The organism is Marinifilum flexuosum (assembly GCF_003610555.1).
GTDB lineage: Bacteria > Bacteroidota > Bacteroidia > Bacteroidales > Marinifilaceae > Marinifilum > Marinifilum flexuosum.
Map to the genome: position 1 here is coordinate 484,161 of NZ_RAPQ01000008.1, position 57,671 is coordinate 541,831.

44 protein-coding genes (1 of these 44 only partly in view) are annotated in these 57,671 nt (G+C 36.9%); 17 read left to right on the forward strand and 27 right to left on the reverse strand.

What is annotated here, in order from left to right; all coding sequences use genetic code 11:
* The first annotated feature begins 41 nt into the window (after positions 1 to 41).
* Positions 42 to 782 carry a LytR/AlgR family response regulator transcription factor gene (locus tag BXY64_RS02080; RefSeq protein ID WP_120238319.1) on the forward strand — a complete coding sequence of 247 codons (741 nt, stop codon included), beginning with the start codon at positions 42 to 44 and terminating at the stop codon, positions 780 to 782.
* A gap of 123 nt (positions 783 to 905) precedes the next feature.
* Here BXY64_RS02080 and BXY64_RS02085 read toward each other — a convergent pair whose 3' ends face one another.
* The 4 genes from BXY64_RS02085 to prmC all read right to left on the reverse strand — a co-directional run bounded on the left by BXY64_RS02085 (position 906) and on the right by prmC (position 4,463).
* Entirely contained in the window at positions 906 to 1,502 is a 597-nt protein-coding gene (locus BXY64_RS02085; RefSeq protein WP_120238320.1) for an LPP20 family lipoprotein, read from the reverse strand.
* 63 nt (positions 1,503 to 1,565) lie between these two features.
* On the reverse strand, positions 1,566 to 2,975 hold the full coding sequence (locus tag BXY64_RS02090) for an LPP20 family lipoprotein (RefSeq protein ID WP_120238321.1): 1,410 nt from the start codon (positions 2,973 to 2,975) through the stop codon (positions 1,566 to 1,568).
* A gap of 86 nt (positions 2,976 to 3,061) precedes the next feature.
* Positions 3,062 to 3,550, reverse strand: coding sequence for a regulatory protein RecX (locus tag BXY64_RS02095; protein WP_245996572.1), 489 nt, complete (start codon positions 3,548 to 3,550; stop codon positions 3,062 to 3,064).
* A gap of 55 nt (positions 3,551 to 3,605) precedes the next feature.
* The gene (prmC, locus tag BXY64_RS02100; protein ID WP_120238322.1) at positions 3,606 to 4,463 is read right to left on the reverse strand and encodes a peptide chain release factor N(5)-glutamine methyltransferase; all 858 of its coding nucleotides are present in this window, start codon (positions 4,461 to 4,463) and stop codon (positions 3,606 to 3,608) included.
* A 139-nt stretch (positions 4,464 to 4,602) separates the two neighbouring features.
* On the opposite strand from prmC, the gene cls reads away from it, so the two are divergent.
* Entirely contained in the window at positions 4,603 to 6,075 is a 1,473-nt protein-coding gene (cls, locus tag BXY64_RS02105) for a cardiolipin synthase (protein ID WP_120238323.1), read from the forward strand.
* On the opposite strand, the gene BXY64_RS02110 is transcribed toward cls, so the two are convergent.
* The 4 genes from BXY64_RS02110 to BXY64_RS02125 form a co-directional block, all read right to left on the reverse strand.
* Positions 6,059 to 6,880 (reverse strand): carboxypeptidase-like regulatory domain-containing protein, encoded by an 822-nt coding sequence (locus tag BXY64_RS02110; protein ID WP_120238324.1) that lies wholly within the window; start codon positions 6,878 to 6,880, stop codon positions 6,059 to 6,061. The genes cls and BXY64_RS02110 overlap by 17 nt on opposite strands.
* A gap of 7 nt (positions 6,881 to 6,887) precedes the next feature.
* Positions 6,888 to 7,739 carry a carboxypeptidase-like regulatory domain-containing protein gene (locus BXY64_RS02115; protein ID WP_170150554.1) on the reverse strand — a complete coding sequence of 284 codons (852 nt, stop codon included), beginning with the start codon at positions 7,737 to 7,739 and terminating at the stop codon, positions 6,888 to 6,890.
* A 19-nt stretch (positions 7,740 to 7,758) separates the two neighbouring features.
* A complete protein-coding gene (locus tag BXY64_RS02120) occupies positions 7,759 to 8,580 on the reverse strand; it encodes a carboxypeptidase-like regulatory domain-containing protein (RefSeq protein ID WP_170150555.1) in 822 nt (273 codons plus the stop codon).
* 103 nt (positions 8,581 to 8,683) lie between these two features.
* The gene (locus BXY64_RS02125) at positions 8,684 to 9,433 is read right to left on the reverse strand and encodes a uracil-DNA glycosylase (RefSeq protein ID WP_120238327.1); all 750 of its coding nucleotides are present in this window, start codon (positions 9,431 to 9,433) and stop codon (positions 8,684 to 8,686) included.
* A gap of 188 nt (positions 9,434 to 9,621) precedes the next feature.
* Between BXY64_RS02125 and BXY64_RS02130 the strand changes: the two genes are divergently transcribed.
* A complete protein-coding gene (locus BXY64_RS02130) occupies positions 9,622 to 10,440 on the forward strand; it encodes a 2,3,4,5-tetrahydropyridine-2,6-dicarboxylate N-succinyltransferase (protein ID WP_120238328.1) in 819 nt (272 codons plus the stop codon).
* Positions 10,441 to 10,501: 61 nt separating this feature from the next.
* A complete protein-coding gene (locus BXY64_RS02135) occupies positions 10,502 to 11,065 on the forward strand; it encodes an L-threonylcarbamoyladenylate synthase (RefSeq protein WP_120238329.1) in 564 nt (187 codons plus the stop codon).
* Positions 11,066 to 11,551: 486 nt separating this feature from the next.
* Here the strand turns inward: BXY64_RS02135 and BXY64_RS02140 are convergent, their stop codons facing one another.
* On the reverse strand, positions 11,552 to 12,274 hold the full coding sequence (locus BXY64_RS02140; RefSeq protein WP_120238330.1) for a head GIN domain-containing protein: 723 nt from the start codon (positions 12,272 to 12,274) through the stop codon (positions 11,552 to 11,554).
* A 168-nt stretch (positions 12,275 to 12,442) separates the two neighbouring features.
* Between BXY64_RS02140 and BXY64_RS02145 the strand changes: the two genes are divergently transcribed.
* Positions 12,443 to 12,862, forward strand: a complete 420-nt coding sequence (locus BXY64_RS02145; RefSeq protein ID WP_120238331.1) for an acyl-CoA thioesterase — start codon at positions 12,443 to 12,445, stop codon at positions 12,860 to 12,862.
* An 85-nt stretch (positions 12,863 to 12,947) separates the two neighbouring features.
* Here the strand turns inward: BXY64_RS02145 and rimM are convergent, their stop codons facing one another.
* Together rimM and BXY64_RS02155 are read right to left on the reverse strand one after the other, a co-directional pair.
* Complete coding sequence (rimM, locus tag BXY64_RS02150) at positions 12,948 to 13,487, reverse strand: ribosome maturation factor RimM (RefSeq protein WP_120238332.1); 540 nt, start codon at positions 13,485 to 13,487, stop codon at positions 12,948 to 12,950.
* Positions 13,488 to 13,497: 10 nt separating this feature from the next.
* Positions 13,498 to 14,034: a 30S ribosomal protein S16 gene (locus BXY64_RS02155; protein ID WP_120238333.1), complete on the reverse strand. Its 537-nt coding sequence runs from the start codon at positions 14,032 to 14,034 to the stop codon at positions 13,498 to 13,500.
* A 494-nt stretch (positions 14,035 to 14,528) separates the two neighbouring features.
* Between BXY64_RS02155 and dnaE the strand changes: the two genes are divergently transcribed.
* The 4 genes from dnaE to BXY64_RS02175 all read left to right on the forward strand — a co-directional run bounded on the left by dnaE (position 14,529) and on the right by BXY64_RS02175 (position 21,086).
* Positions 14,529 to 18,908 carry a DNA polymerase III subunit alpha gene (dnaE, locus tag BXY64_RS02160; RefSeq protein WP_120238334.1) on the forward strand — a complete coding sequence of 1,460 codons (4,380 nt, stop codon included), beginning with the start codon at positions 14,529 to 14,531 and terminating at the stop codon, positions 18,906 to 18,908.
* Positions 18,909 to 18,957: 49 nt separating this feature from the next.
* Positions 18,958 to 19,275 (forward strand): thioredoxin, encoded by a 318-nt coding sequence (gene trxA / locus BXY64_RS02165; protein ID WP_054716587.1) that lies wholly within the window; start codon positions 18,958 to 18,960, stop codon positions 19,273 to 19,275.
* A 66-nt stretch (positions 19,276 to 19,341) separates the two neighbouring features.
* Positions 19,342 to 20,265, forward strand: coding sequence for a DUF58 domain-containing protein (locus tag BXY64_RS02170; RefSeq protein WP_120238335.1), 924 nt, complete (start codon positions 19,342 to 19,344; stop codon positions 20,263 to 20,265).
* Between the two features lie 101 nt (positions 20,266 to 20,366).
* Positions 20,367 to 21,086 carry a toxin-antitoxin system YwqK family antitoxin gene (locus BXY64_RS02175; RefSeq protein WP_120238336.1) on the forward strand — a complete coding sequence of 240 codons (720 nt, stop codon included), beginning with the start codon at positions 20,367 to 20,369 and terminating at the stop codon, positions 21,084 to 21,086.
* A 1-nt stretch (position 21,087) separates the two neighbouring features.
* Here BXY64_RS02175 and BXY64_RS02180 read toward each other — a convergent pair whose 3' ends face one another.
* The 6 genes from BXY64_RS02180 to BXY64_RS02205 all read right to left on the reverse strand — a co-directional run bounded on the left by BXY64_RS02180 (position 21,088) and on the right by BXY64_RS02205 (position 27,445).
* Positions 21,088 to 21,948 (reverse strand): endonuclease/exonuclease/phosphatase family protein, encoded by an 861-nt coding sequence (locus BXY64_RS02180; RefSeq protein ID WP_170150556.1) that lies wholly within the window; start codon positions 21,946 to 21,948, stop codon positions 21,088 to 21,090.
* Between the two features lie 221 nt (positions 21,949 to 22,169).
* Positions 22,170 to 23,102, reverse strand: a complete 933-nt coding sequence (locus BXY64_RS02185) for a rhomboid family intramembrane serine protease (RefSeq protein WP_245996574.1) — start codon at positions 23,100 to 23,102, stop codon at positions 22,170 to 22,172.
* A gap of 55 nt (positions 23,103 to 23,157) precedes the next feature.
* Positions 23,158 to 23,979, reverse strand: coding sequence for a rhomboid family intramembrane serine protease (locus BXY64_RS02190; RefSeq protein ID WP_120238338.1), 822 nt, complete (start codon positions 23,977 to 23,979; stop codon positions 23,158 to 23,160).
* 125 nt (positions 23,980 to 24,104) lie between these two features.
* A complete protein-coding gene (gene mutL / locus BXY64_RS02195; protein ID WP_120238339.1) occupies positions 24,105 to 26,084 on the reverse strand; it encodes a DNA mismatch repair endonuclease MutL in 1,980 nt (659 codons plus the stop codon).
* 21 nt (positions 26,085 to 26,105) lie between these two features.
* A complete protein-coding gene (locus BXY64_RS02200; RefSeq protein ID WP_120238340.1) occupies positions 26,106 to 26,456 on the reverse strand; it encodes a hypothetical protein in 351 nt (116 codons plus the stop codon).
* A gap of 185 nt (positions 26,457 to 26,641) precedes the next feature.
* Positions 26,642 to 27,445, reverse strand: a complete 804-nt coding sequence (locus tag BXY64_RS02205; protein WP_120238341.1) for an ion transporter — start codon at positions 27,443 to 27,445, stop codon at positions 26,642 to 26,644.
* A gap of 123 nt (positions 27,446 to 27,568) precedes the next feature.
* On the opposite strand from BXY64_RS02205, the gene lpcA reads away from it, so the two are divergent.
* The 5 genes from lpcA (at position 27,569) to BXY64_RS02230 (ending at position 32,995) form a co-directional block, all read left to right on the forward strand.
* A complete protein-coding gene (gene lpcA, locus BXY64_RS02210) occupies positions 27,569 to 28,144 on the forward strand; it encodes a D-sedoheptulose 7-phosphate isomerase (RefSeq protein WP_120238342.1) in 576 nt (191 codons plus the stop codon).
* 253 nt (positions 28,145 to 28,397) lie between these two features.
* Complete coding sequence (locus BXY64_RS02215) at positions 28,398 to 29,936, forward strand: YifB family Mg chelatase-like AAA ATPase (RefSeq protein WP_120238343.1); 1,539 nt, start codon at positions 28,398 to 28,400, stop codon at positions 29,934 to 29,936.
* 478 nt (positions 29,937 to 30,414) lie between these two features.
* A complete protein-coding gene (locus tag BXY64_RS02220) occupies positions 30,415 to 30,735 on the forward strand; it encodes a hypothetical protein (protein ID WP_120238344.1) in 321 nt (106 codons plus the stop codon).
* A 389-nt stretch (positions 30,736 to 31,124) separates the two neighbouring features.
* Complete coding sequence (locus BXY64_RS02225) at positions 31,125 to 31,811, forward strand: hypothetical protein (protein ID WP_120238345.1); 687 nt, start codon at positions 31,125 to 31,127, stop codon at positions 31,809 to 31,811.
* 473 nt (positions 31,812 to 32,284) lie between these two features.
* Positions 32,285 to 32,995 (forward strand): glycosyltransferase family 2 protein, encoded by a 711-nt coding sequence (locus BXY64_RS02230; RefSeq protein WP_120238346.1) that lies wholly within the window; start codon positions 32,285 to 32,287, stop codon positions 32,993 to 32,995.
* A 405-nt stretch (positions 32,996 to 33,400) separates the two neighbouring features.
* On the opposite strand, the gene BXY64_RS02235 is transcribed toward BXY64_RS02230, so the two are convergent.
* From BXY64_RS02235 to BXY64_RS02255, 5 genes are all read right to left on the reverse strand, one after another.
* Positions 33,401 to 34,153, reverse strand: coding sequence for a lipopolysaccharide kinase InaA family protein (locus tag BXY64_RS02235; protein WP_120238347.1), 753 nt, complete (start codon positions 34,151 to 34,153; stop codon positions 33,401 to 33,403).
* 287 nt (positions 34,154 to 34,440) lie between these two features.
* Positions 34,441 to 35,238: a 4Fe-4S binding protein gene (locus BXY64_RS02240; RefSeq protein ID WP_120238348.1), complete on the reverse strand. Its 798-nt coding sequence runs from the start codon at positions 35,236 to 35,238 to the stop codon at positions 34,441 to 34,443.
* A gap of 26 nt (positions 35,239 to 35,264) precedes the next feature.
* Entirely contained in the window at positions 35,265 to 36,014 is a 750-nt protein-coding gene (locus BXY64_RS02245) for a phosphatase PAP2 family protein (protein ID WP_120238349.1), read from the reverse strand.
* Between the two features lie 57 nt (positions 36,015 to 36,071).
* Positions 36,072 to 36,818, reverse strand: coding sequence for a phosphatase PAP2 family protein (locus BXY64_RS02250; protein WP_120238350.1), 747 nt, complete (start codon positions 36,816 to 36,818; stop codon positions 36,072 to 36,074).
* 221 nt (positions 36,819 to 37,039) lie between these two features.
* Positions 37,040 to 38,128, reverse strand: coding sequence for a helix-turn-helix domain-containing protein (locus BXY64_RS02255; protein ID WP_120238351.1), 1,089 nt, complete (start codon positions 38,126 to 38,128; stop codon positions 37,040 to 37,042).
* Positions 38,129 to 38,393: 265 nt separating this feature from the next.
* Here BXY64_RS02255 and BXY64_RS02260 point away from each other — a divergent pair, with 265 nt between their 5' ends.
* On the forward strand, positions 38,394 to 39,065 hold the full coding sequence (locus tag BXY64_RS02260) for an inorganic pyrophosphatase (protein ID WP_120239730.1): 672 nt from the start codon (positions 38,394 to 38,396) through the stop codon (positions 39,063 to 39,065).
* Positions 39,066 to 39,321: 256 nt separating this feature from the next.
* Here the strand turns inward: BXY64_RS02260 and BXY64_RS02265 are convergent, their stop codons facing one another.
* Positions 39,322 to 49,050 (reverse strand): DUF4961 domain-containing protein, encoded by a 9,729-nt coding sequence (locus BXY64_RS02265; protein WP_120238352.1) that lies wholly within the window; start codon positions 49,048 to 49,050, stop codon positions 39,322 to 39,324.
* A gap of 303 nt (positions 49,051 to 49,353) precedes the next feature.
* Between BXY64_RS02265 and BXY64_RS02270 the strand changes: the two genes are divergently transcribed.
* Together BXY64_RS02270 and BXY64_RS02275 are read left to right on the forward strand one after the other, a co-directional pair.
* Positions 49,354 to 49,875: a GNAT family N-acetyltransferase gene (locus BXY64_RS02270; RefSeq protein ID WP_120238353.1), complete on the forward strand. Its 522-nt coding sequence runs from the start codon at positions 49,354 to 49,356 to the stop codon at positions 49,873 to 49,875.
* A 37-nt stretch (positions 49,876 to 49,912) separates the two neighbouring features.
* Positions 49,913 to 50,287: a four helix bundle protein gene (locus BXY64_RS02275; RefSeq protein ID WP_120238354.1), complete on the forward strand. Its 375-nt coding sequence runs from the start codon at positions 49,913 to 49,915 to the stop codon at positions 50,285 to 50,287.
* A gap of 20 nt (positions 50,288 to 50,307) precedes the next feature.
* Here the strand turns inward: BXY64_RS02275 and BXY64_RS02280 are convergent, their stop codons facing one another.
* From BXY64_RS02280 to BXY64_RS02295, 4 genes are all read right to left on the reverse strand, one after another.
* Positions 50,308 to 52,686, reverse strand: a complete 2,379-nt coding sequence (locus BXY64_RS02280) for an ABC transporter permease (protein ID WP_120238355.1) — start codon at positions 52,684 to 52,686, stop codon at positions 50,308 to 50,310.
* Positions 52,687 to 52,792: 106 nt separating this feature from the next.
* Positions 52,793 to 54,268 (reverse strand): DUF4933 domain-containing protein, encoded by a 1,476-nt coding sequence (locus tag BXY64_RS02285; RefSeq protein WP_120238356.1) that lies wholly within the window; start codon positions 54,266 to 54,268, stop codon positions 52,793 to 52,795.
* A gap of 146 nt (positions 54,269 to 54,414) precedes the next feature.
* Complete coding sequence (locus BXY64_RS02290; protein WP_120238357.1) at positions 54,415 to 55,890, reverse strand: DUF4933 domain-containing protein; 1,476 nt, start codon at positions 55,888 to 55,890, stop codon at positions 54,415 to 54,417.
* Between the two features lie 82 nt (positions 55,891 to 55,972).
* Positions 55,973 to 57,671 carry the 3' portion of an ABC transporter permease gene (locus tag BXY64_RS02295; RefSeq protein ID WP_120238358.1) on the reverse strand. It continues 686 nt past the right edge of the window, so 1,699 of the gene's 2,385 nt are visible here — the last part of the coding sequence; the start codon falls outside the window, past its right edge; it ends in the stop codon at positions 55,973 to 55,975.

The following is a 57,671-nucleotide window of genomic DNA, read 5'->3' on the forward strand; positions in this document are numbered from 1 at the left end:
GTGAGTTTTGTTTAAAGAAAATCAAACTAAAAATCCCGACCATGAATGTTTATTTAATCGTAGATCACTGCAAAAAGGAAATTGCAGGTTTAAAATCGAAACTAAGTAAAATTGAACCAGAGTGCAAGGTTTATCATTCTACTACTGTTGAAGAGGCTTTATTACTTTACGTTTTGCACAAGCCACAATTGGTATTTTTAGAGGTAAATCTGAAAAACGAAAATGGCTTTGAGTTAATTCATGGCTTGTTGGAGTTGGGAGAGCATCCAAACTTTGCCATTACAACCAAAAACGAAAGTTTTGCCATTAAAGCCATCCGATCTTCGGCAGTTGATTATTTGCTAAAGCCAATTGCCATTGAGGATTTGCAGTTTTGTTTGAATCGTGTTCAGAGCATGGAATACGAAGAAATGGAGAAACAACGCATGACAGAATTGTTTCTAAAGTTGCAAATACAGAAGAGAGTCACCATTAAAAATCGTGTTGGTTTTGAAGTAATTAAGCCAGAGGAGATACTTTTTTGCAAGGCAGATAGAAATTACACCGATATCAAGTTAGTTGACGGTACAAGCTTAACTACTTCCACAACCTTGGGAAGCGTGGTGCAACAATTAACAAGCAAGGTATTTTTCAGAATTGGCCGATCGGCAGTAATTAACCTGGATTATTTGAAGTCGGTGAACAGAAAAGACAAGCAATGTTTGCTGTCTTGTAATAGCGAAATTTATAAACTTCCGATGTCTCCTAATCGGGTTCAGGAATTATCAAGAGTATTGAATTGACTAATTCATGCCGATAGGTATTTAAAATGGAATCATAGGTGAATATCACCATCCTACTACTACAAAAAAAAAACAGCGCATGAGTAATTCCATGCGCTGTTTTCATTTATACATTGAAAGTTTTTAGAAACCTCTTTGTTGAGTTTGTAGTTTTTGCATTTCTTCTTCGAAGGTTTTCTTGAACTTTTCGTAATCGTAATCAACTTTCAACTTGTCGTCTTGCGATAATTTTTGGTTGATTGCTTCTTCCAAATCTTTAGCACTCATTTCAAGAGCGATGTAAGTTTTGTATTTGTTTTGTGAAGTTCTGGTTTGCTTTTCGCAGATTACCTTAATGTTGTTCAGTTGTTGGTTGATTACTTCGCGAGTTAAACCTTCAAAACGTTCTTCCACTTGTTCAACATTGTTCAATTCAGTTGAATTTACGTAGTTGTCGATGGTTCCTTGAACAGTAGATTGAATTAAAGTTGCCAATTCGGCACGAGCATTGGTTCCTGCTTTTTTCTTAGAAACCATTTGATCTAAACTCTCGCCAATTGCAGAAGCTCTAAAGTGGTTTTTGTCACTTTGGTAATCAGGACCAGTACAATAAACTTCGATAAGCTCTTCGCCTTGTGCCTTGGTAGAAACTGCTTTTTCAGCAGATCCACATGAACTTAATCCGGCAGCTAATAAAACTCCTAAACCAAGGAATAATGATTGTAATTTTCTTGTTTTCATCTTTTCTTGTTTTGAGGTAATAAGGCAATTAATTACTCATTACCAATTGTTCATTATTAATTATTATAAGTCCAGTTGATTCAATTTTGGAATAATGACGTTGTGAATTTCTTCAACAGCTTGTTCGTATGCTTCTTTTACGGCATAGTCGTAGCTGATTGGTTTCATTCCTTTTACTTCATATATTGCATCATTAAATATCTCCATGCCACTTTTTGCATCCGTTAAGGAGAAGAAACAATCAAGATATACAATGAATACTTTGTAGTTTCTGCCTTCTTTTACTTCGCCTTTGGTTACATTGGTATTGATTTTAAGAAAAACTTTGGCTTTCTCTTTGTCGTTTGTAAACGAGAAGAAATTTTCCGACAGTTCTTTCTTCATATTGTTCTTCAGAATCTCACGATTCGAATCCTTTCCAAATATCTTTTCGCTAAAGTTTAAATATGCTTTTAAACGCTCAACATTGATAATGATTTTGCTTTTAGGAGCCGATTCTGGCGTAAAGAACAGTTTGTTTAGTTGATAATTTTCTGATTCTTCATCTAGAATGGAACTTAAATCCAGTCCAACTTCGATTTCCTGTAATTTCATTTTCGAAGTTACTTTTGAGAGTTTCGAAGCTGCATAACCAAATTCGTCAGTGCTAACCTTGTTGTTTAAAATCCCTTCACCTTTCGAGAAATCGATCTCTAAAGGAAGGTTAGGAATTAAACTGTTTCCGCTTTCTCCCAACCATTCTGCTTTCACCAAAATAGGTTCTTTCTGCGATGTTGAAATTTCAATTTTGATTGTTTTTCTGTCGGGAGTTAGTTGCGTTCTCTTAAAAATATTCTGAATGGAGTTGTAGATGTCTGTCCCCAGATTTACTCTTCCTTTAAAAGTCATTACCGACAAGTCTTCGTCCAAATGTTTCTTAATGGCATCAAGGGCTTTTGCGTAGTAATTTAAAGCCTGGAAGATATCTAGTTTTTCTTCGCTGATTTTTCCTTGTTCGAAGAAGTTCTGAGCCAATTTTTTGGCTTTGTTCAGTTTCAATCGCTTCTGTAATTCGTATTGCGATTTCGATAAACGATAGTAAACCCAATATTCATTTCCTCTTTTGTTGTCCCAAGTTCCAACAATTTCATATCCTTCCAATTCTTCCATTAATGAGGTTCTAACTTCAGATTGAAATATCTCACGAAAGGCAGTTTCATCTTCGAATTGTTGAAGAACTGAGTTGGCAGAAATGTTTACCGATATCTCGGAACACAAATCGTGTAAAGCCTGGTTTTTGGCCAATTGTATGTAATTTGTTTTTGAATCGTCCTTTTTAACTACCGATATACCCACATAGTAATCAGGAGTAATAGGTCTTTCTTTAACCCACTTTGGCGGTCTTCTCTTTGCCATACCTTGTTGTGCCGAACAACCAATAAGCAAGAGTATTATCAATGAAAAATTTAGAGTCGTGCGTAGAGTTTTTATCATTTGTATAGGTTTAATGTAATATTAGATAGCAAAATTAAAGATAAACATTCCTTAACAATAAGCTTGCCAAAAGTAAATTTAAAGTTTTATTTTAATTCTGAGAGCAAGTCATTAATAAGATTTAAAGATAATTGAGATTCAAAACCTCGACTTTGAGCAAAGCGATACAATTTTGTCTTTAATTGGTATGGATCATCATCTTTTAGGCTTCGCAATTTCGATTGTAAAAGATCTTGAAGATTTTCTTTGTATTCCTGATCGTTAATCTGTTCCAGGGCTTCATTTATAATTCTTTCCTGAATTTGTTTGTGCTTTAAATGGTATGATATTTTTATTCTTCCCCATTTGTTAAAACGATATTTATCGCGTACATAAAAGTTGGTAAATCTACTTTCATCAATAAACTTGTCTTCCATTAAGGAGTTTATAATTTCATCCTGATCATCAGCAGAGATGTTCCAATCTTGTAATTTTTTACGAATATCGCTGCAGCATTTTTCTTGTTTGCTACAAATAAATTGCACTTTTGAAAGAGCTGCCTTGGAGCTTATTTGGGTGGGCTTTTTTTTATACATTGCTTTTTGAATGATTTGTAAAGATGTAGCAATGCTACGTCACTACATTATAAAATTATTTTATTGCTGACATCATTCTGTCTTTGCCATTAATGTCTTTTTGAACTTGTATGCTGGAAAATCCTTTTTGCTCTAGCAATACTGTCATTTCTTTTCCCAAACTTTCGTTGATTTCAAAGTACAGTTTTCCTCCTTTTTTCAGATGATCTTGTGCCAATTCTGCAATTCTTCGGTAAAAAATTAATGGATCATTATCGCTCACAAAAAGAGCTGTGTGCGGTTCAAAGTCCAATACATTTTTCTCCATTTTCACCTTTTCAGCATTGGTTACATATGGTGGATTACTTACGATGATATCCAATTGTTCCCACTCATAGACTTCCCAATTTAAGATGTCTCTTTCATCAAATCTAACCTGAACTTCGTTTCGTTTTGCATTTTCTGTTGCAGTTTGAATGGCTTTTGGTGAAATATCAACACTACTTACATTTGCATTTGTAAGATGCTTGGCCAGGCAAATGGGAATGCAGCCACTGCCAGTTCCAATATCCAGAACATTCAGGTTGGCTTCTTTATTTTCATTTATAATGGCATGAACCAACTCTTCTGTTTCAGGTCTTGGTATTAATGTGTGCTGATTTACTTTGAATTTTAGTTCATAAAAATCAGCTTCGCCTAAAACATATTGAATCGGTTTATTCTCTTTCAAATCTGCAATGTATTCTTTTACTTTTGCGAATTGCTCATCTTGAATGGACTCTGTTTTATTCAGTTGAATTTGAGTTCGTGAATAATTCAGAAGCTCTTCAAGCAAAATATAGGCAATACTTTCACTTTCTCGCGAACTATAAATGCTTTCAAGTTCTTTTTTTATGTAATTTATTGTAGATTGTATGTTGTTTAATTGGCTCATTGAATTTCAATAATAGATTAGGAATTTAGCTATTAGTAAATGGATTTTTATAGATTTCACTCAAAAATTTATCATCTCATATCTAATATCTCAAATCTGTTAAAGCACAAAGATACAAATCTTCTATTCTCTTAGATTTATGTTACTATCAATTAATTGGTCGGATTTTTGGATACAGTTGTTTGCAGCGCTGAGTATTCTTTATGCTCTAACCATTATTACTACCATTATCATTGTTCTGCTTGAGAATAGAAGTCCTTTAAAAACCATATCATGGATTTTGGTTTTGATATTTCTCCCGGTTTTTGGTTTTGTGGTTTACCTGGTTTTTGGGCAAAGTTTCCGCAAGCGAAAAATGTTCAGCATGAAAGGTTTGGGGGATTTAAAATGGCTGCAGGTAATGAGTCAGGATCAGAAACTTCGTTTGGATAAAAGCCGTTTCTTAAAGGATGAGCGCATCCATGAGAAGAAAAACATCATGACTTTGTTGTTGAATAATTCCAAGGCTTTACTGAGTGGTTACAACAAGGTGAATGTCTTGAATGACGGCAAGGAAACTTTTTCCGAGATTTTTAAATCCTTGCGAAAAGCAAAAGACCACATTCATTTGGAATATTACATCATAGAAGATGGTGAGTTGGCTTCGGAATTGCTTGAAATATTGGTGGAAAAAGCACAAAGTGGAGTAGAGGTACGGGTGATTTACGATGATGTTGGCAGCTGGAAACTGAGTAAACAGTTTGTGGAAACTTTGGAAGAGGCAGGTGTAAAAATCCAGGCTTTTTTACCCGTTCGATTTCCTATATTAACCAGTAGGGTAAACTATCGAAATCACCGTAAAATTATTGTAATTGATGGAACTACAGCCTTTGTTGGAGGTTTGAATTTTGCCGACCGCTATCTCAATGGAATTCCTGATATTGGAATTTGGCGCGATACACATTTAAAGGTGACAGGTGAATCGGCCTCGAGTTTGCAAATTGTGTTTTTAATCGATTGGTATTTTGTTCGCCAGGAGGTTTTGATCAATGAGAAATATCTGCCTTATAAAAAAGCCAAAGAGAAATGTCTGTTACAAATAACCGCCTCTGGTGCCGATTCCGATTGGGCTAGTATTATGCAGGCTTACTTTTCGGCAATTACTTCGGCTAAGCGAAATGTTTATATATCATCGCCTTACTTCATGCCGAACGGAAGCATTTTAATGGCCTTAAAAACATCGGCCATGAGTGGGGTTGATGTTCGAATTTTGATTCCGAATAAATCCGATTCTTTCATGACCTATTGGGGAACATTGTCTTACATCGAAGAATTGCTGGAAGCTGGTGTGAGAATCTATTTTTACAAAGCAGGTTTTAATCACAGCAAAATCATGACAGTGGATGGAATCCTGTCAACAGTGGGAACCGCCAATATGGATGTGAGAAGTTTTGAGCAGAATTTTGAAGTAAATGCTTTGGTTTACGATGAAAAAATAACCTTGGAATTGCGAGAACGATTTTTAGAAGACTTGCAGCAAAGCGAAGAGGTAATTCTTGAGAAATGGATTCACCGATCGAAGGTGCAAAAAATGCAGGAATCCATTGCTCGTTTGTTTACTCCTCTTTTGTAGTGTATTCTTCGTATAAATCTAGAATTTGTTTCATCACATCATAATCACGAGAATTCTCGGTCACATGAATTTTCTTTCCACAAAACTCCATAAATGAAACCAGTTCATCGCCTTTTAATCCTGTAGCATCCGATACAATTTGGGCATTGTATTTATTACCAATTTTTTTGTTTTTTCCTTCTTCCTTAATTCTTTTAGAAAGTTTCTTTTTGATTTTTTCCTTTTTACTGAGCTTGTTGTGAAGAAAATCGGTAGGCCTGAAAATGGCATCAACGATACCCATCTTTTTATCTATTTTAGGTCTATATTGAGCAGGAACAGGATCAGGTTTTTTGGTATTGTATGGAGCCAATTGTTTACCAATGTCTTTATTAATAGGATTTTTCTCCTTCACTTTCGCTTTTACAAATTCATCTTTAAACTCGTCCCAGGTTCCCAATGCGTAGATATCAACTTCTTTAAGCAGATAGGATATGTCTTGTAACTTTATCCGAAAAAATGGTGGAAAATCAGGATTTAGGATAATAGGAACAGGCCATTCTTTCAATTCATAGCCTAAGGCACTAATCACCAAAGTATCTCTTTCTTGAATCTGTAAATGAAAGACTCCGGTACTGTCACATATGACACCTTTTCTCGATCGTTTTATGGTTACGGTAGCGTTAGGAATTGCTTCGTTGGTTTTCGAAGAGTAGATCAAACCAGATATACTAAGAGTTGAATCTTGCAGAAAAGATTGCGCATTGCTGTAAAAAGCATTTGCTGAGAGAAAAAGAATGAGTATGAATTTTAAAAAGATCTTCATTATAAAATTATGGTCGCAGGTGATTTGGTATTTTATCTTTCTTTTTAAGTTGTAATAAGCTAGAATTTGCCTTTTCAGGATCTAGTTTATATTCTTTGTAAAGTTCTAAAATTTTTGTCTGTATATCTAATTCACAGTCTTGATAAGTAAAGTTTGAATTTTTGCATATGTATGCATAAACCTGTTCCAATGTATTTCCAGTTTCGCCAGTTAAGTTGGTAACAATTTCCCTGTTAAACTTTTCTTGAAGCATTTGTTGGTGTACAAAGTTTACTTCATTTGAAAATACAGGCTGAGGTTTCTTTTTCTTTTTGAATATTTTACTACCAAGTCCTATTAAACCAGCAACAACATTAGGTGGAGTTCTTGCCTGTTCCTTTAGTTTAATCTCAAACATTTGTGCTTCGCTTAGTCTAAAGCCTTCTCCTTTCTTTTTCTTTGGAGGTAGTTTTTTCTTCACGAACTCTTCTTTAAAATCTTCATAAGTTCCAAGTGCATATACATTTACTTCCTTTAAAGGAACTGCCTGATTTTTTAAATAAATTTTGAAAAATGGCGGAAAGTTGGGATCTGCAATGGCAGGAACAGGCCATTGTATCATTTCAAAACCCATAGAACTAATTACCAAAGTATCTTTGGGCAGGATTTGCAAATGAAAAACGCCGGAACTGTCACTAATAACTCCTCTTCTTGTTCGCTTAATGGTAATAATGGCATCTTCAATAGGTTCTTTCTCTTTATCAGATAAAATAAAACCGGAGATACTAATCGTTGAATCTTGAGAAAATTCTTGGGCTACACCATTTAGTGTTAGAAGAGTGAAGCAGATTAAAATAAGAGATTTAGGGTTTGGTTTCATCATTAGTGGGTTGGGATGCTTAAGGTCTTAGATGATTTTCGATCCTGCCAAGTGTATCTGTAAAGCTTAGGTTGTTCTGAAAATCGGTATCTTCCTGAAGAAATTTCTTATGCAATTCTTTTACTCTTCTTACAATGTACATGTCGCTACTTTGATAAGAAAAGCTGGTTCTGGAGTTGATGTATTTCATCAGAATATCCAGACGATTGCCATTTTCTTTTGTGATTTCAGCCACTAAATTTCGATTGAATTTCTCGGCAAAAAGAGTAGCTTGAATTTCCTCTAACTTGGTAGGGATTTTCATGCCTTTAAATTTCTTTTTCCTTTTGCCAAAACCCAAACTAACACCAGCACCTTGTCGTCTCATGGCTCTTCCAGTGTATTCGTCCATGGTGAAATCTCCAAAGTTTATGGCTAAAGAAGCATCAGGATCGGCAGGTGCTTTTGCTTTTACGAATTGCTCTTTAAAGTCATTCCAGCTACCAAAAGAGTGCACCTGCACTTCTTGTAACATGTAGCTTTCTATATCCATAATAATTTCCTGGAATATTTCATTCTCCACACCAGGAGTTTGAACATCTACCAATTGTGCTTTATATCCCATGGCAGTAACTTTCAATTTCTGATCAGGATTCACTCGTATTCTAAAGAATCCCAAGCTATCACAGATAACGCCCCAGTAGGTGTCATCCAAATTTACATGAGCATATGAAATTCCTTCCTTGGTTTCAGAGTTGATTACCTTACCCGAAACAACAAAAGTTTGGTCTTTATGTTCCTGCGAAAATGAATTGCCAATAGTTAAAAGCAGTAGAAAAATGGTATTAATTGTAGTTTTCAAGATTCTTCGATTAAATAATGAATGATAAATATAGCTCACTCATTTATCTTAAAAACCGATTGTTACATTTTTTAACACACTTTAACCGAATTTAAGCGCAACCCTATTTGTTTAGACCTAACCAATCTACCTTATTTTTGGTTTCGGTAAACGGATTTGTTTTACCAAACAAAATGTCATTATCTCTTTGATAACACATCATTGGGTGCGAGGTTTCTATTTTATTTTCAATTTGAATGTCAATAACAATTTTTTGAGCATTGTTGCCCCAAAGAAACCAAATGGCGTCTTTATTCTGATCGGCAATATGGCTCAACAATTTTTGAGTAAATTTTGACCAGATTTTGGTATGAGAATTTGGATTACCAATTTCACAGGTAAACGCTGTATTTAATAGAAGTACATTTTCTTTTTCCCACCAATAACGGAACAATTGGTTTGGAGGTAGCACCTTAAAATCACCTTCCATTGGTAATCGATCTCCCTCATTTAATTTTTTTAAGATCTCAGAATACTTCAACTCTTCGGTAGTATAAGCTTTGTAAATGCTTCTAAGAATATTTTTTAAGGATACATTTCTAAATTTATCGAACCATGAATTCAATCCATTCACCTCAAAAGATCGCCCCGTTGCCACGCCTTCCTGCGGATAAGGATCTTGTCCTAAAATCACCACAGGAATAGCATGTAAATCCATCTCCAAAAATCTTAAAACCAATTCTTTTTTAGGTGTAGCACTTTCTATTAGAATGGATGATTCGATACTCTTAATCAAATCAATAATTTCATCAGTAAGAAAGGAGTTCCACGATTCGTGAATATTTAAGCTCGATAGGAAGATTGAATTTTGCATGTTCTGATAATTTGTTTGCCCAAAAGTAATACGGATTCATTTTTAATACAACCATTTCATTTCTATTATCTGTCTGATGAAAAATAAGTCTGCAACTTTTTGACTATTCGACATTTCTACATTTTGACTTTTCTACTTTTTGACTAGTTTTGTGAGCATTAACCAAAATTTTACAAGCAAATAAGAATATGTACGAAAATCTTAAACAAAGCATTGAGTCTGCCTGGGAGGATAGATCTTTATTGAGTTCACCCGAAGTGCAGAAAAATATAGAAGAAGTAATTGAACTTCTTGACAAAGGAAAATTACGTACTGCAGAACCAATTGAAGGTGGTTGGCAGGTAAACGAGTGGGTGAAAAAGGCAGTGATTCTTTATTTCCCAATTCGTAAAATGGAAACCATAGAAGTGGGCCCATTCGAATTCCACGATAAAATGGCATTGAAAACCAACTATGCCGATTTGGGAGTTCGTGTTGTACCTCATGCAGTTTCTCGTTACGGAGCCTTCCTTGCAAAAGATGTAGTAATGATGCCATCATATGTAAACATTGGTGCATACGTTGATGAAGGAACTATGGTTGATACTTGGGCAACTGTTGGATCATGTGCTCAAATTGGAAAACATGTTCATTTGAGTGGAGGTGTTGGTATTGGCGGTGTATTGGAACCAATTCAGGCTTCTCCGGTAATTGTGGAAGACAACTGTTTTATTGGTTCTCGTTGTATCGTGGTAGAAGGAGTTCATCTTGAAAAAGAAGTTGTGCTTGGAGCAAATGTAGTGCTTACAAAATCGACTAAAATTATTGATGTAACCGGAGAAGAGCCGGTAGAATATACAGGTTTTGTTCCAGCACGTTCGGTAGTTATTCCAGGAACCAGAACCAAAAAATTCCCAGCAGGAGAATATCAAGTCCCTTGTGCACTTATCATTGGTAAGCGTAAACCATCAACCGACTTGAAAACTTCTTTGAATGATGCACTGCGTGAATACAATGTAGCAGTATAGTAAATTTATTGATGATATGTAAAGGCGTAGCATTGCTACGCCTTTACCACATACAAATAATATGAACAACGACATTAACAAAGCACTAGAGGTTTTAAAATCGGGAGGCGTGATTCTTTATCCTACCGATACCATTTGGGGAATTGGCTGCGATGCTACAAATGCCGATGCAGTAAAAAGGGTTTATGAAATTAAACAACGTGAGGATTGCAAGGCAATGTTGGTGTTGATGGAAAATCCTAACAGACTGAATTCATATGTTGATGAGGTTCCTGAGATTGCCTGGGATTTGATTGAGGCCAACGACAAACCAATGACATTGATTTATCCGGGAGCAAAGAACCTGGCGCCTAACTTGATCAATTCGGATGGAACCATTGGTATTCGTATCTCGAATGAGGAGTTTACTCAGAATTTGATTCAAAGATTTAAAAAGCCAATCGTTTCGACTTCGGCTAATATCAGTGGAGATCCATCACCTGCGAATTTTTCTGAAATCAATGAAGAATTGAAAGGGCTGGTTGATTATGTGGTGGAGTATAAACAAGATGATTTTGAAAAAGCGAGTGCTTCAAGTATCATAAAGATAGGAGTAGGAGGAGAGATTCAGATCCTTCGAAAGTAATTGGATAGTTAACGCATAATTTTCCTATTCAGAGAGGGATGTATGCTATTTTTTTAGGGAAACGTCCTTGTTAAAATAGGGCTGGTTCTTGTTGATAAGGGAACATTGCCTGTTTGAGAGGGAATCTTCCCTATTTTTATTGCGATTATCCTTATTTAAGATGCAACCTTCCTTTGGAAAGAGGGAATGTTCCTTTACAAAGAAGCACGTTTCCTTGTTTTTATAGAATCATCCTTACTCAAAAAAGCAAGTTTTCTATACGGAAATGAAAGTTCGATACTAAAACTGGCAATTTTGTCTATCAGAGAAGAAATCTCCTTTTCAAGGAAAGAAATTTTCAATCTTGAAATGTAAGGTTTGATTACTTTAGTAGCATGATTTCTTAGTGGTGTGGTAATCTAGAAATTCTTGTTAGGAGTATCGCTACGAAAAAAGAAAATATGTTACCGGAATAGGTGGATATTCCTTCCGGTAACATTGTATTATTTAATCACCAATCGATTTAATAGATCCTGATCCTACAGATTTACAGTTAACATCTTTAGGATTTCCTCGGTAATAAATATCACCGCTACCAGCAACTCGAGCAGTTATACTTTCCGAAGCATAAACTTTACAATCTCCAGATCCTGAAATATGTATGTCTGCAACTTTTGCTTCGAAATTCCCAGCTTCAATATCACCCGATCCACTAATGTGAATCTCCAATTCTTCCTTACATTCTCCTTTTAAGCGGATATCACCTGAACCAGAAATGTGACACTCCACATTTTCAGCTTTCAATTTGTCGATAATAATGTTACCGCTTCCGCTAATTGCATAATCAACGCTACCAGATTCTATAGGAGTTTTTGCAATAATGTTTCCTGATCCTGAAATTCTGAGATCTTCAACATTAGGAGTTGAAATGTAAACTTCAACTTTTTTGAATGAGCGACTGTTCCAATTCCACCCTCTGTTCTTTTTGCGCTTGATCTTTAAAGTTGATCCGTCTACTTCAGTGATGATTTCATCCAAATCATCGGAATAAGCTTTAACTTTTACAGATGTTTTTTCGTTTTGACTCACATAAACTTTGGCAGCAATTGAAAGGCTAATTGATTCGAAAGAGCTTACTTTTCGATCCTCTGTTTTTTGAGCAAAAGCAATTGTACTGCTTAATATCAAAGCAAAAATTGCAATAAGGGAAGTAATACGTTTTGATTTCATATGTTATGGTTTTAGATTATAAATCGTTTCGTACTTTTTAAAGGACGAACAACTCAGCCAAAAGTTGCATCATGTATAATTTTTGTATGGACGTAGCATTGCTACGTTTCTACTCATTTTGTAGATATTAATTCAATATTTCTTAAATTCGTCCAAAATTTAATACAAATGGAATTCAGGCACATCAAGAAAATACAAGTTCGTTTTGGAGATATCGATTTAATGGGGCATGCCAATAATGGCGTGCAGTTGAGTTATTTGGATTTGGCCAGGATGGATTATTTTCAACAAGTATATGGTCAGGTGATTGATTGGAATGACTCAGCTCTTATTGTGGCACATCTCGAAATTGATTACTTGTCGTCAATTACTTTGCAGGATAAAATTGAAGTGCATACCCGAATTCATAAACTTGGCAATAAAAGTGTTGGTTTGTACCAAAATATTGTCGATTCTGTTACTGGCGAAATCAAAACCAAAACTTCACAGGTTATGGTTGGCTACAGTCAAAAGTTAGGCGAAAGTATTCCAGTACCCGAAACCTTAAAAATCAGAATTCGCGAATTTGAAAAAGAAGTAGTGGGGTAGCAGTAAACAGAGATCAGTAAATAGTTACTAATTATCAGATAAAAAAGGAATTGAATAATTAACTCTAATTGCTCAAGGCACTTAACTAATCAAGGTATAAATCAAGCAAACCATCAGGTGTTTCCATTACAATGGTTTTGTTTTCTTCATCAAGGTCGATGAAGTTTTCGTCGGCAAAAGGAATCATCACTTCCTCGCCATTAATTTCTACTACCATAACAATATTGCCTGCAAAATCCTGAATGTCTACAATCTCACCCAATTCACCTTTTTCTTCATCCTCGTAGGTGAATCCAATTAAAACATTAGGATCCAGTTCGTCTTGCTCTTCAATATAGTCCGGTACATCTTTCATTGGAACATAGATATCACAACCAATAAATCTTTTGGCTTTTTCTTCCGTGGCCATATCTTCCAATAAAATTCTTACACTCGAATGATTTCTCGAGTTCATCCCATTTTTAGGAATGAAAAAAGGAACCAATCCTCCATCGATATCGATGAGGATTGATTCCAATTTATTTCTTTCAAGAAGATCACCGTTTGTTTTGGCAACCAATTCACCTTTAACTCCATGAGTTTTAGTAAAGGTTCCAGCTAAATAACAATCTTCTTTTCTAAGCATGCAATTCAAATTAAGCTTCAGTTTCTTCAGCTCCTTCTTCGTTTGCAGCTTCTTCGCCTGCTTCTTCAGCTTTAGCAGCAGCTTCAGCTTCAGCAGCTTTCTTAGCGATAGCTTCTGCTCTGTCAGCGCTAATTTTAGCTTCTGCTTCTAAACGAGCTTGAGCTTCATCAGCAGCAGCTTTCGAAAGACCATCTTTCTTAGCGTTGATTTTAGCTTCTTTCTCTTGTTTCCAAGCCTGGAATTTTTCTTCAGCAGTTGCTTCATCAAAAGCACCTTTCTTAACACCATCTAACAAGTGCTTCTTCATCATTACACCTTCGTAAGATAAAATTGCTCTTGCAGTGTCGGTAGGCTGAGCACCATTACCAAGCCATGTTAAGGCTTTGTCAAAATTTAGGTCAATTGTAGCAGGATTGGTGTTTGGATTATAAGATCCAATACGCTCAATGTATCTACCATCACGTGGCGCTCTGCTATCTGCTACCACGATGTGGTAGAATGCACGTCTTTTACGACCGTGTCTTGCTAGTCTAATTTTTACTGGCATAACTCTTTAATAATAAGATTAATAATTTGCCTACATTATAGTTGTGGTATACATACCACGGTTTATAAGCGCGACAAAGATACAATTTTATTTTGTTTTCGAAACGGCTTGTTTAAGAATAATTTATAGCTTTTCACAAACTGAGATTCATATGCCCAATTAGTAAACATTTGGGCGTGCCCCTTCGGGTCGGGCTTTTTGTTTCAAGTCCTCGTTCGTACCTCACTCCGGGCTTTCCTCTTCAATCCCTCACGCTAGCTAAATTCAACTGTGTAATCAAATAAACCATACATTTATGGCTTCCTTTGCCCTATCAGCTTGTAGTCTGAAGTTAATAGCTGTCAGCTGAAAGCTTGCTAAAATAAAGTACTAACCCATCCGTTTGGTAAGGATATCAAAGAACAGCAGAATCTTCCAATTCACACAAATTTATTCCTTATCTTCGCATTCCGCCTACTTTATAAAGGTGAAAATACTATAATTTTGATACTGAGATGTTTTTAATATTTGATACCGAAACAACTGGCTTACCAAAAAAGTGGAAAGCACCTTTAGATGATTTTGACAACTGGCCAAGAATGGTACAGTTGGCATGGCAATGTCATGATATTGAAGGGAATTTTCTTTTTGCCAAAAATCATGTAATTACTCCTGATGGCTATACGATTCCTGAAGATGTAGTTGCAGTTCACGGTATCTCTACAGAAATCGCTCAAGAAAAAGGAATTCCGCTTACCGAGGCTTTGCTTGATTTCATGGAGGATGTAAGAAATTCTACATTTATCATTGGGCACAATGTTTCTTTTGATATTAACATTGTTGGTTGCGAGTTGCTGCGATGCGAAATGGAAGAGCAGGAGCTTGTAAAAGCACCAAGGATCGATACCATGACGGGTAGCAAGGAGTTTTGTGATTTAAAAAGACGAGGACAACTTAAAAATCCTACGCTTACCGAATTGCACACAAAACTGTTTGGCGTTCCATTTGCTGAAGCCCACAACGCGGCAGCCGATGTTGAGGCTACTTCCCGTTGTTTTCTGGAATTGATAAGAGTTGATGGATTAGGACAGGAAATTCATAGAATGTCTGCTCAGCAGATTCAGGCTTTTAAAATCAATAACCCTGATACCATTGAGTTGGTTGGAATCAAGTATGAATCCTTCAAGGTAAATACTGCTTTCGACGAAATCTCCATTGATAAGGAAGATAGAAAAAGGAAAGAAGCTGCGAAGAATATCACAACACAGCAACCCTTTGTTCATCTGCATGTTCATTCGCAATATTCAATACTCGACGGTGCTGCAAAAACAGCCGCAATTGCAAACAAAGCAAAGGAAGATGGAATGCCTGCTGTTGCTTTAACCGATCATGGCAGCATGTTTGGAATTAAAGAATTTCATGTGGCTTGTGGTAAAGCAGGGATTAAGCCAATTATTGGAGTGGAAGCCTATGTGGCCAGACGTGGTCATTTGGTGAAAGAAAATAAAACCGATGCATCTGGGAATCATCTTATTTTACTGGCTAAAAATTATAAAGGATATCAGAGTCTTCTCAAATTAACCTCTATTGCACATACCGACGGTATGTACTACAAACCGCGTATCGATAAAGACTTACTGGAACAATATAGCGAAGGATTGATTGTAAGTAGTGCTTGTCTTGGTGGTGAAGTGTCACAGCATATTATGGCAGGTAGTATCGAAAAGGCAAAAGAAACAATACTTTGGTACAAAGATGTATTTGGAGAAGATTATTACCTGGAAATTCAGCGTCATCCAAATGACGATCCTCGATTGAAAGGAGATGTTTGGGAAAATCAGGTAAGGGTAAATAAAGTAATTCGAGAGTTGGCAGCTGAATTGGGTGTTAAAGTTATTGCAACAAATGATTCTCATTTTATAAATGCAGAAGATGCAGCAGCTCATGACGTGTTGGTTTGTTTGAGTACAGGACGTGATTACGATGATCCGACTCGTATGCGTTACACCAAACAGGAGTGGTTCAAAACTACCGAAGAGATGAATGAGCTCTTTGCCGATGTACCAGAAGCACTTGCCAATACCTTGGAAATAGCAGAAAAAGTAGAAGCTTATGAGCTTGATGCTAATCCTATTATGCCTCCTTTTAATATTCCAGAGGAGTTTGGAACTTTTGAGGAATATAAGGAAAAATACAATGAGGCTGCTTTAATTGAGGAGTTTGAAGAAGAGCGATACGAGAAACTAGGTGGCTACGATAAAGTACTGCAGATAAAACTTGAGGCTGATTACCTGAAACATCTTGCATTCGAAGGTGCGAAAGTGAGGTATGGCGAAGAGTTGGAAGATAGTGTTGTTGAGCGATTGGAGTTTGAATTGAACACCATTAAAACCATGGGTTTTCCGGGATATTTCTTGATTACACAGGATTTTATCAACTGGGCAAAAGACAATGGTGTGATTGTAGGTCCAGGGCGTGGTTCTGCTGCAGGTTCTGCAGTAGCCTATTGTATTTCCATCACCGATGTGGATCCAATTAAATATGATTTGCTGTTTGAGCGTTTCCTAAATCCTGATCGTATTTCAATGCCCGATGTAGATATCGACTTTGATGATGACGGACGTCAGGAAGTATTAGACTATGTAACCGATAAATATGGACATGATAAAGTAGCGCACATTTGTACTTTTGGTACCATGGCTACCAAGAGTTCCATTAAAGATGTGGCGCGTGTACTTCGATTGGATTTGGCGGAAGCCAATCGACTTGCCAAATTGGTTCCTGAAGCACCAAAAATGAATTTTAAGAAAGCTTACGAGGAAGAACCTGCTCTTCTTGAAGAAAAAGATTCGCCAAATCCATTGATTGCAAGAACCATTAAGTTTGCGGAAGCATTGGAAGGTTCAGTAAGACAAACTGGAGTGCATGCCTGTGGGGTTTTAATTGGAAAAAATCCGCTTGACGAGCACCTTCCAGTAATGCCAACAAAAGGAGAGGAACTGTTAACTACCCAATATGATGGTCGTTTTGTTGAGGATATCGGCTTGCTTAAAATGGACTTTTTGGGGTTGAAAACCTTATCCATTATTAAGGAGGTACTTTCCAATGTAAAACTTTCCAAAGGAATTGATGTTGATATCAACAATGTTGACCTTGAAAATGAAAAGACTTTTCAGCTATTCAGTCGTGGAGAAACAACTGCCATATTCCAGTTTGAATCCCCTGGGATGAAGAAGCATTTACGAGCATTGAAACCAAACCGTTTTGAGGATTTGGTTGCCATGAATGCCTTGTATCGTCCGGGACCAATGGAATACATCCCTTCTTTTATCCGAAGAAAAAATGGAGAAGAAGAGATTGAGTATGATCATCCAATCATGGAGGATTACCTGAAAGATACCTATGGGATTACAGTTTACCAGGAACAGGTGATGCTCCAGTCGAGAGCGCTGGGGCAATTTACACGTGGTATGTCCGATTCCTTACGTAAGGCTATGGGAAAGAAGATTATTGCCATGATGGATAAACTGAAGGTTGAATTCATCAATGGATGTCACGATAATCCAAAATTTATGGATGGTGTTGGTGGAGATAATAATAAAGCCGACAAGCTAATTGAAAAAATTTGGTCCGATTGGGAGGCCTTTGCCAAGTATGCTTTTAACAAATCTCACTCGGTTTGTTATGCATATATTGCTTATCAAACGGGTTTTCTTAAAGCTCATTATCCAGCCGAGTTTATGGCAGCGGTTCTGTCTCGTAACTTATCCGATATCACGAAAGTGACTATTTTTATGGATGAGTGTAAGCGCATGGGCTTGCCAGTACTTGGACCAGATGTAAATGAATCTTACTCAACTTTTACGGTAAATAAACATGGTGAGATTCGTTTTGGAATGGCTGGAGTGAAAGGAGTAGGAGAACAAGCTGTTGCTGATATCATTGAAGAACGTAAAAATGGGCCATTTAAGGATATTTTTGATTTTGTAGAGCGTGTAAACTTACGATCAGTAAATAAACGAACGCTTGAAAATCTTGCCATGTCGGGAGGATTTGATAGTTTCGGATTGAAGCGAAGTCAATATTTTCAGATAGATGAAACCGATGTTACTTTTATGGAGCACTTGGTGAAGTACGGAAATAAACTGCAGGCTGAAAAGTTAAATAATCAACAAACTTTGTTTGGCGGAGTAGAGGATTATGTGGTTACTCCTCCGAAAGCACCGGAATGTGCAGAGTGGGGAAAACTTGAACGCTTAAATAAAGAGAAAGAGTTAATTGGGATTTACTTGTCGGCACATCCATTAGATGATTATAAGACAACCATAAATAATTTCTGTAATGCCAGCTTATCTGAATTATCATCAGAGTTTGAAAGCTTTGCCAATAAAGATGTTAATGTTGCGGGTATGATTACTGCAATTAGAAGAGGAACTACCAAAAATGGAAATCCTTTTGCCATTGTTGGAATCGAAGATTTTTCAGATTCATATGAATTGGCATTCTTTGGTAAAGATTTTATTGAGTTTGGTAATTATTTTGTTGAAGGTCTCTCTATTTACATTAGTGGTAGGGTTCAAACACGATCTTGGCCAAAAGATTCTACAGAGCTAGAATTTAAGGTGAAAAATATAATGATGCTTTCCGAAGTTCTTGAAAAGAAAGCAAAGGAGTTTACTTTGGAAATTCCCATAACTGCATTGACAGATGAATTGGTTACGGAGATTGTGAACTGCATTGATGAGAACAAAGGAAGTATGAAACTTAACTTTGAGATTTTTGATAAGGGAAAGAAAGCATTGAAAATGTTTTCGAGGAGTTACCGAGTTGAGTTAACCAATGAATTAATAGAATATTTTGAAAATAATTCGGAAATTAAATTCAAAATTAATTAAATTGCACTAGTTTTAAATAAAATACATAAACGCTAAAAAATAGATTACCATGACAATTGAAGTAAACGATTCTAATTTTGAAGAAGTTGTTTTGAAATCAGATAAGCCAGTATTGGTGGACTTTTGGGCAGAATGGTGTGGTCCATGTAGAATGGTTGGTCCAATTGTAGACGAATTGGCAACTGATTACGATGGAAAAATCGTAGTAACCAAATTGGATGTTGACAGCAGCCCTGCAACTTCAGCTAAATTTGGAATCCGTAATATTCCTACTGTTCTTTTCTTTAAAGGAGGAGAAGTTGTTGATAAGCAAGTTGGAGCAGTTCCAAAATCAAGCTTGGCAGAAAAAATTGATGCTCTATTGTAATAAGAGTATAAAAATATTCAGGGCATAGAGGTTTATCTATGCCCTTTTTTTATCTGAAAAATTAAAATGGTAAAGCAATTATCTGACCTGATACAGTTTGAACAATTCGATAATTTGGAATTACTTGCGCATCAAATTGTGGAGGGGTTTCTTATTGGTTTGCATCGTAGCCCATACCATGGTTTTTCGGTTGAATTTGCCGAGCATCGTCTTTACAATAAAGGAGAATCGACCAAGCATATTGATTGGAAACTGTATGCAAGGAGTGACAAGATGTTCGTAAAGCAATTTGAAGAAGAAACCAATCTTCGAGCTCATATTATTCTTGATACATCATCATCGATGCTGTTTCCATACAAAAGCAAACATCAAACCAAATTGGGGTATTCTGTTTTGTGTGCTGCGGCTTTAATTCACTTGTTAAGAAAGCAGCGTGACGCTGTGGGGCTTTGTACCTTTTCTGATAAAATAGATCTTTTAACTCCATCAAAACTATCTCTTACCCATGCTCAATTAATGTATTCTCACTTGCATAAGGTTTACAATGAAGAAGAGATAGGAAAGGATCGGGAAACCAAAATTGCAGATACCTTTCATCATTTGGCTGAAGGTTTACACAAACGATCGCTGGTGATTGTTTTTTCTGATTTTACAGGAACAGAAACGCCAAAGGAAATCATGGAGTCTTTGCAACATTTGAGGTTCAATAAACACGAGGTAATCCTATTCGCTGTGCGTGATCATAAATTGGAATTGGATTTTAACTTTGAAAACCGCCCTAGCCAATTTGTGGATTTGGAAACAGGTGAAAGCCTAAAACTTAACCCAACGGATATTAAGGAAATGTATCAGAAAGAGCAGCAAAAGTTCTTTGCAGAATTGGATTTGTTGTGTAGTCAGTTTTCAATTGATTTAATTGAAGCCGATATCCGAAAGGATTTTGGTAATGTACTGCAATCATATCTTTTGAAAAGAAAGAAGTTAATGTAGCTTATTTGTTACGGAATAATTTTTAAGTTTTCAATGTTTAATATACTTTTATTGGGAATAACTCATATTCTTTATGGGTAGCACTAATTAAGAGTCTCCTGATGAAATATAAATTTGTATTCCTTTTTACTTTAATTTTGTTTGCCTGCGAGCAAAAAACTGATCGTAACTCAACGAAAGATCAGGATTTTGTGGAAAATGGGGTGGTCAAAAAGTATGATGAGCAAAACAGGTTGTCAGCAGAGATTACCTATCAAAATGGTGTTCGTAATGGAGTTACACGGTATTACTATTCTTCAGGTGTATTGAGCGATGAAATTATGTATGTCGATGATGAAAAGAGTGGTGTTGCAAAAAAATATCACAAAAATGGGAACATCTACAGCTTAACGCCATACCTCAAAGATGAAAAAGATGGGATTCAGAAAAAGTATTATGCCAATGGTAAAATTTGGGCTGAAACACCATATATGAAAGGTCAGCCTGGAATTGGACTCAAGGAATATAAACGTGATGGTAGTTTGCGTGAGAGGTTTCCTGAAATTGAAGTTCAAAAATTGGAAAAATCAGATCGAATCATTTTAAAATTATTTCTAAGTAATTATTCTAAAAATGTGGTGTTCTACATCACAGAGTTAATGAAGGATAAATATATTCCACCTGCTGCCAAACCATATTATGCAAAAGGAGGATCTGCCCGTTATGAATTCCTATTGGATTCGCAGGTAAAATTAGATACTACCTTGAATATTGTAGCTAAATATCAAACCAAAGATTATAATATTCACGTTTCTACACGCGAATTGGTTTTAAAGAATTAATTTATTTCTCTACAAAATTAAGTTCTGTGATTATTGGAAAGTGATCGGAATATTTCTTCTTGATTCGCTTGTAATTATAGCATATCATATTCTCATCATGCAAAACAAAATCAATTCTAAAAGAGGGAAAATCACCAGAATAAGTTGTTCCAATACCTAAGCCTTTTTCTCTAAAACAGTCGATTAATCCATCTTTAATTTTGTGATAGGTATAGGATTGCGCTGTATCATTAAAATCACCACAAACAATTGTTGGATGAGGAGATTTAGCGATATGTCCCCTGATGATTTCTGCTTGCTTGGCTCTGCGAATAAAAGCATGTTGTAGGCGGAATGAAATATCTTTAATTTCTTTTAATTCTTCCTCGTCAGCTTTAAACTCTTTCTTGTTGATGAAAGCATAGTTTCTACCTCCCAATCGGTTCGATTCCAAATGAAGGTTATATACTCTTACTATTTTTCCATTTTTTTTGATATCAGCATAAATGGCATTGCACCAATTGCCTTTTTCAAATTTAATTTCTCCTTTTCTCACAATTGGATACTTGGAGAAAATGGCTACTCCATTGGCCTTTTCACCTAAAAACAAATATTTACAAGCGGTATTTTTTTTAAGGTTATACAGACTAAGTAATCCGTTTCGTGTATAATGAAATTCCTGAAAACAATAAACATCAGCTTTGTTCTGCTTTAATAGCTCCACCATTTTATTTGGTGTTTTCTTGTCTTTGCTCCACTCGTATTTATCGAAAGCTCTAACATTGTAAGTCATTATTTTAATGGATGGCGACTTGCTTTCTTCCGAATTTGATCTGTTGATTTGAATAAAATTTTGCAGATGACCATAGCCTATTACTATCACAAGCAACGGGATTAGAAAGCTCCAACGCCTTCTTAGCATCCAATAAACAGCGAAAATTATATTTGCCAAAAGCAAATATGGATATGCTAATCCCCAAAAGGCTGGTAACCAAAAATCCTCGGGACTAATATGTGGAGCGATGTAAGAAATAAGCAAGGAGCCTGAAAAAATCAGACTAAATGCAACCAGGGCTTTATGGAGGAAATTTTTCAATGTAGGATTTACTTTTGATTGCTTGATTTAAATAGAATTTCTTTCTCCTCTTTGCTTAAGCTATCATATCCCGATTTAGCAATTTTATCTAAAATTCGGTTTAATTCTTCCTGATTTACTTTCTTAGATTTATTGTATTCTTCATCAGACATCTTGCGAGTGTTCTTATAGCTCACTTTCATTTTCTTTTTTCTTCTAAATAAATTGAAGAAAGAATCTATCAAAGAATTAAAGCCACTTGAAATGTCTTTGCCTTTACGCAATTGAGATATAAACAGCCAACCATAAAAAGCACCACCTAAATGGGCTATATGTCCACCAATATTCACACTTTCTGATAGGTATAGTAAATCCGTTACAATAAAGAACAATGCAACGTATTTAATTTTCACAGGACCTATAAATATTAAATGAATGGTATGGTTTGGAGCATATACAACCACAGCAAATACAACTGCCATTACCGATGCAGAAGCTCCTAGTGCATATGCAATAAACTTAGCATCTTGTAGTGCGGGAAATAGGTTGTAGGAGAAAATATAGATTGCTGCCCCTGTTAATCCACCAATAAGGTAAACACTTAATAGTTTTTTTTGATCGAGATAGGTCAGGAATATTCTACCAAACCAGAAAAACCATAACATGTTCATTAAAATATGCAAAAACTCAGTATGTAGAAACATATAAGTAAATACTGACCAAGGTTGTCTGATTAATGTTTCAGGATAAGCAGGAACCATTAATTGGCGAACAATTACATCATCGATAGTAGAGCCTGTTAGCATGCCAACGATCTGCACAAGTTTTATAACAAGAAATAAGCCCAGGTTAATGTAAATTAACTTGGTAAGATTGCTTCCTTCTTTAAAGGAACTCTTTATTCCTTCCCAAATGTTTTGATGGGAATAGCTCTGATATGGATTGTTAAAGTTCATGTTCATAATCAAACTTCATTATCGATATAAACTTCCTTACTTAATTTTTATTGTAAGCAATTTAATAAAAACGCTTCGAATTTTTTTGCCAATATTTAATTAGAATAAAGCCAAATATCATACCTCCCAAGTGTGCAAAATGTGCAATATTATCGGTCGGGTTATTTTGAATAGCCATGTACAATTCAATAGCTCCATAGCCAATTACAAAATATTTTGCTTTAATCGGAATAGGAGGGAATATTAACATCAATTCTGTATTTGGGAATAACATACCAAAGGCCAAAAGAATTCCAAAAACAGCACCTGAAGCTCCAACAGTAGGAACATTTATGCTTCCTTCTAACATTCTTTTTGCAAGGTCGATTGCTTGACTTGTAGTATTTGCATCGTTTGGATATTCTGCCCATTGATTGATGAAGTCATGCACCCAAGGTCTTACTGGTCCAACATGTTCACGTACAAATTGAGACAGTAAATCAGGAGATGGTGTATTTACAAATGCATCTAATGCATTCTTCATCGACATGTAATCAAACCAATTTACCAAGGTGTGGAGTAATGCAGCTCCAATTCCTGTAATTAGGTAGTAAGTTAAAAATCTTTTTGGTCCCCATACACTCTCCAATACACGTCCGAACATGAATAAAGCAAACATGTTAAAAAAGATATGACCAATTCCTCCATGCATAAACATGTGGGTGATGAATTGATGCGGCCTGAAGTATTCTGACTTGAAGAAGTGTAAGGCCAAAATACGATCTATGTCAAAGCCAAATTTGCTACCAACTACAGAAGCGCCAAGAAATACGATCACATTTATGATCAAAAGATTTTTAACCACTGGAGGTAAATTTAACAGTGGAGGTCTATAGTTTGTCATTCGATATGCTTTTAAAATTCAGTTGAAGTCTAACAATAGTCAGACCAATTTAAAATTACAGGCTTAGGCTCATAATTGCAAGACAGTTTGTCAGGCTAAAAGCCTTGTTTGTAGAATTTCTACTCTTATTTAAAGCGATTTTCCAATTCTTGTGTTTCCAAAACTGAAATTACTGGCTTTCCATCGGGTGTAAAGTTGGGAACATTACAAGCAAAAAGCTGATCGATAATCGAGCTCATCTCTTCGTTGGTAAGCGATTTTCCATAATTTACAGCTGAAGCTTTAGCCAATGATTTTGCCAAATTCTCTCTCACTTTCAGTTTTACATCGAGCTGATTGGTTTTATAGTTCGCCAACAGGTTTTCCAATAATTCTTTTGGATCACAATTCTGAATATCGGCTGGAGTTCCATTAATCACGAAAGTTTTCTTTCCAAATTCTCTAATGTCAAATCCCAAAGCTTTTACATCTTCTAAAATCACTTGTAAAAGAGTGTAATCAGAAGCATTTAGCTCTATGGTTTGAGGAAACAAGGTTTGTTGTGCAATACCCTGTTGATTTTCCAGGGAACTTATGAACTTTTCAAATAAAATTCTTTCATGCGCCTTTCTCTGGTCGATAATCATTAAACCAGATCGGATAGGTGTTAAGATATATTTGTTTTTCAGTTGGAAAAAATTCTTTGTCTTCTGAGGTTGATCTACAGCCTGAAGTTTTGGTTGTTGAGGCATTGGTTTTTCAGGGGCCTGGAAATAGTCAGGAATATTTTCCCTGTCGATTACTGGCTGCTTTTCAACAACTTCTTCTTTAGGGGTTTGATCTTCGTATAATTTTTCCCAATCGTCAGGAATTTGCTTTTTGGGAGCTCTGCTTACAGAAGGCTCAGGACTTTTAGCTTTGAATTCCTGGAAAAATGGATTTGACTCGATGGAACTTGCCGATTGTTCGAAAGGATTGTAACTCTTTTCTGAATCAAAAGGATTGTAGTTCGATTCTGCTTCAAAAGGATTAAACTCAGGATTAACCTTAATCAATGGAGCTTCCACTTCGGTGCTTTCATCAGCAACAGGAATTTCCAGACTTGTATCCTCATCAAAATCGATAGAAGGAACAATATTGAATTTTCCCAATGCTTCACGAATTGAAGCTTGAATAATTTGATATATGGCTCTTTCATCCTCAAACTTTATTTCCGTTTTGGTAGGATGAATGTTGATATCGATAATTTTAGGATCTACCTCGAAAAAGATAAAATACGGAGGAATGGTTTCAGGAGGCAAAATTTTATCGTAAGCCTGAATAACAGCCTTGTAGAAATAAGGATGTCGCATGAAACGATTGTTTACGAAAAAGAATTGTTCTCCGGTATTTTTCTTTGCATTTTTGGGTTTCCCAATAAATCCGGTAAGGTTTACAATACTTGTATCGGTATTAATGCTGATTAAGCGGGAATTCATGCTTTTCCCAAAAACATTAATAATTCGTTGACGAATATGCGATGCAGGAAGATTGTAAACTTCACTTTCGTTGTGAATTAATGTAAATGCAATATCAGGATGTGATAGAACGATCCTGTGAAATTCCGTAATAATATTTCGAAGTTCCGTTGAATTCGCTTTCAGGAATTTACGACGAGCAGGAACATTGAAAAACAGGTTTTTTACGATGAAATTACTTCCGTCGCTGCATGCTGAGGCCTCTTGAGAAACCAATTCGGAACCATCAATTACAATATGAGTACCAAGTTCATCTTCGGTTCGTTTGGTTTTTAGTTCTACATTGGCAATAGCCGCAATGGAAGCCAGAGCTTCACCGCGAAACCCCATGGTACGAATACCAAACAAATCACCAGCTTTGCGTATTTTCGAAGTTGCATGTCTTTCAAATGCCAAACGTGCATCCGTAACCGACATACCGCACCCATTATCAATAACCTGAATTAGGGTTTTACCTGCGTCTTTTAAATTAATTTTAATGGAACTAGCACCGGCATCTATCGCATTTTCAACAAGCTCTTTTACCACCGAAGCCGGCCTTTGTACCACCTCACCCGCTGCAATTTGATTGGCAACGTTGTCTGGTAGTATCTGTATCAAATCTGACATATATTAGTTTGAAATTTGACGTTAGCGATTAGATTTTAAACTCTCCATACCACCAATAATCCTTTCTATCAACTCATCCCAACCAAAAACATATACATAGGCTGCAACGGCAAGAATCACAAAGATGATTATTAATCGAACATTTGATTTTTGTCTTGTACCTCTTGCATCAGAATATTTATGGCGCAATTCACTTTTCATTCTCCCCTTTATATTGGGAATGTACTGTCCATTTTCATCCTTAATTCCAAGTTCCGATTTAACTCTTCGTTCACGCTCTTCTCTTTCTTCCTTGGCAGGGTCCCAATAACGAGGCTGTAAATTAAATCTCTTATGTTGAGGTTTTTTAAAGAAACCGCTAGTAAATCCCATAATAAGTTGTTTTATACCTTTTTGTTAATAAGTGGTATAGGTGATTGTTATTCTTCTCTCAACAAAATAAATTTCCTTATTCATTGTTGTTTAAAGAGACCTACAAATATACCTATAAAATCTGAATTTGCTCTGATAATTCACAAGGATCAATAGGTTAAAAAATGTAAAATATCGGTTCTGAATTAGTTGAGTTTTGCTCCGCACTCGCTGCAATATTTTGCATCATGATTATGTCCTTCCGACAAACACTCTGGGCAAACCTGAGTTGAGGTTTCTTTGGTATTGTGCTTGGTAAGTTCAGCGGTTACAATCCCTGTTGGAACTGCAATAATTGCGTAACCAATAATCATTACCATACTTGCTAAAAACTGTCCCAGCGAGGTAACAGGCGAGATATCACCGTAGCCAACCGTGGTTAGAGTAACTACGGCCCAATAAATGCCACGGGGAATGCTGGTAAAACCATGTTCGGCTCCCTCTACCAAATACATTACCGTACCAATAATGATCACTAGTGTCAATACACCAAATAAGAAAACGGATATTTTATAGCGACTTTCTCTTAAAGCTCGAATGATAATTGCACTTTCTTTCAAATATCGATTTAGTTTTAAAATTCTGAAAATCCTAAGCAGTCGAAGAGCACGAATTACCATTAAACCTTGTGTGCCAGCAAAGAACAGTGCCAAATAACTTGGTAATACCGACAATAGATCAATAACACCATAAAAGCTAAAAATATATTTTCGCGGGTGTCTTACAATCCAGATTCTGATAATGTATTCCAAACTAAAAATAATGGTAATGATCCATTCTGCGATTTTTAAAAAATCATGATACTTGTTTTCGATAGATGGAACACTCTCCAACATTACAAACAGAATACTAAGCAGAATAACGATTAGTAAGGCAAGATCGAAAAACTTTCCTATTCTGGTATCGGCCTCAAAAATTACTTCGTAAAGTCTCTGTTTTATTGGTAGCATGTATTAAACTTTGGATTTATTAGTAAACTTAGAAATAAAACTTGAAAAGTCCATTTTTAATTTATAACTCATTATTCTTAATTACTCGCTGCGTTTCGTATTTTTGGTAAAAATTTAAAAAACATGATCATAAACGATATAAAGCAAAGTTTTCTTGATTCTCAGACAGTTTTAAATGAGTTTTTGGCAAAGGAAGAGAACTTTACAGCCATAGAAAAAGCAGGGGAAGCCATGGCAGAAACCATTCAAAATGGAGGCAAAGTAATTTCTTGTGGCAATGGTGGATCAATGTGTGATGCCATGCATTTTGCTGAAGAATTAACAGGTCGATTTCGCGATGAACGCCCAGGGATGGCAGCTGTTTCGATTTCTGATCCTAGTCATATTACCTGTGTTGGCAATGATTATGGTTTCGATTATATTTTTTCCAGATATGTAGAAGCCATGGGACAAAAAGGAGATGTTTTACTTGGAATAAGTACTTCAGGAAACTCTGCTAATGTGATAAACGCGATTAAATCTGCCAAAGAAAAAGGAATGACTGTTGTTGGATTAACCGGTAAAACAGGTGGTAAAATGGCCGAAATGTGTGATGTAGAAATTAGAGTGCCTTGGAATGAATACTCTGATAGGGTTCAGGAAATTCACATTAAAGCAATTCATTGCTTGATTCAGTATATTGAAGCGAAGATGAAATAAGAGAAAAATTAAAAATATTTGAAGCTGTAGCAGATTTCTGTTGCAGCTTTTTTAATTTATACAATCTTCGTACTAGAATAAGCAGTTTTAGTCAGGAAGATCAAGGGTGTCTTTACTTATTGTATTGATTTTAAACTTATGAATTCATTAATATTCAATGCTATTTTAAATATTTCATTTTGAATTATGTTTTGATGGATTGTGGATTATTGTTATATTCATAGAATCATTCTATATATAAGATAATCAAACTATGCTTGTTAAGACTTATGGAAGTGCCGTATACGGCATTCATGCCACCACAATTACCATTGAGGTAAATGTTTTTCCGGGTGTGCGCTTCTCTCTTGTAGGATTACCGGATAATGCTGTGAAGGAAAGTCAGCAACGAATCGATTCTGCTTTGCGCGAAGTAGGCTATAAAATTCCAGGGAAGAAAATCATAATCAATATGGCTCCTGCCGATATTCGAAAAGAAGGTTCGGCTTATGATTTGCCACTTGCCATTGGAATTTTGACTGCGACGGAACAAATCTCCTGCGATAAACTGGAGAAGTTTGTGATTATGGGCGAATTGTCGCTTGATGGTAGTTTGGTGCCCATAAAAGGAGTGTTGCCCATGGCTATTCAGGCGAGAGAGGAAGGCTTCGAAGGCTTGATTCTCCCAAAAGCCAATGCTCGCGAAGCTGCCGTTGTAAACAAGTTGAAAATATATGGAGCCGATAATATAAGCGAGGTAATTGGCTTTTTGAAAGGGGATGCAGAAATAAAACCTACCGAGGTTGATACAAGAGCAGAGTTTTATGCCCATCTGAATAAGTTTCCTCACGATTTTGCCGATGTAAAAGGGCAGGAGAATGTGAAAAGAGCTTTGGAGATTGCTGCAGCCGGAGGTCACAACATTATCATGATTGGCCCACCAGGTGCAGGAAAAACCATGTTGGCAAAACGTATTCCAGGCATTCTGCCACCGCTTAGTTTGCAGGAGGCATTGGAAACAACCAAAATACATTCCGTAGCAGGAACTTTAGAGAAGGACAGTTCGTTAATTACTCAGCGTCCGTTTCGTTCTCCGCACCATACCATATCGGATGTTGCATTAGTTGGTGGAGGAACTTATCCGCAGCCCGGAGAAATTTCTCTTTCGCACAATGGTGTGTTGTTTTTAGATGAGTTGCCCGAGTTCAAGCGAACCGTTTTAGAGGTAATGCGTCAACCTTTAGAGGACCGAAGCATTACCATATCGCGAGCCAAGTTCACGGTAGATTACCCGGCAAGTACCATGCTGATATCTTCCATGAACCCATGCCCTTGTGGATATTACAATCATCCCGAGAAAGATTGTTTGTGTGCACCGGGAATGGTACAAAAATACCTGAGTAAAATTAGTGGTCCGTTATTGGACCGAATAGACATTCATATTGAAGTGGTTCCCGTTACTTTCGACAAGATATCGGATACCCAGTTGTCGGAAAAAAGTGAAGAGATAAGAGCAAGGGTAGAACATGCCCGACAAATTCAGGAAGAGCGATTTAAAGAGGAGGAGGGCATGCATTGCAATGCGCAAATGAGCTCCAAACTGTTGCGAAAGTATTGCCAGCCTGATGAAGCTGGTAATGCTTTGTTGAAAACCGCCATGGAGAAAGTGGGATTATCGGCTCGTGCTTACGACAGAATCTTGAAAGTTTCGAGAACCATAGCTGACCTGGCTGGTTCGGAAAACATAGAAAGCGATCATTTGGCCGAAGCCATTCAGTACAGAAGCCTGGACCGTGATGGATGGGGAGGGTGACAATTGGTAATGAATAATGAGGGTTTCACTTGGAGTGAGGCTCTCAATAATTGACAGCAGAAAATTCACTAAGTATTTTTATGCGGCTAAGCGAGTAATCAACTAAATGTATTGTGTTGAGATTTTTATCAAAACCCTAATGAGTAATTAAAAAGATACTAGAGTGGATGAACTAGGCAATACTATCTTCGTAGTTTACCAATAAATAATATAATTGCTATCAGAAATAAAAAACCTAGATCACCTATTTTACTATGCAACCAAATAGTAATGAAAATTAGCAATGGTATCAAAATAATTGCAATTTTAATATCATTATCAATTTTCTTTTTTTTCATACTAATTAAGGTTTTAAGATTTGTAATGTATTTAAAGGTAATGATAAATGAAATGACAAACCATAAATAATTAGTATGATTAAGATCCAGTAATGACAAATATACTTTAGTTATTTTTGTGATAAATCAAAAATATAATTATGGAATTAAAAGATTTTATAAAGAACTCTTTAGTCGAAATTGTGAATGGAGTTAGAGAAGCTCAAGAAGCAACAAAAGAACTTGGCGCAACTGTTAGCCCTGAAATTAATAGGCGAGCGACAACTGTGTCATCTGAGAATATAAGAACTGTTGAATTTAATGTTGCAGTAACAACAACTGATGAGGCAAAAGCTGGAGCAGGGATAAAAGTTGCTAGTATTTTAAAAGTTGGTGGAGATGTTAAAGAGATCAATTCATCTGTAAGTACAATTCGTTTTGAGATACCAATAGTACTTCCTTTATGTCAAGAATTGAATTAACCATGATAAACTACTCCAGACATTTATAATTAAAAACAAAGCAAATATTTTCAATTGAGACCTCCACTTAAAGTAGAAGCCTCAAAACCACGATTTATTCTGAGGGTCTCACTTTGAGTGAGACTCTCAGTTTTGTATCAGGCAATTCGCCAACTTAACCCCATAATTCTTTCATAAAACATGATATTTATCATTAGTTTGGTATTACTGTTTTGTTTAATTTTAATATACCGATCATGAAAAGAGACAGTTGAGGAGTGTTGGGTCAAGAAAAAGTGATGTTGAAATGATGGAAGTGATTAAAGAAGGCGTGTAGAGATCGGGCATCTGTATCTGCAAGAACAATTCATAAGGATAAGTTATTAATTAATCATTTAAACCATCTAGTTATGGCAACATTATTGAAAAATAGCATGTCATCGGAAACTCAAATCACTTATGCCGAAAGACATGTTCGTTTGTGTCAGCAAACCAATGGTGCTGAAAGTTTGGTAAGCAACATTCAGCCCAAAATCGAGAATCTTGAAATTCAAATCAAAAATCGAGTACAGAAAGTAAAGGCACGTTATGCGGCCTACGATGCAATTGTTCTAAAAGATAGTCTTTTAGATGATTGTATTAAAAACTTGGTGGGTAGTGTAAAGCAGTTCGATAGAAGTAATCCTGGTCGATCGGTGTTCAATCAACTTTTTCCTGATGGAAAACCATCAAACATTACCAATGCTTCCTATTCCAAAGAGGTTGAAATTGCTGAACAATTGTTATTTCGTTTACAATCTTTGGGCGAAGGGCATGTTCTGCTATCGCATGTTGAATTGTTGAAGAATGCCATTGCTGCATCGCGAGAAGCAATTGCATTTCACAATGAGAAAAAAACCGAAGAAAAAGTGGCTGTTGCCAATGAGGAACTGGCTCAGTATGAATTGCAAAAGCAATACGAATTCAACAGTTTAGATGCAACCAAGTTGTTTGGAAAGAATTATGCCAACCGTCTGTTTCCGAAATTAACAAACGGAAAGAAAAAGGTGGCAGAGGAAGTTGTAGAAGAAGTAGAAAGTCCTGCCAATGAAGAATAGTTATTTTATGCCTAAAAATGAGTTGTTTATATATGTTAATGCACTTCAGACCGTCTGAAGTGCATTTTCTTTTATGGCAGTGTGCATCAGACGTTCTGAACAAGGCTGCCACAAATGGGAGAGCAGTTCAGACGCTCTGAACTGTATTGCCACAACAGGACAGAGTACCTCAGACGGTCTGAAGTGTATTTCCACAAATGGCAGAGTAGTTCAGACGCTCTGAACAAGACTGCCACAAATGGCAGAGCACATCAGATGCTCTGAACTGCATTGCCACGAAAGTTAAAGCACTTCAAATGATCTGAACTGCTCTATCTCAAATAGAAAGCAGCTTCCAACAAAAAACGCTGAAATTCATTAATAAGTAGAAAAAAATGATGTATTTTCGGGAAATTTTTAGTCCCAATTATCACGCACTTATAAATGGGCTAAGAATTGCAAAATTGTCGGCGATAGAAAACAAGAAAAACGAGATGAAGAATTTATCCATAATTACACCAGTAAAAGATTCCTTACATACTACCAAGGATACCATTAAAGCTGTTGCAAAATCAACAGTTTCATTTCCTTACAAAATTTATAACGATTTTAGTACAAAGGAAACTACAAAGTATCTTGACAAGCACCAAGAAAGCTTGAACTATACTTTGGTAAATCTGGAGGATATTACCAATACGCCATCCCCAAATTATAAATTGGTTCTTCAGATAGCACAGCAAGAGGCCATAAAAAATGAGTCGGGGCTATTGATTATTGAATCGGATGTGATGGTAAAACCAGATACGATTGAACAATTGTTTAAGCACAGCAAGGAGCTTGATTCTTGTGGAATGGTAGCTTCTGTAACGGTTGACCGCGATGAGAAATACAATTTCCCGTACAACTTTGTAAAAGAATCAGATCCGGAGATTATGGAAACCAGTAAAAGATTGAGCTTTTGCTGTACATTAATTACTTTGGATTATTTGAAAGCATTTGATTTTAGAGAGCTGTCGGATGGAAAGGATTGGTTTGATGTGTACATTTCGAAAATGTCGCGAAAGCTAGGCTTTAAAAATTACATTCTTCGCAAACATACGGTTTTACACTTGCCACACAGTAGCCGACCATGGAAACAATTGAAGTATGATAATCCGTTGAAGTATTATTTCTTGAAGTTTATTAAGGGAAGAGATAAGATTTAAAAATATTCTAAGAGCTGTTTCAAATGAATGAAACAGCTTTTTTTTTGCTCTGTTTGAAATAATCCAGTGGATAATTAAATCAGTTGTCAAATTAATCATCCAATAAATCTATTATTTGTCTTTGCTCAAGCCGCGTGGCTCTTACTTTTTGCATTGATCAAAAAGTAAGCAAAAAATCTAGGGCGTGGAAACCCAAACTATCTATACTTGAAAAATTTAAGTGCGGCGGGGTGATCTTCGAACAAGTTCTCAGCTTCCCCGTCTTTCTAAAAATTTTTCTACGTCTAATTAGTTTGTCCTTCCAATGCCCATAAATCCAGCTCGAACAATCTAGATTTCATTAATATGTCATCTTAGGAATTATCGAAGGTTTTATGGAATACCCACTTCGTCTTTGTGTTTAGATTATTTATTCTTTTTAAAAATTCTTTTAAATCGGCCTCGGCGCGCTCTGTATTCCTGGTATTTTTTATCCATATCTACCAAATTTTCAGCGCACTCTTCAGGATCAATTCCCACCAACTCACCATACCTTCTTCCTATAATTTTATAGTTCTCAGCTGTGGTATGAAGTTGCTTTAAATTCTCCATTCCTTTTTCAGTATCAATAGGGAAGAATTTCATTCTGTTCAGGTCAATTACACTGTAAGAGTATCCATCTTTTTCTTTTCGGATAAGGATATTCCCTGGAGAATAATCCAAGTGAAAAACTCCATTTTTGTGCAATTTGTTTACCGTATAATCTACAAAACCGTTTAAAATTTCCGTTTTGTTCTCTACTTTATCTTCGAGCACATCGCGTAAGTTAAAATCGTGTTTGTGTTGGATGCTCACAAAATAACTCTCTTTTAGTACGCCACCATTATGGCATTCAACCCAAGCTACCGGAGCTGGAGTTTCAATTCCTTTACTCAATAAAAATTCGGCATATTCATACGATCGTTTGGCTTTCGATCCACGAAGGTAACGGTATGCAATTTTATTGAATAGGTTGGGAACTTTATAGCTCTTTACATTTAAAAGATACCCTTCTACTTCGAAAATCTTTACTTCGTTTCGAACTTTATAAATTGACTGACCTTCTTTGGGAAAGCGAATAGGCAGTTCTTCAACAAAGGATTTTAAGGCTAAATAGTTGCTGTTTATTTGATATGGCATAATATTCTTAAAGTATGGCGTAAAACTAATAAGAATTTGCTGAATTATTTAGGATGTTAACCTGGATTTATTCTATCAAACTGTTTGAAAGAGCTATGCCAACCCCCTGTTTCCGAAGTTTACTAACAGAAAGAAATGGTAGATAAAGAAGTTGTAGAGGGACCGAAGTAGCAATCGGAGCAAGAGTTGTTTACATGTATTAATGCACCTCAGAGCCCCTGAGGTGCATTGCTGTATGCAATATGAGTTTTTTTAATGGGAGCTCAGAATATGAAATGGGCAATGATTTATGCTCCTGTTACCATCTTAACAACTATAGAAATAAGTATGTAAATCAAAAACATTAGTAGCCCAAATTGCAAAGGCATTCTTATTTTTCCCAAAACCTGTAGTTTTAATGAACGGTGTTTTGGCGGGCATACATCCTGATCCAGACAATTGAAACAATTCAAACAGTCGTTTCCTTTAATGTATTCTTTTTGCGATATGCGTATTTGCATTGGGCAAACCTTATCGCATTTTTTACAACTGATGCATGTTGAGGCATCTCGAATAATGTTGCTACCAGGAAAAAAATAATTCATCATGTTATAAGCCCCTTTCTGAAAACACAGGTATTTGCAGAAAAATCGGGGTAAGAACAGGGGAATGAAAAGCACAGCTACATGCTTAAATTTGATATACATTGATGTGAACCAATTGCTTTGATACATGATCATGTGATCGCCAAAATAATTGATTCCTTTAATGACGAATAAGCTTAGAAAATAAATCAGAAGTAAATATTTACTGTATTTTAAAATGTTGTGAATATTTGGGTTGATTTGAAACTGAAGAGAAGGAAAAAGCTTGGCTCCTAGTCTTGTCATAAAATAGGATGCATTGCCAAAAGGGCAGGCCCAGCCGCAAAACCAAGGACCAAGTAATAGAATGGATCCCAATACAATGTATTCCGATTCATATTCGAATCCTTCATATCCTAAAATATGAGGAATAAGTACAAGAGCATAGAAAGAAAGTGCTGCAATAGCACGAACAAAATCTCTCTTAAATGTAAAGTTTGTGTTTTTTTTGATTCGTTTCATGTGTTTGATTGAGTTTTTGCTTGAGATTAAAATTTATAGACGATATTTAAACCATAGGTTTTATTCCCAACCATAGGTGTAATTTGTAAGTTTTTGTTTTTCTCCCATCTATCGAAAAGGCGATAACTTAAATCAACTGATAGGTAACCAATACCTGCTCCCAGAACCACATCGCTTGCCCAGTGCCTGTTTTTTAATATTCTGCATACTCCGGTGGTTGTAGCCATTCCATATCCGAGCCAACGGAGCCATGGATATTGTTTTCCATATTCTCGATCGAGAAAAGCTGCAGCACAAAATGCCTGTGCTGTATGGCCCGAAGGAAAAGAGTTCATTGCTGATCCATCAGGTCGTTTGTGTTTGGTTTGTGACTTAATGGTAAAAACAGTGGCATTACAGATGGCTTCGGCAAAAGCCAGTCTTTTTAATTGGTGTGTAAACTTATGCTCACCTCTAACACCAAATGCATTTAAACCCAGACCTATTGCAATAGGAGTGTATTGAAAGTAATCGTCGATACTGGTTTTTACATTTGGAAATTGACGTAGTACATCATCTTGAAACTCTTTCTTATCGAAGATGCCTGAATATTCAAGTAAAAGTCCCGTTGCAATTACTCCTCCTGCAATGTGAAGGGCTAACTTGTTATTGTTTTTATTGTAAGGATGGTTTTCGTTTGGAATCGGAAGGTTTTTAACAAATTGAGAAAATGAAAAGTGCGAGAATAGTAGAAGGATAGTGGTAAGAAGAGGAATGATTTTTTTTGTTTGAGTCATTGTTACTTAAAATTTAATTACCATTGGATTTATTGTAGGATGGTTTTGATATAAGTATTAGAACCTGTAGACAAGATTGATCCCGTACATATCTTTTCCTGCTATTGGCGCAATCATTAGTTTTTTGTTATCCAGTTTGTCAAATATCCAATAGGAGAGATCAACGGAAAGTATTCCAATACCTGCACCAACCAAAACATCAGAAAGCCAATGTGCGTTGTTAAGAACTCTACAAGCGCCGGTAGTTGCTGCCATTCCATAACCTAACCAACGAACCCAATGGTGTTCTTTTCCAAACTCCTTGTCTAGAAATCGGGCCGACAGAAAGGCTTGCGCTGTATGTGCTGAAGGAAATGAGGTATAGCTATGACCGTTAGGACGTAGGTGTTTAAATTTTTTCTTCATTTGGTTAACCGTTGCATCCATTATTATTTGGGCGCTAATCAATCGAGCCAATTGACCAATAATTCTATGCTCAGCCTTATTCTTACTAATGTTCATTCCTACGGCTAATGCTATTGGAGCGTATCGAAGGTAATCGTCGGATCGGGTAGAGAATCCTGGGAAATTTTCTCTCACTTTATTTTGGAAACTGTATTTGTTTTGCCACCAATGTTTATCGGAATTTGAATATTCCAGAGCCAGACCCAAACCAACAATACCAGCCGCAATTGGTAGAGCTTTATTCTTAAATAGGAAATCTTGTTTGTGGTTTGGAATTGTACTATTAATAGTATCTGTTTTTTGAGCTACAGAATACAATGAACCGAAACTAAAAATCAGGATTAAACATTTTTTCTTCATTTGACTTACTTTTTGGGAGGCAAAGCAAGTCGATACCTGAACGGGAAGCGCTTTGAATGCGCAAATCGAACATTTTATGAAGAAATTGAAGGTTCAGCTTGCGCATTTTGAACCCCAATAAATCAGGTACTTGACTGATTAATAGGTGTCTGATTGAAAAAGGAAAGTGATTTGTTTATAAAGGAGATAGATGGAACAGTACTGATTCAATTACTGAATTTTTATTCATCTTCCTTTATGCTTTGTCGATATTGTGAGGGAGTTATCCCTGTATGTTTTTTGAAAATGGTATTGAAAGATGTTTTGGAATTAAATCCAGATTCCAGAGCCAAAGCAAGAAGTGTATAGTTTTTAAAGTTGGGATTTTTAGCTTTTGTTTTGAACTCTTCAACTCGAAAAAGATTGATATAATCGTTAAAATTACATTTCTTTTTTTCGTTGATTACCTGGGTAAGGTATTGTCTTGAAACTTTGAGGGTGTTGGCCAATTCCTGAATGTTTAAATCGCCTTTCAGGTATGGTTTTTCATTTTGTATTAGATCTTCCAATCTTTTTTGGATATCATCTAACTGATCGCTGCTTAAGTTTGATTTAGCATATTTTGCTACTGGCTCAGGTTTAGGTAAAAGTTTCTTTACATCTTGAAACATCTGAGGTTGACTGAAGGCTTTAAAGCTAATGAAGTATATCATTCCCAGAAAAAGTAAATCAATTACATCAAAAAAATCAAGACTTGTAATAAAGTGAAGATGATCATTGAAATCATCAAGTACTTCCAAAAGAAGTGTGAATGAGATCAAAATCAATAATATTTTCAATAAAGATAAATACTGAGTTGTGATACTTTTTTCTTTTTTCGCAATAAGCAAATTTCGATAACTAAGTGGTAAGTACAGTAGCCATAAAAAAATATTAATTACCGATACAATAATCCCGTAGGTAGAATTAATGAATACTTCAAAGCTTTTTATCGTTACATTAAAAAAGCACCAAAAGCTAAATGCAATACCTAAAATTAAGGGTGTTGGTAAATGTTTGCTAATATTCACTTTCTTGTTTTTAACAAATGTTGAGATATAGCAATACAATAGGATTGGGGCTAAAAACTTACTACTAACAAATAGAAATATCCAATATCCATTGCTAAATCCCCAATATGTTTTTTCCAGTAACTCTACAGAAGAAAAAATTACAACCAAAAGTACAAAAGCACCTAAAAAACGATTTTGAGTATGGTTAAATTTTCTGGTTAGAAGCAGTAAAGAAAGTATGCTTCCCTGAATTAAAAGTAAAGTTAATAATGTATTCATACTGTATTTTGAGTATCTGCAAAAATAGAACAACGAATATAGTAAACAAGTTGAATGATTGTAGTACTTATACAGGATAGTCCTTATTAATGTTTGAAAATTGATAGAATAATGTATTTCAATGTCGGTTAATACCCATTCTCACCAAATAAGTGCAAAAGAAAAAGACTTCTGGGTAGATATTTATATTGTTTTACTACATTTGTTTATACCAAATGAATTAAGATCGTTGTGCCAAAACGATACTTTTAAAGAAACACTTACTATGGGAAACAAACTAAATGATCCGATAGCAAGACTAATGGGCTTGCGATACAAATCACATCCATGGCATGGATTGGATATCGGAGATAATGCGCCAGAATCGGTAATGGCATTTATCGAGATGGTTCCAACAGATACCGTTAAATACGAGGTGGATAAGATAAGCGGATATCTTAAAATTGATCGTCCGCAGAAGTACTCGAATGTAGTTCCTGCCTTATACGGATTTTTACCACAAACTTATTGTGGCGATTCTGTTGGAGAATACTGTAGCGAGCAGTCGGGAAAGCCTGGGATTAAAGGTGATGCTGATCCTTTGGATATTTGTATCCTTACTGAAAAATCGATCTCTCATGGAGATATTATTGCAGAGGTTCGTCCGATTGGAGGTTTTAGAATGATTGATGGGAACGAAGCGGATGATAAAATTATTGCGGTTTTGATTAACGATGCCACTTACGGCCAGTTTACTGATATCAAGTGTATGCCAGATGTAATTGTAGACCGTTTGAAGCATTATTTCCTAACCTATAAGGATATGCCAGGTTTAGATCGTCAGGCAGAAATTACACATACTTATGGTGTTGAAGAAGCACATGAGGTAATTAGCCGATCGATGAATGACTACAAAACCAGATTCGAGAATTTGGAAGACATTTTGAAACATGTTTAAGCAGTGATCAGTTAGCAGGAAACAGTTAACAATGATCAGTTCATGATATTAAGCGATGGCCTTTGGGTTGTCGCTTTTTTGCTGTGTAAAGTCCACTACTTAGGAATCAGGTATATCATGCAGGTTATTAATAATTATCACAGTTTCTCTTAAAGCACACCCAATAACAATCGGGACTGAAATTTAAATGGGATAATAAAAATCCCGAACCTCCAATTGATCAGGAAGTCCGGGATAAACTTGATGTATTGATATTTTAAATTTTCAGTATTCGAATGCTTTTTCCTCCTACAACTTTAAACAAGTACATGCCAGGTTTACAATCGGAAAGGTCAAATACCTCCTTATTGTTTTGTACATCTTTAATAAGAATCATTTTTCCCAGCTGATTGTATAATGCTATTTTATCTCCCCTTTGCAGGCCATCGATGGTTACTTTGCGTTGTACTGGGTTAGGATAGGCTTTTAGCTCAATTGATTTATTGATTCCATCATCAATACCCGTAACAACTTCAATGGTAATGATTTTGCTTACTTCTACAGGATTATAATTTTGATTTCCTTCCTGTGTAGCTGTAATTGTAAGTTCTCCAGCTTCCAGAATTGTGAGTAAATCACCTTCGATAAGAGCAATGTCTTCGTCAGAAATACTGTAGCTTACAGGCAAAGCAGTTTCAGCAATAGCAGTTAGCTGTACCTGGTCATCAACCATCAAAGAGCTTAAATCCTGATCCCAAACAATGTTCTGGTCAGCCTTATCTATACTAATGCTGATAAGCTTACTTACCGAATTGTAGTTATCCGAATTGTTTGGCGTAAAGATCACCTCCACAGATTGCGCTCCCGCACCAGGAGTTGCCGATGGATTTGCAAAAGCAAAACTTCCATCAACATTAGCAGTACCACCAGATAAGGTAGATTCGCTCAAAGTCTGTCCGTAGGTGATTGCATCAGCTATTGGCCAAACACTCACTGTTGGAGTTGCCTTGCTTACGCTGATACCGATGGTTTCAGAAACAGTATTGTAGTTATCAGTATCACTTGGCGTGAAGATCACCTCCACAGATTGCGTTCCCGCATCAGGAGTTGCTGATGGATTGGTAAAAGTAAAGTTTCCCTCCACATTGGCTGTGCCACCTGATAGTGTAGATTCACTTAAGGACTGTCCGTAAGAAATTGCACTTGCAGTAGGCCAGTTAGTAACAACTGTCGATTCTTTGGTAACGCTAATGCTGATATTTCCCCTAACTGAATTGTAGTTGTCCGCATCCGAGGGAGTGAAGATCACCTCCACAGATTGTATCCCTGCATCAGGAGTAGCCGATGGATTTGCAAAAGCAAAGCTTCCATCCACATTGGCTGTACCTCCTGTAAGGATTGATTCACTCAATGCCTGTCCGTAAGTAATTGTACCAGCCATTGGCCAAGCGCTTACAGTAACATTAGCTTTATCCACAGTAATGTTGATATTTCCGCTCACTGTATTGTGATTGCTGTTATCAGTTGGTGTAAAGATAATCTCTACAGATTGTGTTCCTGCGTTCAGAGTTGCTGATGGATTGGTAAAAGTAAAGTTTCCCTCCACATTGGCTGTGCCACCTGATAGTGTAGATTCACTTAAGGACTGTCCGTAAGAAATTGCACTTGCAGTAGGCCAGTTAGTAACAACTGTCGATTCTTTGGTAACGCTAATGCTGATATTTCCCCTAACTGAATTGTAGTTGTCCGCATCCGAGGGAGTGAAGATCACCTCCACAGATTGTATCCCTGCATCAGGAGTAGCCGATGGATTTGCAAAAGCAAAGCTTCCGTCCACATTGGCTGTACCTCCTGTAAGGATTGACTCGTTTAATGCCTGTCCGCAAGTAATTGCACCAGCCGTTGGCCAAGCGCTTACAGTCGCATCAGCTTTATCCACAGTGATGTTGATGTTTCCACTCACTGTATTGTAATTTCTGTTATCAGTTGGTGTGAATGTTACCTCTACAGATTGAGTTCCTGCGTTCGGAGTAGCAGAAGGATTTGCAAAAGCAAAGCTTCCGTCCACATTGGCTGTACCTCCCGTAAGAGTTGACTCGCTTAATGCTTGTCCGTAGGTGATTGTACTTGCAGCTGGCCAAGCGCTTACAGTCACATCCGCTTTATCCACAGTGATGTTGATATTTCCGCTCACTGTATTGTGATTGCTGTTATCGGTTGGCGTGAAAATTACCTCCACAGATTGCGTTCCCGCATCAGGAGTTGCTGATGGATTTGCAAAAGCAAAGCTTCCGTCCACACTGGCAGTACCTCCCGTAAGGATTGATTCACTCAATGCTTGTCCGTAAGTAATTGCACCAGCTGTTGGCCAAGCGCTTACAGTCGCATCAGCTTTATCCACAGTGATGTTGATGTTTCCACTCACTGTATTGTAATTTCTGTTATCAGTTGGTGTGAATGTTACCTCTACAGATTGAGTTCCTGCGTTCGGAGTAGCAGAAGGATTTGCAAAAGCAAAGCTTCCGTCCACATTGGCAGTTCCTCCTGTAAGGATTGATTCACTCAATGCCTGTCCGTAGGTGATTGTACCAGCCGCTGGCCAAGCGTTTACAGTCGCATCAGCTTTATCAACAGTGATATTGATATTTCCACTCACTGTATTGTAATTACTGTTATCGGTTGATGTAAAGATAATCTCTACAGATTGTGTTCCTGCGTTCGGCGTTGCAGAAGGATTTGCAAAAGCAAAGCTTCCGTCCACATTGGCAATTCCTCCTGTAAGGATTGATTCACTCAATGCTTGTCCGTAAGTAATTGTACCAGCCTCTGGCCAAGCGCTTACAGTCGCATCCGCTTTATCCACAGTGATGTTAATATTTCCGCTCACTGTATTGTAATTGCTGTTATCAGTTGGTGTAAAGATAATCTCTACAGATTGTGTTCCTGCGTTCGGAGTAGCAGAAGGATTTGCAAAAGCAAAGCTACCGTCCACATTGGCTGTACCTCCTGTAAGGATTGATTCACTCAATGTCTGCCCGTAAGTAATTGTACTTGCCGTTGGCCACACGCTCACAGTAGCATCCGCTTTATCAACAATGATGTTGATGTTTCCACTCACTGTATTGTAATTGCTGTTATCTGTTGGCGTGAATGTTACCTCTACAGATTGTGTTCCCGCATCGGGAGTAGAAGAAGGATTTGCAAAAGCAAAGCTTCCATCCACATTGGCAGTTCCTCCCTTATGGATCGACTCGCTCAAAGTTTGTCCATAGGTAATTGTACTTGCGGTTGGCCATGTGCTTACAGTCGCATCAGCTTTATCCACAGTGATGTTGATATTTCCGCTCACCGTATTGTAATTGCTGTCATCAGTAGGTGTAAAGATGATCTCTACAGATTGTGTTCCTGCGTTCGGCGTTGCAGAAGGATTTGCAAAAGCAAAGCTACCGTCCACATTGGCTGTACCTCCTGTAAGGATTGATTCACTCAATGTCTGCCCGTAAGTAATTGTACTTGCCGTTGGCCACACGCTCACAGTAGCATCCGCTTTATCAACAATGATGTTGATGTTTCCACTCACCGTATTGTAATTGCTGTTATCAGTTGGTGTGAATGTTACCTCTACAGATTGAGTTCCTGCGTTCAGAGTAGCAGAAGGATTTGCAAAAGCAAAGCTTCCGTCCACACTGGCTGTTCCTTCTGTAAGGATCGACTCGCTCAATGCTTGTCCGTAAGTAATTGTACTTGCAGCTGGCCAAGCGCTTACAGTCACATCCGCTTTATCCACAGTGATGTTGATATTTCCGCTCACTGTATTGTAATTGCTGTTATCGGTTGGCGTGAAAATTACCTCCACAGATTGCGTTCCCGCATCAGGAGTTGCTGATGGATTTGCAAAAGCAAAGCTTCCGTCCACACTGGCAGTACCTCCCGTAAGGATTGATTCACTCAATGCTTGTCCGTAAGTAATTGCACCAGCTGTTGGCCATACGCTTACAATAATATCCGCTTTATCAACAATGATGTTGATGTTTCCACTCATATTGTAATTACTAGCATCAGTAGGTGTAAAGATGATCTCTACAGATTGAGTTCCTGCGTTCGGAGTAGCAGAAGGATTTGCAAAAGCAAAGCTTCCGTCCACATTGGCTGTACCTCCCGTAAGAGTTGACTCGCTTAATGCTTGTCCGTAGGTGATTGTACTTGCAGCTGGCCAAGCGCTTACAGTCACATCCGCTTTATCCACAGTGATGTTGATATTTCCGCTCACTGTATTGTGATTGCTGTTATCAGTTGGTGTAAAGATGATCTCTACAGATTGTGTTCCTGCGTTCGGAGTAGCCGATGGATTTGCAAAAGCAAAGCTTCCGTCCACACTGGCAGTACCTCCCGTAAGGATCGACTCGCTCAATGCTTGTCCGTAAGTAATTGTACCAGCCATTGGCCAAGCGCTTACAGTAACATCAGCTTTATCCACAGTGATGTTGATATTTCCACTCACTGTATTGTAATTGCTGTTATCTGTTGGCGTGAATGTTACCTCTACAGATTGTGTTCCCGCATCGGGAGTAGAAGAAGGATTTGCAAAAGCAAAGCTTCCGTCCACATTGGCTGTTCCTCCTGTAAGGATTGATTCACTCAATGTCTGCCCGTAAGCAATCGTACTTGCCAATGGCCAAGCGCTTACAGTGGCATCAGCTTTATCCACAGTAATGTTGATATTTCCGCTCACCGTATTGTAATTGCTGTTATCAGTTGGTGTGAATGTTACCTCTACAGATTGTGTTCCTGCGTTCGGAGTTGCAGAAGGATTTGCAAAAGCAAAGCTTCCATCCACACTGGCAGTTCCTCCTGATAAGGTAGATTCACTCAATACCTGTCCGAAGGTAATTGTACCAGCTGTTGGCCATACGCTTACAGTAACATCAGCTTTATCCACAGTGATGTTGATATTTCCACTCACTGTATTGTAATTGCTGTTATCTGTTGGCGTGAATGTTACCTCTACAGATTGTGTTCCCGCATCGGGAGTAGAAGAAGGATTTGCAAAAGCAAAGCTTCCGTCCACATTGGCTGTTCCTCCTGTAAGGATTGATTCACTCAATGTCTGCCCGTAAGCAATCGTACTTGCCAATGGCCAAGCGCTTACAGTGGCATCAGCTTTATCCACAGTGATGTTGATATTTCCGCTCACTGTATTGTAATTGCTGTTATCTGTTGGCGTGAAAATTACCTCTACAGATTGTGTTCCTGCGTTTGGCGTTGCAGAAGGATTTGCAAAAGCAAAGCTTCCGTCCACATTGGCAGTTCCTCCTGTAAGGATTGATTCACTCAATGCTTGTCCGTAAGTAATTGTACCAGCCTCTGGCCAAGCGCTTACAGTCGCATCCGCTTTATCAACAGTAATGTTGATATTTCCACTTACAGTATTGTAATTGCTGTTATCAGTTGGTGTAAAGATAATCTCTACAGCTTGAGTTCCAGCATCAGGAGTAGCCGATGGATTTGCAAAAGCAAAGCTTCCGTCCACATTAGCTGTTCCTCCTGTCAGGATCGACTCGCTCAATGTTTGTCCGTAAGTAATTGTGCTAGCTGTTGGCCAAGTGCTTACCGTTGGTGTTGCTTTGTTGACAGTTAGTTTTCCCGGGACATAAGTTATGTCGTAATGCGTAGAACTTAATCCTGAGGGAACAATATCATCGCCTTCTACATTAAAGCTTAAAGTTCCTTCCAAATCATCAGAAGTATGATCATGAACAAAGCCCTCATAAGTTACGGTGAAGTCAGGCAGAGGATCTCCATAGGTCATGCTGGCATCCTGTGCTGTGATTGTTAATGGATGCTGGATTGGATTTACACTAAGCGTGAACGAAAATTCTTCACTGGTATATTTTCCATCCGAGACTTGTGCTTTCACCTGTAAATCTCCAAAGAAATAGGGAGCAGGAGTGAGTGTAGAATTGCTGACCGTATAATTGTCGCCTCCCAGGTAAGTAAAAGTATAGACTGCTGCCGGATCATTATCATCATCCTTCACGGTAAACCACTCAGGAAGAAAAGTCAAACTGCTATTCTCATCAACAGAAATAGCCTGAACGCTTTCTATTGATGGTTGATGAAAGTTGGCTCTTGACAATTGGCGAGAGCAAAGAATTTTGTATTCGCCTCTTTTCAGGTAGTATTGCTGACTGGTGCTTGATACATTTATGTTGCTGCCATCTTCAAAGTTGTACCAGGTTCCTGTGGAGCCAAAGTGAGGGGTGATGTTGCCATCGCTTTCTCCAAAGTTTCCAATCACGATAAGTTGAAAGCCTTCATCCGATTTTGTTTTGCCATTTAAGGTGATGCGTTTCATTGCACCGGAAATGTCAAAATCCTGGGTCTGATCATTATTATAAAGATTGTATGTATTTCGAAGATGAAACAGATCAGCATAGAATTCATACAGGCCTTTACGGTGTGCATTCTCGAAATAATCCCAGCGCACTGGTTTCTTTCCGGTTCTTCCATTGTAATCAATACTGTAATCATAGCCCAGTTCTCCAAACTGCCAAACCATTCTTGCTCCCGGTAGGAGTAGGTTGAATGCCGCCGCCGCTTTTAGTCTGGGAACGATAATTTGCAGTTGATCATCGGTAGGTTCCTGATATTTGTCAAACGATCCGGCATTGATATCCCTGCCATATTTCATAGCTTTAAAAGCCAAGCGTTCTTCGTCGTGGCTTTCCATATAACTCATCAGGTTGGCGTATTGATAGGATATGTTTCGGTAGTAGGCTTGCGAAAGGTCGATATTACCACTCCATCCCATGGCAAGCTCTTCGTATTTTTCCGAGATTCCTTTTCCACCCCACATCAGGATTCCTTCGTTGGCCAATTCACTATCTTCACTTGCATCAGCAAGGTGCTCAAAAACGGCAATTGTTCCAGGGTGCTTGCTTCTCATGCTACCAACCATTCTTTTGAGGATTCCAATGCGTTGAGCATCGTATGTACTTCCCCAACTATCTTCAGGATAGCTTGTATTGCTGAATCCTTTCGTGAAATCAAATCGGAATCCATCAAAATGGTATTCGTCAATCCAGAAATTCAAAATAGAATCTACCAGGTTTTGAGTGTGTTCGCTGGTATGATTAAAGTCGGCTCCCCAATGTGCTCCCGGATTTTGAAAGTTGTGATTTTCATTATACCATGGGTTATGCACCGCCGGACGGTTGTCTGTACTGTTCCAATACATTTTTGCCAACGGACTGGAATAAAAAGAGTGATTCAAGACCATGTCGTTAATTACCGCAATGCCTTTCTCGTGGGCCTGATCAATAAAACTTTTCAGATCATTCTTGGTGCCATAAGCTTTATCTGGCGCAAAGTAAAAGTTAGGATTGTAACCCCAGCTGTCGTTTCCTTCGAATTCACTTACCGGCATTAAATGAATGCAGTTGATCCCCATATCTTTAAGATAATCCAACTTTTCTGCGGCAGCTTTGTAGTTTCCTTCAGTCGTAAAATCGCGGATGTGAAGTTCATAAACATTTAAATCATTATGAGACGGAACAGTAAAATTACTAACCTGCCACTGGTAAGCAGACTGTCCGGTTTGCAAAACAGATGCACGATCGCTGGCGTTTCCGCTTGGATAGCTGATTAGCCCTGGATAGGTGCTTGATGAAATGTATTGATCATCCGGATCGCTCACCTTTTCGGTATAAGGATCGGCAAGCTTCAGGTAACCATCAATTAAATACTGGAAAACATATTCTTGTCCGGCAGTTAATCCTTCCAAAGTAATCCACCAGTAATTTCCATCCGTTGTTTTCTTCATTTTGCTGCTCTCGCTCGCACTCCAGTTGTTGAAATCACCCAATACGTGAACTACCGATTTGGCAGGAACAGATTGGCTGCCATATACATTTCCGTAACCATCTTTATAAGTGATGGAGGTAGGTGTATGCAGAATTAATGTTGCCTTGGTGTCGTCATCGGTCAGGCCTTCAATATCCTTATGGTAGATGATTCCTTTCTGTCCTGTTTTTACCCACGATGGCAGGTCTTCCACAGTAACAGACGAATAGGCTTCTATCGCAATGGTTTTTTCCTTGACAGTACTGCCATTGTTTGCACGGATAAGAATCGTATGTGATCCTGCAGTTGTAAAACTATGGTTTACCGAGTTTGTTGTTACCGACGAAGCTGTATGTATGGATTGGTTATCAGCGAATACTTCAACGCTTGCACTTTCGGAAGTGGTGAAATTGATCTCGAAAGAGGTTTCGGTTTCTACCGTCTTTTCCTGATCATTGGGATGGACGATGCTAATGTAAAATTCAGGGTCGGTTTCCAGGTAATAGTCCTTGTCCTCTTCATTTTTCTGGACAACTGATCCATCTTGATTTCTGAAGAGTAAACCAATGCGAAACAGGTTTTCATTCTGGTCGCTGATTCCAAAATAAGTAGATGGAGTAAGTGTAATCTGCCATACTCCAGATGATATTTCTGTTAGTTGTCCTTTGGTGTTGTCTCCCCATTGTGCCTGACCTACGTAATCGGCAGTAGTTTTTCCCGGTCCCGAGGTAACGGCCCAACTGTGCATGTAAATACTGCTTGCAGCTTGCAATTTCTTTTCCGGGGCAATGCCTGGTCTGAAGGTGATGGTAATTTCATCCGATATTTTCGGAAGAGCCGGACTGATCTCAATCCAATCGGGGATGCTGGCAGCTTGCAGAGACAGGCTGTAGTTGGATCCGCTGTTGTCCTCTTTTAAAGTGCCGTCGGCCGAACGGAAAAGAAATTCTAAACCGGTTACCTCTTCCCCCGGAAGCAGGTTGGCAAAATCAGAGGTGGGCGTAAAACTAAAGGTCCACTGGTTGGCAGAACTTCCCTGAGTCATGATGCCCACATTATCATCTTCCCCCCAGTTTCCTATCCATTCTTTTTCCCCGGATGTCGTGCTTACGCCATAATGCAGATACACTTTTGATGCATTTTCAAGAGCAGTTCCTTTTGCATTAAAAGTAATGCTCACTTGTTGGTCTGCAGATGGATTTTCCGGAGAAGTTACCACCACCGGAGGATCGGCAATTGTAATGCTTACCGTATAGTCTTTGGTTGAATTGTTTTCTGCCGTAAGTGTGTAGGTTTGTGGATTTGTAAAATCTCTTGCTACACCTGAAAGGGGAGAGATAGAAGCCTTTGGCGAAATTTCAATGGTGGGAGTCACCTGACTTATATCTACACTTGTATTGTAAGGCAATTCCAGGTTAATGATATTCTCACCAATGGTGGCATCAATTCCATCAACAGTAAATCTGGTAATATCTTTGGCTATGCTTAACTGCGAAATCGTAACGGTATATACCTGTTGATTGCCATCTTCAGCAGTTACGGTATATTGAACTGGTGAAGAAAAATCCTGTGCTACACCCGAAGCAGGTGACACACTGGCATGTTCTGAAACTACAATTACCGGACTTAAACTTGTTATATCTGTACCTGCATCTATTTGCAAGGCGATTTGGTCTCCTGATATTTGGGCAGCATCACCGTTGATGCTGAAGGAGGTAATTGCTTTGCCGCTATGATTTACATGTGCTTCGGTCAGTGATATTTCAAAGTTTCCCGTTTCATTGTTTCCACCGCCGCCGTATTGATTTCTAAACTTCAAATCGATGCTGTACACGGTAGTCCCTTCGCTTAAGGAGAAATACTCCTTGGGTGTGATGGTTTTCTTCCACACTTTTGTTCCTTCATGAGCAGTCATCTCCTGGCTGTCGTTTAGGTTAGAGAAAGCATCGTTTACATTTTGCCAGTGACCTGCATTGGTGTTTACCCCCGCATGCATATAAATTCTGGCTTCTCCATCGGTCCAGAAGGAAGAAGTCTCCTTGTCAAAGTAGATGGTAATCTCATCGTTGATCGTTGCATTGCTTGGTTCAACCCATACTCTTTGGGCCATTCCATTCAGGAGATATCCTGTAAGTAAAATAAAAAGAAGTAAAGTTTTTCTCATATGTTGTAATTCTAGGATTAGATGGGAGTCAAAAATAAGATTATGAGTGGTTTAAGTTTTTTCTATCGTTTGCGTTATGACGATTTACTTCTGCAAACGATCCCGCAAACGTTTGTTGAAAACATTATTTTTGATGAATTTTTTGAAGTCCTTGTTATGTAGTTATAATACAATCCAGATAACCTATTTAAGAGTACTTCTTTTTGTTCTAAATTAGAATCATTTTAAAGAAAAACTTGCACAATTCGCAGATTTGTACGAGATTAAATCATTCAGTTAAATCTTAAAAATAAAATATCAGGAATGAATATTATACTTGAAACCGACCGATTATACCTACGAGAAATACTGCCTAGCGATGATGAAAAAATGTTTGAAATGGATTCCGATCCTGAAGTGTACAAGTTTTTAGGACGAAAGCCCATTCGTGACATTGATCAAAGTCGAAAGATGATTGAAAATATCATTAGCCAATACAAGGAAAATGAAATTGGTCGTTGGGCCATTATCGATAAGGAAACCCACAATTTTATGGGCTGGACAGGTTTCAAGCTCGAAAAAGAGGAATTGAACGGATACTGCAATTATTACGATTTGCGATTTCGTTTACTTCGCAAATACTGGGGCAAAGGCTACATTACCGAAGCAAGCAAGGCTGCAATTGAATATGCTTTCGAAAAGTTGGATATCACAGAGATTTGCAGTATGACTCTGGTTAGTAACGAAAAATCTCAAAAGGTACTCGATAAATTAGGGTTAAAATTGGTAGATAAGTTCATGTATCAAGGCGATGAGATTACTTGGTACAAACGCACTAGACAGTGAACAATTAACAATGATCAATGTATAATTAAGAATTAGAATGACTCAAAAGAAGTATCGGAATATTGTTGTTGAGAAATCGTATCAATTTGCCATTAGAATTGTTAAGCTTTGTCAGTATCTAAATAAAGAGAAAAAGGAATATGTGCTTTCCAAGCAGTTACTTCGCAGTGGTACTTCAGTTGGAGCTAATGTTGAAGAAGCGATTGGTGGTATCTCTAAAAAAGATTTTACAGCTAAGATGTCGATTGCTTATAAGGAAGCCAGGGAAACTAACTATTGGATAAGATTGTTAAAAGATACTGATTTTATAGATGAAAAACTTTTTAAATCATTGGATAACGATAATCAGGAGCTATTAAAGATATTGTATTCCATCATTAATAGCTCCAGACTTATTGGTTCAACTAATTGATAATTCTTAATTGAATAGGTTTATTCATAGCGAAGCGATTCCACTGGATTTCTTTTTGCAGTTCTCCACGATTGCCATGAAACGGTTATTATTGCAATACCAATGGCAATGATTCCCGACAGTGCAAAAACCCACCAGTTTAATTCGGTTTTGTAGGCAAAATTCTGAAGCCAAATGTTCATCACATACCAAGCAATCGGACAAGCCAAAATAAAGGCAACAATTACCCATTTTAGGAATTTGAGATTGAGCATTTGTATGATTTCATAGGTTTTGGCTCCATTTGTTTTTCTAATTCCAATTTCCTTCGTTTTTTGTCTTACCACAAATCCTGCAATACCAAGCATACCAAGTATACTAATGATAATACTAAGGATTGTGAAGGCCTTTGTCGTATTTTTCAAATGGTTCTCATTGCGATATTCAGCTTTCAATAAATCATCGAAAAATTGAAAAGAAAATTCTCTGTCTTCCCTGTGCTTTTTGTAGGTATCACGAATAAAGGCAATACTTTCCTTACGTTTGTGCTTGGAAACCCTGATGTTCATTGTCATAATATTTTCAGGAGAATTCATTAACACCAAAGGTTCAATTCTGTGATGCAATGATTTAAAATGAAAATCTTTAACCACACCAACAATTTCGTTGTCTCCAATTCGTTGTCCTATAGGATCCTCAAAACCCAATAGTTTTTCGGCACTTTCATTTATTACCACAGGAAATGAAAAAGTGTGATCATCCGATTTTTTTTTCATTTCTTCCCAATAGGTAGAATAGTTCATGTTTAGGAACTTACCTTTTGTAAGTTTCAATTCGTAATTTTTTGCAAATTCATCGTCAACATGAAGAATAACTGCTTGAATACTATCTTTTGCTCCATTGTTGTCGATAACAAAATTTGAGCGAAAACCTCCATACATTGGAGCATAAGTACTTGCAGATGCAGAAAGTATATTCGGGTTCTGCAAAAGTTCATTTTTGAAGGAATTGCTATCGTACCATAAGCCTGTAGGAACAACTAGCATATTGCTATGGTTGATTCCCAAATCTTTTGTGGTAATGAAATGAAATTGCTTCATGAACACTCCTGAAACTGAAATGGAAAAAATTGCAATTGCAAATTGGATTACAATGAGCAAATTCATCAGCCCAATATTTCCACCATTGTAGTTTTTGGCTTTTAAAATTTGAACAGGATTCAATTTCGATAGGTAAATGGAAGGGTATAAACCTGCTGTTATTGCTGTAAATACAATTAGCAGAAACAAGTAAGTAATTAACTGCATCGATAGATTGATTTGTAATTGCTGTCCTGTTAGCTGATTGAATTTTGGCAGCAATACGAATGCCAAAGCAATGGCAAAAAATGCAGCTACAAAAGTCTGCAGAAAAGAATTCATCATGAATTGTAGCAGTAAACTGTGTCGTTTTGCACCATTTACTTTTTGAATTCCAATTTCTTTGGCTTGTTCAGAATAACTTACCGTTGAAAGAATGGTAAAGTTTAAAATCACCATAATAAGGATTAGTAAAGCCAAGGCCGAAAAAATTACAACATACTTGTAATTGCTGATCTTATTATCAAGCATATTGGTGGTGTAATCAGAATGAAGATGAATTTCAGATAATGGCTGAAACATCAACTTATCCGTTCTATTCGAGTATCTGCTAACATGATTGCTGATTCGGTTCAGAAACAAGCTGTCGATTTCAGCATTAGCTGAAAGCTTAATATATGTTCTAATCCAGTAGGAATCTCTCCATGAGTTTGTAGAGTGATGAAGGCTAAGATTGTCCTCAGACAATAAGTAACCAAAGTCAATATGAGTATTCCTTGGAATTTTTAAAACTGCACTAACGGTATAAATGTTTTCACTGTATTTGTCACTAACTATTTTTTTGCCTAAAGCTGGTGAGTTGCCAAAAAGTTTACGTGCAACTTTTTCGGAAAGCACAATGTTTGATTTGTGTTTGAATGCATTTTCAGCATTGCCTTCCAGAAATTCAAAACCATCAAAGATTCTAAAGAAATCTGTGTTCGTATAGAATTTTCTCGCTTCAATCTTTTTTCCATTCTCGAATTGTAGTGGGGAATCTTCTGATGATCCATACAGGTATGTGGCAGCCTCAATTTGTGGATAATCCTTTTTCATGGTTTCCGCAATTGGTTGGTACGAAGCTGCCGATTTAATAATATCCTCCCCTTGCTTTGAGAGTGTTAAAACCCGATAAATTCTGTTGTAATCAGAATGAAATTTCTCAAAAGTGCTTTGATCGTAAACCCATAAATAAATTAGCAATGACGCTAAAATTCCTATGGTAAAACCTGTGAAGTTAATGATGCTTAAAACAGGCTTTTTTAAAATTAATCGGAGTATGATTTTGAAACTGTAATGCATATGTCTGAATTTGCTTTTTAATTGCTATGATACTCGCCAGTATTGTCATTCCTTTTTATGAGGATTTTTTCTCTCGGCTCGTTTCATTTGAGTGTTGTTGATGAAACTATTTAACCAGCATTAGCACTTGGTCGGTATCAGAGCAGGTTTTTGCTAACTGTATCAGCTTTTCTTTGTTGGCAGCAGGAGCAGTTGAATTTTTAAATTCATCCGAATTTACTTTTTCCTTGATATCTCTTCCCAGCAATGAAACCATTATATTATTCTCTCGATTTACCATGTAAGAGCTAGGCCAAACAGCAAATCCACCATCAATATCATTTTCCAGTAAATCCATCTCATAATTGTATGGATCATATTTAACGAAATTGAGTTTTTGATTCTTTTTGGAGTAGATGGCATATAGCATTCGAACACTTTTCTTTTTTCTAGAATTTGGACAATAATTGTCATCTGCTGTTAATTCAATAAAGATAAAATCTTTACCATCTGCCCATTCCTGAGGAACAATTTTTCCTTTTAAATCGAATTTAGGATGAGAAGCATCTTGTTTACTAACTTTATGCTTACCCAGCTTAATTACATATTCAGGTTTTATAATGTTTGGAGGTATCACTCTGAAAATGGTATCATTATAATCCGATCTGAAATAATAATTCCCATCTTTTTCATATTGGGTTCCATAATCAAAACCTCGAATAGCACGGGCTTTAAAATTAACCAGACGTTCAAATTTGGTAAATTCGGCTAAGGTATCTCCTTTGGTATTGAAAATTTCCAACATGTTCCCCTTTCTGCTTCTCCTCGAAAAATAGGTGTTTCGGTCAGGAGTGAAAATTCCAATATACTGATATGTATTTTGGGGAGAAAATGATGACATGCCATTTGGATAGGGTGCCTTGAATGGTTTGTTCTGTCCTCTGTTTAGATCAACCAAAACTTTACCAGCACCTGAAACTGCTAATGGGTTTTCAGGGTCGAACTGATACTGAGTATTGATTAAATCTTTGGAGCAATCTACCTCCATAATGTAATTTTGCCCAGTATTAGTATTTCTGTAGTTATAGTACAATTGACCTCCTCTTGACCAAACATTAGGACTTCCACCTATTTTTGCATATTCGGAATAGTACACTAAAACTTGATTTTGATCCTCTTTGTACTTTACACCACTTAGTTGGTTTTTTACAATTGTATTTTTGAACTCCCCATTTTTTGTAAATAGATGAATGCCATAAAGATTAGAGGCTACGATGTGCTTATCTGTCATGTAGTATTTGTAATTGATGTTATTTGCAATACTTGAGTCTGGCAGATTTTGCATTTTAATGTATTCAATACTTTGGGCAACATCCGAAAGTTTGAATTCTTTGATGCTATCCATTCGGTTTGCAATGTCGATCACAATTGGAGGATTAGAAGCGTCCGTTTTTCTAACCGATTCGAAGCGAAATCCTTTAGGCAATTTGGCCAAAGAGTCTGCCAATTCCTGTTCTTTTTTTAAACGCAGTTCTTCTTTCTGAGCTAAGATTTCTTCTTCACTTAAAATTTTTTGAGCCAAATCATTTTCATTTAGCTTCATACTTTTGTTTTTACAAGACGAAAGGATAAGCAAAGGAATGATAATTAAAAAAAAGTATCTCATAATTTAATTCTTGTGTTGTTACTAAAATCATAAATTTTCAATTGGTTCATGTACGATAATTACCCATGAATCAATAGTTGGTTTTATTTTACTAGCATTAAAACTTGGTCATCATTTTTGCAATTAGCTGCCAATTCAGTTAACTTTTGTTTGTTGACAGCAGGAGCAGTTGAATTTTTAAATTCATCCGATGAAACTTTTTTCTTAATATCTTCACCACTAAGAGCAATCATGATTTCCCCTTTTCGATTAATCATGTAGGATTTTGGCCAGACAGAAAAACCTCCATCAATATCGTTTTGTAGTACGTTTACAGTATAGTCAGTAGGGTTGTACTTTATAAACTGTAAGCTTTCGTTTTGCTTATCGTAGATTGCATAATGTAATTTTACACTTTTATCTTGTTTGGAATTTGGGCATAAGTTATTGTCTTTTATAAAACTCATGAAGATATAATATTTAGCATCTGCCCATTCATAGGGAGTTATTTTACCCGTAAGATCAAATGATGAATTCATAGCATTTTGTATACTTACTTTATGATTTCCTAGGTGGAATACATATTTTGGTTGAATGATGTTGGGAGGAATTACTTTAAAAATGGTGTCGTTGTAATTTGTTCTGAAAAAGTAATTTCCATTCAATTCGTATGAATTTCCTCTATCGAACATTCGAAAACCTCTTTGTTTAAAGTTTTTTAATTGTTCCAATTTTTTAAAACTCGATAAAGTTTCACCCCTTGTATTAAAAATTTGAAGCATATCTTTCCCATAATTAAATTGAGATAGGTAGGTGTTTTTATCAGGAGAGAAAATATTGATTTTGTCGTAGTAGTTTTCTCTTTTAAATGTATTCATCCCATTGGGATGTCGAGCTTTGAATGGTCTGTCGTGCCCATGATTTAAATCAACTGAAAGTTTTCCCATTCCCATTATCTTTCTTTGATTTTCGGGTTCAAAAGTGGTATTCAAAGCAACCAATTCTTTTGAGCAATCTACCTCCATAATATAGTTTTGACCTGTATAGGTGTTTTGGTAACTATAATACAGGTTATCACCTTGAGACCATACAGTTATGCCAGCTGCGATTGCTCCAAAATTTGAAAAGTAAAAATTAATCCAATCTTTCTTTTTTTCATATTTCATTCCGCTCCAGCTGTTCTTAATAATGGTATTCTGGTATTTGCCATTTTTGGTAAATAAATGAATGCCATAAATGTTTGAAGCAACTATATACTTGTCAGTCATGTGGTATTTGTAAAGCATATTGTTAGAAATACTAGTGTCTGGCAAATTTTGCATTTTAATGTATTGAATGCTTTGGGCTACATCCGATAATTTGAAATATTTAATACTATCTAGCCTGTTGGCAACATCGATAATAATCGGAGGATTTTTTTCATCAATCTTACGTTTGGCATCAAAACGAAATCCTTTTGGCAACTTTGCCAAAGAGTCAGCCAATTCTTGCTCTTTTTTTAAACGCAGTTCTTCTTTTTGAGCTAAAATTTCTTCTTCACTTAAAATTTTTTGAGCCAAATCATTTTCATTTAACTTCATGCTTTTGTTCTTGCATGAAAAAAAAATGATTAACAAGATTGATAGTAAGAGGTTAAGTTTCATAATATATTGCTGTTTTGTTTTATTCGTAACGTAAGCTCTCCACCGGATTTCTCCTTGCTGCTCTCCACGATTGCCAGGAAACGGTTAACAAGGCAATTCCCATGGCAATGATTCCTGCCAATGCAAATATCCACCAACTGAGCTCGGTTTTATAGGCAAAGTTTTCAAGCCATATGTTCATGGCGTACCATGCAATTGGAGATGCCAAAACAAATGCTATAATTACCCACCTTAGGAAATCCTTGTTTAGCATTTTGATAATTTCATGAGTTTTGGCTCCATTGGTTTTGCGAATCCCAATCTCTTTGGTACGTTGTTCCGATGAAAAGTAGGAGAGGGCACTTATACCCATGATTCCGATGATGATACCAAGAAGAGAAAAACTCAAGAGAATTTTTCTAAGTATGTTTTCTGATTTGTATTGTTGACCAACTTTTTCATCCATAAAGAAATAATCCATTTCTTGGTTTGGATAGTGTTTCTGCCATTCTTCCTGAATGTAATCCATTGCCGGTCTGATATTTCCGGAAGCAATTTTGATATGAGTAAATCTGGACCTACTTCGTGACTCTCCAATTAGGAAAACATAGTCTCCGATCTGTTCATGGGCCGAATTGTAATTGAAATCTTCAACAACTCCTATAATATCATACCTTCTCTGATCTGGCTCTAAAGGAATTCCTGATCTAAAGGCATTCAGATTTTCAATGCTTTGGTGTTTTTCCATCAACCTTTCATACAAATGATTGTTGATGATCATTCCTTCAATGGTATCTTTCGATCTGTTGATGTAATCGTGAACCAACTGAATATCCATTGTTTGTAGAAAATCAAAGTTTGGGAACGACATTTCCGCAGTACCTTCAATTCCCAATCCATCCAAAGGAAGGGTTTGAGTGGGATGTCCAAAGTATTGCCTGGTAAAACCAACGGAAACAATTTGAGAATTCTTTTTTAACTCGTTGGCAAACACTTTTGGGTCTTTAGAATAGTCCTTTTGATGGATGACTACAATATTGTCTTTTGTAAAGCCAAGGGGTTTGTCTAATATGAAATTGATCTGTTTGTTTACAAGAATGGTTGATGCAATCAGGATGATTACAATTAGCATTTGAAATATCATTAAAGGTTGCAACAATTGCTTTCCCGATAAGGGGTGTAAACCTTTAATAATTTCGCTGGTAGAATTATTTTTAAGAATAAAGAACCGAACAAATAAAACAGAAATGATTCCACCAAGTGAAATGATCATTAAAATGGACAAATAGATTGTAGGTTCGTTATAGAAAATATCAAACTGAATTTCGTAAAACTGGCTGATAATAGGTTTTATCAACTCTATTACAAATAAGGAAATAAAAATAGCAAGCGAACAAAGCAACAATACCTCAATTAGGATCTGGTACAACAAATGCTTTTTGTGGGCTCCAATGGAGGATTTCAAACCAAACTCTTTTGTTCTTTTGAAAAGATTAACTGTGATTAAGCTGATAAAGTTTACAAGAGATACAAATAGGATCACGAAAGAAACAATAGTAAATAAGCCAATGTTAATTTTGGTATTGCTCTCTTTTAATTCAAACCTGCAATTCGATCTTAAATGAATGTCTGTCAGTCTTTGAAGACTAAATTTGTAATCTTTAGGCCCCCTTGTTTGTCTGAAAGCAGACTTGTTAAAATGGGTAAGTGTTTTTTCGGCAATGAAAGTAGGTGAGGTT

Coding starts and splice junctions, on each gene's coding strand:
- BXY64_RS02080 (WP_120238319.1), top strand. CDS start 42: ATGAATGTTTATTTAATCGTAGATCACTGCAAAAAGGAAATTGCAGGT.
- BXY64_RS02085 (WP_120238320.1), bottom strand. CDS start 1,502: ATGAAAACAAGAAAATTACAATCATTATTCCTTGGTTTAGGAGTTTTA.
- BXY64_RS02090 (WP_120238321.1), bottom strand. CDS start 2,975: ATGATAAAAACTCTACGCACGACTCTAAATTTTTCATTGATAATACTC.
- BXY64_RS02095 (WP_245996572.1), bottom strand. CDS start 3,550: ATGTATAAAAAAAAGCCCACCCAAATAAGCTCCAAGGCAGCTCTTTCA.
- prmC (WP_120238322.1), bottom strand. CDS start 4,463: ATGAGCCAATTAAACAACATACAATCTACAATAAATTACATAAAAAAA.
- cls (WP_120238323.1), top strand. CDS start 4,603: ATGTTACTATCAATTAATTGGTCGGATTTTTGGATACAGTTGTTTGCA.
- BXY64_RS02110 (WP_120238324.1), bottom strand. CDS start 6,880: ATGAAGATCTTTTTAAAATTCATACTCATTCTTTTTCTCTCAGCAAAT.
- BXY64_RS02115 (WP_170150554.1), bottom strand. CDS start 7,739: ATGAAACCAAACCCTAAATCTCTTATTTTAATCTGCTTCACTCTTCTA.
- BXY64_RS02125 (WP_120238327.1), bottom strand. CDS start 9,433: ATGCAAAATTCAATCTTCCTATCGAGCTTAAATATTCACGAATCGTGG.
- BXY64_RS02130 (WP_120238328.1), top strand. CDS start 9,622: ATGTACGAAAATCTTAAACAAAGCATTGAGTCTGCCTGGGAGGATAGA.
- BXY64_RS02135 (WP_120238329.1), top strand. CDS start 10,502: ATGAACAACGACATTAACAAAGCACTAGAGGTTTTAAAATCGGGAGGC.
- BXY64_RS02140 (WP_120238330.1), bottom strand. CDS start 12,274: ATGAAATCAAAACGTATTACTTCCCTTATTGCAATTTTTGCTTTGATA.
- BXY64_RS02145 (WP_120238331.1), top strand. CDS start 12,443: ATGGAATTCAGGCACATCAAGAAAATACAAGTTCGTTTTGGAGATATC.
- rimM (WP_120238332.1), bottom strand. CDS start 13,487: ATGCTTAGAAAAGAAGATTGTTATTTAGCTGGAACCTTTACTAAAACT.
- BXY64_RS02155 (WP_120238333.1), bottom strand. CDS start 14,034: ATGCCAGTAAAAATTAGACTAGCAAGACACGGTCGTAAAAGACGTGCA.
- dnaE (WP_120238334.1), top strand. CDS start 14,529: ATGTTTTTAATATTTGATACCGAAACAACTGGCTTACCAAAAAAGTGG.
- trxA (WP_054716587.1), top strand. CDS start 18,958: ATGACAATTGAAGTAAACGATTCTAATTTTGAAGAAGTTGTTTTGAAA.
- BXY64_RS02170 (WP_120238335.1), top strand. CDS start 19,342: ATGGTAAAGCAATTATCTGACCTGATACAGTTTGAACAATTCGATAAT.
- BXY64_RS02175 (WP_120238336.1), top strand. CDS start 20,367: ATGAAATATAAATTTGTATTCCTTTTTACTTTAATTTTGTTTGCCTGC.
- BXY64_RS02185 (WP_245996574.1), bottom strand. CDS start 23,102: ATGAACATGAACTTTAACAATCCATATCAGAGCTATTCCCATCAAAAC.
- BXY64_RS02190 (WP_120238338.1), bottom strand. CDS start 23,979: ATGACAAACTATAGACCTCCACTGTTAAATTTACCTCCAGTGGTTAAA.
- mutL (WP_120238339.1), bottom strand. CDS start 26,084: ATGTCAGATTTGATACAGATACTACCAGACAACGTTGCCAATCAAATT.
- BXY64_RS02200 (WP_120238340.1), bottom strand. CDS start 26,456: ATGGGATTTACTAGCGGTTTCTTTAAAAAACCTCAACATAAGAGATTT.
- BXY64_RS02205 (WP_120238341.1), bottom strand. CDS start 27,445: ATGCTACCAATAAAACAGAGACTTTACGAAGTAATTTTTGAGGCCGAT.
- lpcA (WP_120238342.1), top strand. CDS start 27,569: ATGATCATAAACGATATAAAGCAAAGTTTTCTTGATTCTCAGACAGTT.
- BXY64_RS02215 (WP_120238343.1), top strand. CDS start 28,398: ATGCTTGTTAAGACTTATGGAAGTGCCGTATACGGCATTCATGCCACC.
- BXY64_RS02220 (WP_120238344.1), top strand. CDS start 30,415: ATGGAATTAAAAGATTTTATAAAGAACTCTTTAGTCGAAATTGTGAAT.
- BXY64_RS02225 (WP_120238345.1), top strand. CDS start 31,125: ATGGCAACATTATTGAAAAATAGCATGTCATCGGAAACTCAAATCACT.
- BXY64_RS02230 (WP_120238346.1), top strand. CDS start 32,285: ATGAAGAATTTATCCATAATTACACCAGTAAAAGATTCCTTACATACT.
- BXY64_RS02235 (WP_120238347.1), bottom strand. CDS start 34,153: ATGCCATATCAAATAAACAGCAACTATTTAGCCTTAAAATCCTTTGTT.
- BXY64_RS02240 (WP_120238348.1), bottom strand. CDS start 35,238: ATGAAACGAATCAAAAAAAACACAAACTTTACATTTAAGAGAGATTTT.
- BXY64_RS02245 (WP_120238349.1), bottom strand. CDS start 36,014: ATGACTCAAACAAAAAAAATCATTCCTCTTCTTACCACTATCCTTCTA.
- BXY64_RS02250 (WP_120238350.1), bottom strand. CDS start 36,818: ATGAAGAAAAAATGTTTAATCCTGATTTTTAGTTTCGGTTCATTGTAT.
- BXY64_RS02255 (WP_120238351.1), bottom strand. CDS start 38,128: ATGAATACATTATTAACTTTACTTTTAATTCAGGGAAGCATACTTTCT.
- BXY64_RS02260 (WP_120239730.1), top strand. CDS start 38,394: ATGGGAAACAAACTAAATGATCCGATAGCAAGACTAATGGGCTTGCGA.
- BXY64_RS02265 (WP_120238352.1), bottom strand. CDS start 49,050: ATGAGAAAAACTTTACTTCTTTTTATTTTACTTACAGGATATCTCCTG.
- BXY64_RS02270 (WP_120238353.1), top strand. CDS start 49,354: ATGAATATTATACTTGAAACCGACCGATTATACCTACGAGAAATACTG.
- BXY64_RS02275 (WP_120238354.1), top strand. CDS start 49,913: ATGACTCAAAAGAAGTATCGGAATATTGTTGTTGAGAAATCGTATCAA.
- BXY64_RS02280 (WP_120238355.1), bottom strand. CDS start 52,686: ATGCATTACAGTTTCAAAATCATACTCCGATTAATTTTAAAAAAGCCT.
- BXY64_RS02285 (WP_120238356.1), bottom strand. CDS start 54,268: ATGAAGCTAAATGAAAATGATTTGGCTCAAAAAATTTTAAGTGAAGAA.
- BXY64_RS02290 (WP_120238357.1), bottom strand. CDS start 55,890: ATGAAGTTAAATGAAAATGATTTGGCTCAAAAAATTTTAAGTGAAGAA.